General features: G+C 37.8%; 61 protein-coding genes. 18 read left to right on the top strand and 43 right to left on the bottom strand.

The features are described from left to right. Nucleotides 1-115: 115 nt before the first annotated feature. The 13 genes from M983_RS15130 to M983_RS15070 form a co-directional block, all read right to left on the bottom strand. Complete coding sequence (locus tag M983_RS15130) at nt 116-1111, bottom strand: YbgA family protein (protein ID WP_066752796.1); 996 nt, start codon at nt 1109-1111, stop codon at nt 116-118. Nucleotides 1112-1482: 371 nt separating this feature from the next. Continuing rightward, nucleotides 1483-2910 carry a phage tail tip lysozyme gene (locus M983_RS15125; RefSeq protein ID WP_083954615.1) on the bottom strand — a complete coding sequence of 476 codons (1428 nt, stop codon included), beginning with the start codon at nt 2908-2910 and terminating at the stop codon, nt 1483-1485. 289 nt (nt 2911-3199) lie between these two features. Then, nucleotides 3200-3640, bottom strand: coding sequence for an antiterminator Q family protein (locus tag M983_RS15120; protein WP_066752793.1), 441 nt, complete (start codon nt 3638-3640; stop codon nt 3200-3202). A 28-nt stretch (nt 3641-3668) separates the two neighbouring features. Further along, nucleotides 3669-4694, bottom strand: coding sequence for a DUF968 domain-containing protein (locus M983_RS15115; RefSeq protein WP_066752790.1), 1026 nt, complete (start codon nt 4692-4694; stop codon nt 3669-3671). Next, nucleotides 4691-5494, bottom strand: a complete 804-nt coding sequence (locus tag M983_RS15110) for a KilA-N domain-containing protein (RefSeq protein WP_066752787.1) — start codon at nt 5492-5494, stop codon at nt 4691-4693. The genes M983_RS15115 and M983_RS15110 overlap by 4 nt, the downstream gene beginning before the upstream one ends. A gap of 17 nt (nt 5495-5511) precedes the next feature. Continuing rightward, the gene (locus M983_RS15105; protein ID WP_066752784.1) at nt 5512-5898 is read right to left on the bottom strand and encodes a RusA family crossover junction endodeoxyribonuclease; all 387 of its coding nucleotides are present in this window, start codon (nt 5896-5898) and stop codon (nt 5512-5514) included. 62 nt (nt 5899-5960) lie between these two features. Next, the gene (locus tag M983_RS15100; protein WP_066752782.1) at nt 5961-6413 is read right to left on the bottom strand and encodes a hypothetical protein; all 453 of its coding nucleotides are present in this window, start codon (nt 6411-6413) and stop codon (nt 5961-5963) included. After that, nucleotides 6410-7048, bottom strand: coding sequence for a phage N-6-adenine-methyltransferase (locus M983_RS15095; RefSeq protein ID WP_074388185.1), 639 nt, complete (start codon nt 7046-7048; stop codon nt 6410-6412). Before M983_RS15095 ends, M983_RS15100 begins: the two co-directional genes overlap by 4 nt. Next, on the bottom strand, nt 7045-8109 hold the full coding sequence (locus tag M983_RS15090; RefSeq protein ID WP_066752779.1) for a conserved phage C-terminal domain-containing protein: 1065 nt from the start codon (nt 8107-8109) through the stop codon (nt 7045-7047). Before M983_RS15090 ends, M983_RS15095 begins: the two co-directional genes overlap by 4 nt. Before the next feature lie 12 nt (nt 8110-8121). Continuing rightward, nucleotides 8122-8301, bottom strand: coding sequence for a DUF4222 domain-containing protein (locus M983_RS15085; protein ID WP_066752776.1), 180 nt, complete (start codon nt 8299-8301; stop codon nt 8122-8124). After that, nucleotides 8291-8500, bottom strand: a complete 210-nt coding sequence (locus M983_RS15080; protein WP_066752772.1) for a hypothetical protein — start codon at nt 8498-8500, stop codon at nt 8291-8293. Before M983_RS15080 ends, M983_RS15085 begins: the two co-directional genes overlap by 11 nt. Nucleotides 8501-8585: 85 nt before the next feature. Beyond that, complete coding sequence (locus M983_RS15075) at nt 8586-9044, bottom strand: YmfL family putative regulatory protein (protein WP_066752769.1); 459 nt, start codon at nt 9042-9044, stop codon at nt 8586-8588. A 70-nt stretch (nt 9045-9114) separates the two neighbouring features. Then, nucleotides 9115-9327, bottom strand: a complete 213-nt coding sequence (locus M983_RS15070) for a transcriptional regulator (protein WP_066752765.1) — start codon at nt 9325-9327, stop codon at nt 9115-9117. Nucleotides 9328-9436: 109 nt separating this feature from the next. On the opposite strand from M983_RS15070, the gene M983_RS15065 reads away from it, so the two are divergent. The 6 genes from M983_RS15065 to M983_RS15040 all read left to right on the top strand — a co-directional run bounded on the left by M983_RS15065 (nt 9437) and on the right by M983_RS15040 (nt 12943). Further along, complete coding sequence (locus M983_RS15065) at nt 9437-10030, top strand: helix-turn-helix domain-containing protein (protein ID WP_066752763.1); 594 nt, start codon at nt 9437-9439, stop codon at nt 10028-10030. A 424-nt stretch (nt 10031-10454) separates the two neighbouring features. Further along, entirely contained in the window at nt 10455-10583 is a 129-nt protein-coding gene (locus M983_RS18010; RefSeq protein ID WP_281180125.1) for a hypothetical protein, read from the top strand. Nucleotides 10584-10712: 129 nt separating this feature from the next. Then, nucleotides 10713-10898, top strand: a complete 186-nt coding sequence (locus M983_RS15055) for a hypothetical protein (protein WP_066752759.1) — start codon at nt 10713-10715, stop codon at nt 10896-10898. Nucleotides 10899-11001: 103 nt separating this feature from the next. After that, the gene (locus M983_RS15050) at nt 11002-11532 is read left to right on the top strand and encodes a hypothetical protein (RefSeq protein ID WP_066752757.1); all 531 of its coding nucleotides are present in this window, start codon (nt 11002-11004) and stop codon (nt 11530-11532) included. A gap of 60 nt (nt 11533-11592) precedes the next feature. Next, a complete protein-coding gene (locus tag M983_RS15045; protein WP_036894694.1) occupies nt 11593-11835 on the top strand; it encodes an excisionase in 243 nt (80 codons plus the stop codon). Further along, nucleotides 11816-12943, top strand: coding sequence for a site-specific integrase (locus M983_RS15040; RefSeq protein WP_066752755.1), 1128 nt, complete (start codon nt 11816-11818; stop codon nt 12941-12943). The genes M983_RS15045 and M983_RS15040 overlap by 20 nt, the downstream gene beginning before the upstream one ends. Before the next feature lie 120 nt (nt 12944-13063). Here the strand turns inward: M983_RS15040 and icd are convergent, their stop codons facing one another. Next, nucleotides 13064-14317 (bottom strand): NADP-dependent isocitrate dehydrogenase, encoded by a 1254-nt coding sequence (gene icd, locus M983_RS15035; RefSeq protein ID WP_066752752.1) that lies wholly within the window; start codon nt 14315-14317, stop codon nt 13064-13066. Between the two features lie 138 nt (nt 14318-14455). Here icd and rluE point away from each other — a divergent pair, with 138 nt between their 5' ends. The 8 genes from rluE to M983_RS14995 all read left to right on the top strand — a co-directional run bounded on the left by rluE (nt 14456) and on the right by M983_RS14995 (nt 22410). After that, on the top strand, nt 14456-15085 hold the full coding sequence (rluE, locus tag M983_RS15030) for a 23S rRNA pseudouridine(2457) synthase RluE (protein WP_066752749.1): 630 nt from the start codon (nt 14456-14458) through the stop codon (nt 15083-15085). Next, entirely contained in the window at nt 15078-15536 is a 459-nt protein-coding gene (locus tag M983_RS15025) for an NUDIX hydrolase (RefSeq protein WP_066752746.1), read from the top strand. Before rluE ends, M983_RS15025 begins: the two co-directional genes overlap by 8 nt. A gap of 100 nt (nt 15537-15636) precedes the next feature. Then, on the top strand, nt 15637-16740 hold the full coding sequence (mnmA, locus tag M983_RS15020; protein WP_066752743.1) for a tRNA 2-thiouridine(34) synthase MnmA: 1104 nt from the start codon (nt 15637-15639) through the stop codon (nt 16738-16740). 2 nt (nt 16741-16742) lie between these two features. Further along, entirely contained in the window at nt 16743-17372 is a 630-nt protein-coding gene (gene hflD / locus M983_RS15015) for a high frequency lysogenization protein HflD (RefSeq protein ID WP_066752740.1), read from the top strand. A gap of 32 nt (nt 17373-17404) precedes the next feature. After that, on the top strand, nt 17405-18775 hold the full coding sequence (gene purB, locus M983_RS15010; protein ID WP_066752737.1) for an adenylosuccinate lyase: 1371 nt from the start codon (nt 17405-17407) through the stop codon (nt 18773-18775). A 213-nt stretch (nt 18776-18988) separates the two neighbouring features. Next, the gene (gene phoP / locus M983_RS15005) at nt 18989-19663 is read left to right on the top strand and encodes a two-component system response regulator PhoP (protein ID WP_066752735.1); all 675 of its coding nucleotides are present in this window, start codon (nt 18989-18991) and stop codon (nt 19661-19663) included. A gap of 1 nt (nt 19664) precedes the next feature. Beyond that, nucleotides 19665-21125 (top strand): two-component system sensor histidine kinase PhoQ, encoded by a 1461-nt coding sequence (gene phoQ / locus M983_RS15000; protein ID WP_066752732.1) that lies wholly within the window; start codon nt 19665-19667, stop codon nt 21123-21125. 163 nt (nt 21126-21288) lie between these two features. Beyond that, nucleotides 21289-22410, top strand: a complete 1122-nt coding sequence (locus tag M983_RS14995) for a ribosomal protein uL16 3-hydroxylase (RefSeq protein ID WP_066752728.1) — start codon at nt 21289-21291, stop codon at nt 22408-22410. A 116-nt stretch (nt 22411-22526) separates the two neighbouring features. On the opposite strand, the gene pepT is transcribed toward M983_RS14995, so the two are convergent. The 5 genes from pepT to lolC all read right to left on the bottom strand — a co-directional run bounded on the left by pepT (nt 22527) and on the right by lolC (nt 27910). Next, entirely contained in the window at nt 22527-23771 is a 1245-nt protein-coding gene (gene pepT / locus M983_RS14990; RefSeq protein ID WP_066752721.1) for a peptidase T, read from the bottom strand. A 51-nt stretch (nt 23772-23822) separates the two neighbouring features. Next, entirely contained in the window at nt 23823-24677 is an 855-nt protein-coding gene (gene cobB, locus M983_RS14985) for a Sir2 family NAD+-dependent deacetylase (protein WP_074388184.1), read from the bottom strand. 86 nt (nt 24678-24763) lie between these two features. Continuing rightward, entirely contained in the window at nt 24764-26011 is a 1248-nt protein-coding gene (gene lolE, locus M983_RS14980; protein WP_066752715.1) for a lipoprotein-releasing ABC transporter permease subunit LolE, read from the bottom strand. Further along, nucleotides 26011-26715 carry a lipoprotein-releasing ABC transporter ATP-binding protein LolD gene (lolD, locus tag M983_RS14975; protein WP_066752712.1) on the bottom strand — a complete coding sequence of 235 codons (705 nt, stop codon included), beginning with the start codon at nt 26713-26715 and terminating at the stop codon, nt 26011-26013. Before lolD ends, lolE begins: the two co-directional genes overlap by 1 nt. Then, nucleotides 26708-27910 (bottom strand): lipoprotein-releasing ABC transporter permease subunit LolC, encoded by a 1203-nt coding sequence (lolC, locus tag M983_RS14970; protein WP_066752709.1) that lies wholly within the window; start codon nt 27908-27910, stop codon nt 26708-26710. The genes lolD and lolC overlap by 8 nt, the downstream gene beginning before the upstream one ends. A 193-nt stretch (nt 27911-28103) precedes the next feature. Here lolC and mfd point away from each other — a divergent pair, with 193 nt between their 5' ends. Next, nucleotides 28104-31550, top strand: a complete 3447-nt coding sequence (gene mfd, locus M983_RS14965; protein ID WP_066752705.1) for a transcription-repair coupling factor — start codon at nt 28104-28106, stop codon at nt 31548-31550. A gap of 255 nt (nt 31551-31805) precedes the next feature. On the opposite strand, the gene umoD is transcribed toward mfd, so the two are convergent. The 21 genes from umoD to yceD form a co-directional block, all read right to left on the bottom strand. Continuing rightward, nucleotides 31806-32306: a UmoD family flagellar biogenesis regulator gene (umoD, locus tag M983_RS14960; protein WP_066752702.1), complete on the bottom strand. Its 501-nt coding sequence runs from the start codon at nt 32304-32306 to the stop codon at nt 31806-31808. 800 nt (nt 32307-33106) lie between these two features. After that, a complete protein-coding gene (locus M983_RS14955) occupies nt 33107-34414 on the bottom strand; it encodes an NAD(P)/FAD-dependent oxidoreductase (protein WP_066752699.1) in 1308 nt (435 codons plus the stop codon). A gap of 420 nt (nt 34415-34834) precedes the next feature. Next, nucleotides 34835-35371, bottom strand: a complete 537-nt coding sequence (gene ycfP, locus M983_RS14950) for an alpha/beta hydrolase YcfP (protein ID WP_066752696.1) — start codon at nt 35369-35371, stop codon at nt 34835-34837. Further along, on the bottom strand, nt 35368-36387 hold the full coding sequence (nagZ, locus tag M983_RS14945) for a beta-N-acetylhexosaminidase (protein WP_066752694.1): 1020 nt from the start codon (nt 36385-36387) through the stop codon (nt 35368-35370). The genes ycfP and nagZ overlap by 4 nt, the downstream gene beginning before the upstream one ends. Before the next feature lie 38 nt (nt 36388-36425). Further along, nucleotides 36426-37325 carry a phosphotransferase gene (locus M983_RS14940; protein WP_245684053.1) on the bottom strand — a complete coding sequence of 300 codons (900 nt, stop codon included), beginning with the start codon at nt 37323-37325 and terminating at the stop codon, nt 36426-36428. Further along, nucleotides 37303-37881, bottom strand: a complete 579-nt coding sequence (locus M983_RS14935; protein WP_066752685.1) for a penicillin-binding protein activator LpoB — start codon at nt 37879-37881, stop codon at nt 37303-37305. The genes M983_RS14940 and M983_RS14935 overlap by 23 nt, the downstream gene beginning before the upstream one ends. Before the next feature lie 17 nt (nt 37882-37898). Next, nucleotides 37899-38300, bottom strand: a complete 402-nt coding sequence (locus M983_RS14930) for a YcfL family putative periplasmic lipoprotein (protein WP_066752682.1) — start codon at nt 38298-38300, stop codon at nt 37899-37901. A gap of 86 nt (nt 38301-38386) precedes the next feature. Continuing rightward, nucleotides 38387-38737: a purine nucleoside phosphoramidase gene (hinT, locus tag M983_RS14925; protein WP_066752679.1), complete on the bottom strand. Its 351-nt coding sequence runs from the start codon at nt 38735-38737 to the stop codon at nt 38387-38389. A gap of 39 nt (nt 38738-38776) precedes the next feature. Further along, nucleotides 38777-39562 (bottom strand): metal-dependent hydrolase, encoded by a 786-nt coding sequence (locus tag M983_RS14920; protein ID WP_066752676.1) that lies wholly within the window; start codon nt 39560-39562, stop codon nt 38777-38779. Nucleotides 39563-39630: 68 nt separating this feature from the next. Next, entirely contained in the window at nt 39631-40614 is a 984-nt protein-coding gene (gene holB, locus M983_RS14915) for a DNA polymerase III subunit delta' (protein ID WP_066752673.1), read from the bottom strand. After that, a complete protein-coding gene (gene tmk, locus M983_RS14910) occupies nt 40611-41258 on the bottom strand; it encodes a dTMP kinase (protein ID WP_066752670.1) in 648 nt (215 codons plus the stop codon). Before tmk ends, holB begins: the two co-directional genes overlap by 4 nt. A 2-nt stretch (nt 41259-41260) precedes the next feature. Further along, complete coding sequence (mltG, locus tag M983_RS14905) at nt 41261-42283, bottom strand: endolytic transglycosylase MltG (protein WP_066752667.1); 1023 nt, start codon at nt 42281-42283, stop codon at nt 41261-41263. Nucleotides 42284-42300: 17 nt separating this feature from the next. Continuing rightward, nucleotides 42301-43128, bottom strand: a complete 828-nt coding sequence (pabC, locus tag M983_RS14900) for an aminodeoxychorismate lyase (protein WP_066752664.1) — start codon at nt 43126-43128, stop codon at nt 42301-42303. A gap of 135 nt (nt 43129-43263) precedes the next feature. After that, nucleotides 43264-44505, bottom strand: a complete 1242-nt coding sequence (gene fabF / locus M983_RS14895; protein WP_066752661.1) for a beta-ketoacyl-ACP synthase II — start codon at nt 44503-44505, stop codon at nt 43264-43266. Nucleotides 44506-44579: 74 nt separating this feature from the next. After that, on the bottom strand, nt 44580-44816 hold the full coding sequence (acpP, locus tag M983_RS14890) for an acyl carrier protein (protein WP_004247087.1): 237 nt from the start codon (nt 44814-44816) through the stop codon (nt 44580-44582). Between the two features lie 158 nt (nt 44817-44974). After that, entirely contained in the window at nt 44975-45709 is a 735-nt protein-coding gene (gene fabG / locus M983_RS14885) for a 3-oxoacyl-ACP reductase FabG (protein ID WP_066752658.1), read from the bottom strand. A gap of 8 nt (nt 45710-45717) precedes the next feature. Beyond that, nucleotides 45718-46650 carry an ACP S-malonyltransferase gene (gene fabD, locus M983_RS14880; protein ID WP_066752655.1) on the bottom strand — a complete coding sequence of 311 codons (933 nt, stop codon included), beginning with the start codon at nt 46648-46650 and terminating at the stop codon, nt 45718-45720. Between the two features lie 19 nt (nt 46651-46669). Next, the gene (locus M983_RS14875; RefSeq protein WP_066752652.1) at nt 46670-47623 is read right to left on the bottom strand and encodes a beta-ketoacyl-ACP synthase III; all 954 of its coding nucleotides are present in this window, start codon (nt 47621-47623) and stop codon (nt 46670-46672) included. A 4-nt stretch (nt 47624-47627) separates the two neighbouring features. Then, on the bottom strand, nt 47628-48665 hold the full coding sequence (gene plsX / locus M983_RS14870) for a phosphate acyltransferase PlsX (protein ID WP_074388183.1): 1038 nt from the start codon (nt 48663-48665) through the stop codon (nt 47628-47630). A 24-nt stretch (nt 48666-48689) separates the two neighbouring features. Beyond that, the gene (gene rpmF, locus M983_RS14865) at nt 48690-48860 is read right to left on the bottom strand and encodes a 50S ribosomal protein L32 (protein WP_066752646.1); all 171 of its coding nucleotides are present in this window, start codon (nt 48858-48860) and stop codon (nt 48690-48692) included. A 5-nt stretch (nt 48861-48865) separates the two neighbouring features. Next, a complete protein-coding gene (gene yceD / locus M983_RS14860; RefSeq protein WP_066752643.1) occupies nt 48866-49399 on the bottom strand; it encodes a 23S rRNA accumulation protein YceD in 534 nt (177 codons plus the stop codon). Between the two features lie 141 nt (nt 49400-49540). Between yceD and M983_RS14855 the strand changes: the two genes are divergently transcribed. Then, a complete protein-coding gene (locus M983_RS14855; protein WP_066752640.1) occupies nt 49541-50137 on the top strand; it encodes a Maf family protein in 597 nt (198 codons plus the stop codon). Between the two features lie 47 nt (nt 50138-50184). Then, a complete protein-coding gene (locus tag M983_RS14850; protein WP_066752631.1) occupies nt 50185-50586 on the top strand; it encodes a hypothetical protein in 402 nt (133 codons plus the stop codon). Nucleotides 50587-50665: 79 nt separating this feature from the next. Here the strand turns inward: M983_RS14850 and rluC are convergent, their stop codons facing one another. Further along, nucleotides 50666-51619, bottom strand: coding sequence for a 23S rRNA pseudouridine(955/2504/2580) synthase RluC (gene rluC / locus M983_RS14845; protein WP_066752628.1), 954 nt, complete (start codon nt 51617-51619; stop codon nt 50666-50668). A 530-nt stretch (nt 51620-52149) separates the two neighbouring features. On the opposite strand from rluC, the gene rne reads away from it, so the two are divergent. After that, a complete protein-coding gene (gene rne / locus M983_RS14840) occupies nt 52150-55641 on the top strand; it encodes a ribonuclease E (protein WP_066752625.1) in 3492 nt (1163 codons plus the stop codon). A gap of 209 nt (nt 55642-55850) precedes the next feature. Here the strand turns inward: rne and tmaR are convergent, their stop codons facing one another. Together tmaR and M983_RS14830 are read right to left on the bottom strand one after the other, a co-directional pair. Then, nucleotides 55851-56189, bottom strand: a complete 339-nt coding sequence (tmaR, locus tag M983_RS14835) for a PTS system regulator TmaR (protein WP_066752622.1) — start codon at nt 56187-56189, stop codon at nt 55851-55853. 254 nt (nt 56190-56443) lie between these two features. Continuing rightward, nucleotides 56444-57671, bottom strand: a 1228-nt coding sequence (locus M983_RS14830; RefSeq protein ID WP_157091976.1) for an MFS transporter, incomplete at its 5' end; no start/stop codon positions are given.

Genomic DNA, 57671 nt, shown 5'->3' with positions numbered 1-57671 from the left:
AAACCCCGCCGAAGCGAGGTTTTGAATAAGCTGTTTGAAGCAATCCGACATACCAAAAATTAGGGATCGTCGAATAGATAAGTAATTTTAAAACACTTAAGCAATATTTTTAATATCATAATCCATAACGCAAACTTAATGCCTTAGGATAAGGGTTAAAATATTTTTGACTATCCAAGTAACTATCCGGATATTCAGATAAATAATGTATTATTAATGTTAATGGCGCTAATAAAGGTTGTATTCCTTGACGATATTCTAGAATTAACTTACTCAATGCTCGCCTTTGATTTGATGTTAAATGACTTTTAAAATAACCTTGGATATGCATAAGCACATTAGTATGATTACTTCGAGTAGCTTGATGTTGCAACAAATTCATAAATTTATTTCGATATTCATTAAAATAAGAATCAATTGATTCCCATTCTTTGTTATTTGATACAAAGCGACCAAGTTCTCTGTAAAGAGGTTGAGAGTGAGCTAATAAAAGTAATTTATATCGAGCATGAAAATCTATTAATGAATGACGATTAAATGAGTTTTCCCTTAACTCATTTAGCTCATGAAGAGCAAATACTCGTATAATAAAGTTTTCTCTAATATGAGGATCACTTAATCTGCCATCTTCCTCGATAGGCAGCCAAGGCATGACCTTTATTAATTGCTTAGTAAAAAGACCTATTCCAGATTTTTTATTGCCATTACCAGTAGAATCATAAACACGAACCCGCTCCAAACCGCAACTTGGTGAGTTTTTACATACAATATAACCACTTAAGTTAGAAACCTTGCTTAAGTATTCAGCTGAAAACCTCTCCATATTTTCAGTTAGGTCACCCTCTTGACCATTGCTATACTTGAGTCTAACGCTATTTTGTTTAGATTTAACCAATCTCAATGCAGGTCTCGGTGTAGATAATCCAATAGACATTTCTGGACATATTTGTCTGTACTCAAAATAATTTGATAATTCATCCACAGCAAAATGAAAGCGCTTATGACCACCATCAAATCTAACCTTATCACCTAATAAGCACGAACTAATCCCTATAGTGATTTTTTTATCTAAAGCGTTACTAATATCACTAGAGGTAAGAATATTAATCATCTTCACCACCTTTATGAAATCACTTACATAACAAAATTAATATATAGTAACAATTGATTTTACATTAGCAACATTGATTATTATTATTACAAATAATATCATACATTCTAATAATCAGATAACAAAGCCCGCCTAAGCAATATTCAAAATAAGTTGTGCAAAATAAAACTATCCGGTAATTCCGGATGGTTAAATTTTAACCCATCCATTAGCCGAGTTCGGATTTTAGATACAAAAAAGCCCGATATCTCTATCAGGCTTTCAGTTACTTCAATTGATATTTCTGGCATACCTTGATCGTTGTTATCAATATCACTGCTACATTATATGAATAGCGAATGTAGCAGGAGTCTATTAGTCAGAAATAAAACTTAAAACGGATTTTTTGTTGAAATACCAATTTGTAAACGGTCTAAAGGCTCTCCAAACATACCAGCCCAACCATCAAATCCTGATATTGATGTTCCATCATCACAGCAGACACCTAGCCATCCACTTCGAGCTGTGGTTTGAGAACGATAGTAACATTGAGAAAGTGTTTTTCCAGCTGGTGTAGTGTAATAGATTTGTACACCATCAATAGCTTCTCCTGGATTCCCTGCACAACCATTGTAAAGATCATTGGGATTACCCTGCGTTACCCATGATAACCAACCACTTTTAGCGGAGTGGGTGCGATATTTCACCGTACCTTGATCAACTTTAATATATAGCATGTCATGTTGATTATAAGGAAGACCAGCAAATCCATTAGAATCAACATTATTAAAGTTTGTAACTTCACCTAACCAAGAGCCGCCAAGAACCCGCAACCCATAGTGAACATTTGTCGAAAATTCTATAGGTGTAGGATTAGGACCTGGATTTGGTGTGCCTGATGGGCGCCAAACTTCATAATATTTAAATCCATCATAGGTTAAATAATCTCTGTTCAGCGTAATATCTTGTATCGCCGTATTTTTTTCACCTTGGGTATAATAACAAGTCGAGGTGATATTTTTACCTCCACCGCTAATAACCCCCGTATGCCCACCAGCACCTCCAGATTCAGCCATGGAGTTACCACAAGACAACAGAATAATATCTTCGTCCTTAACTTGATTCAGATTAGAACCACTTGAATTACCTGTTAACACACGAGAATATCCACATTTTGCCAAGTAACCACCCAAAGTCACGGTATTATAGACATATTGAAAAGGTACGCCGGTAGATTCTTTTAAGGCAATAACAATGCTACCAGAACAATCTGCTGTACCATCAGTACCTATTCTGGAACCATCCATAGAATAGGTAATATGTCCTCTATGCTTATTAAACCAATCGATAACTTTTACTTTTGGTGTTGGATTTACACCTTGAAGTAAATTATACCAATATCTCGCTTGTTGGGCACGGGCTGGTTGATTTGGATTAGCCGGTCTTTCATAATATTTTATGAAAATATTCGCCAAATTTTCAGGGGAATCAGTGCTTACTTTAAATTGATAAAATGTCATCGATGGACAAGAAAATTGTTGATTATTTTTAACTTCCCATTCAATCCGCTTACACTGGGAAATGACATCACGATAGTCTAAGCCATTTGATTTAGCCCAATTAATGAACTTAGTTGCAGGTGTCCATTGTACAAGCCCATAACCGCCATTCATATTGCCGACAATATCACCTTCCCATCTATCAGCAATGATCCCACTTTCAGATTGCATATTGCCAAGAAGAGCGGCTACAGCGGTTTTTGACCATCCACACCCAATTAAGTAAGTCCAAATTTGTGTTGCTGTTTCTTTTTGTCCCATAATATTTTTATCCTTCCTAGATTAAACAATAACGTTTTCGTTTTTGATTTGATGCCAATTTACTGGCGATATACTTCATTTAGATAGTATTTATTTACTTTGCTACAAGCTTTACGGTAGTTGTCATTAACACTCCTTATTTATAAATTAAAGAAAACAAAACTTATTAATTAAGTATAGAAAAAAATCATTACTTAACTAAATTTCCATTGTCTAAATTCAGATAACAAAAAACCCCGCCGAAGCGAGGTCTTAATCGATAGGATGCGTAACACAAAATCTACTCTTATCACACTAACATTGTTTTTGCGTAGCGCACTAATACTTTTTTTGAATTAATAATTCCGGGTGATTCCATTACTTCAATATCCATCTCAAGAGGAACATTTAACATAGCTAAACAGCCTTCAATGAATCCCTCAGCCACTTGCATTTGCTGTCTAATACGTCCCTCACTCACTTTCCATGATTTAGCAATACGACGTTTTGATACCCCATAAATATAATGAGCAACAATTAATTCCAACTCATCTTCTTTTCTAGTTCGTTTTAAATGGGTAATTACACTATCAATTAATAATCCGTCGTCATCACTACACGCAATACGTGAACTAGATGATGGAGGTATTAGACCTTTAAACCCTGCAGCTATTGATGAGTAATCCACACTATTACCCTCATTTGCTGACCATGCTCCCCAACGCGATAAAACTTCCTGCATATCTCTCATGCCTAATACTCCTTGTGCCGTACACACGTTAAATAAATGCACCGATACCTAATGAGCGGTTTAAAAAATGAAATAACAATTCGAGTTGATTACCGTGAGTGGCTTCCCATTGTTTTGGGTCACGGTGTAATTCGTCATGATGAATACGACATAATGGAATGGTGAATAAGTCGTGAGCCTTTGTGCCCATTCCTCCCATGCCATGACCAATAATATGATGCGGATCATCAGCCTGTTGCCCACACACGCAACACGGTTGAGTTTTCACCCATTGGAGCCATTTGGTATTTTCCCAACGTTGCATTTTAGGTTTCAAAAGAAATGACGCTGGTGGCTCAGGATCGACAATAACGTTAATCACCGGCTTTATCGTATCTAATCGCGTATTCATGGCGTCTAATGCTGATACTTCACCAGGAACAATATCCGCTTCAGGAAAACCGCCATGTACTCTGCGTTCTTTGGATTTCTCTGGCCAATCTAATATTCGACATAATATCGCCTCAGGTAATTCATCAACCAATTTATGCATTACGGCAAAGGTGAAAATGTCAGGTATCGTTAATTGATGAACGCCATCTAATCTCAAACGGCTACGTATCGTATCTACAATCCAATTAATACGATTTTTACGCGCTAATTCAGCCACCCATTCAGCGGATGAATGCCGAATATGATTATCGTGATACCAACATGTGCGAATGACGCCTGCTTCATGGAATGTCGTCACTAATTCGTGGTGGTGATAATTATCTTCATCATTATTGACCTGACAGCAATGAATATGACGGGCAACCCATGAGTCCATCGGGGCGTATTTATCCAGAGTGTGAATGACTTTTTTGCTATTCAAAAATTGAATGATGTATTGATTATCCAGCAATGGCTGTTCATCGCCGACTAACGCGCCTGAGGGCAAACCATCTAAACTTTTCGGTACCTCACTAATAATCACCCGACGGTGATGTTTAAATTGCTCAAGCAACTCAATACCAGGCTTAAACAAAACAACGCCAAGCTCTTTTTGAATGTACGGTGTTAGCAATAATTTCATGCGCTCACCTGTTTATTTAGCATCACCATACGGATCAGCTCATCCGTTTTACTCTCAAAAAAGTGCGGTTGTGTTTCACGAGGATTATTCGGGCTTGTCATATTCTTCCCAAACTGACAACCTCTAGCCGTTACAGACCAAAACTCTTTCACTTTGTTGGCGGTTTTCGTGCTTGGTCGTGATAAACGCTCAACAATACCGAGTTCGGCTAACCGCTTAAATGCCTGTGGTGCAGAAATGGGTAAATTATGTTTTTTTATCAATGTTGATAAAGCGACTGTTGGACGGCTTGAACCATCCATAGACCCATTTGGCGCATCAATCGCATAAACAGGCGCTAATTCAGGCAATCCCGCCATTACTTGTAATTTTTGATAAGCGCCTAATTTTGATGAATTCGAGAAGTTTAAACTTTTAGACATGGATTCCAGCAATATCACCCCGGCTTGCACTTTATCACTGATTTTTTCTTGGTGTTGCTGTGTCATTAACGCATCAAAGGTACGAATGACTTTTAAATGAAAAGACGCACTGATCCACATTGCGTAGGCATACACTAATTCCTTGCAAACATAAGTGCCTTGGTTATATCCACCAGCCACGGTAACAATAGGCGCTCCTGTGATCTCAGGAGCGGTGGAAATTTCATCAATTAACTCTTTAGTTTGAGCTAATGAACTCCAGTTTGACGGTTGGTGTCGTTTTTCTCCCCCTGATACGCGATGTAAATCATTTAAACAATAACGACCCGCGATATCTCTACGAACCTGAAAACCATCAATAACAATTAATCCATTCATGCTATTTCTCTCCACTTTTACTCGTGACCGTACATCACGTTTTTATTAAATGGGCGAATAATAATTTCTAATTTTCCACCCTTTACGACTTCCATTAACATCACATCCATGTGTTTTACTTGCTGATCATCTTCCCAAATACCCGCATGGGTTAATGCGTCAAAGGGGGCTTTTAAAAAGTTATCGATGTCTCTGCGCTGTTTTGTCGGAGGATATAAGCGAACCAGGACAGAAACATTTTCTTTAATTGCTTTCGGTTTTTGTTTTAGCTGCTCATACACAGACGCTATGGTGTTAATTCGAAACTTTCGTCCTTTTTCACTAATTAACGTTCTACCTTTAATATTTCGCCAATAAGCGTTAACACTGGGTGGAAATGGCAACGTTAGGGTTAATTCAGGCATAAGTCCCCCACAACCCAATAGCCAGCATGACAACAAACCAGAAACCAACAAACAGCATGTATTTAGTGAGCATTGTTCATCTCCCTTTTATCCCAAGCTTTCAACGCTTCATCAGCGTTATTAGCAATAGGACCTCTTACCGCACGTACTAATGAGTCATACGGCTCTGTGGGTAATTTCCCCATTAATGCAAAATTAGAGGTGGCATGCTTTACCCATTTGAGAGTGGGAAGTCCTCGTTTTTTGGCTTTTTGAATATTGAGTTTTTCAAGATAAATAGATTCACCACATTTACGCTCTTCAATCATGGCGTGATATATACTTTCAGCTGTTTCAATGACTCTGTAACGTAATGGTCGTTCTTCGCTAACTTGGGTTAATGCACCTAGATTGTGAAGATAAGCTAACGCGCGAGATGCTCCCCCTTGAGTGGTATCTAAATCACGAGTAACAAGATCTCGATCTACCAACTCACCTGTTTTGTACAACGCCAAAATTTGCTCTGTGATTTTCATGCAACACCTCGCAATACAAGCCATTTCGCTTGTTCAATACATGTCTTACCGATTTGTTCTAGTTCGCTACGTTGAATGTAATCAAAGCGTTTACCCACCCATGTCTTATCAAATAGAACAATCGCACCGGCAAAAAATGCCCCTGTTGGGGTTTGATCTTGGCTTGATGGTATAAACCATTCGGGGACTTCAAACCCGATACGCCCACGGATAAAGCAAATATGATCTGCGTTTTCTGGCCACCATGTTTCGGATGTTGCTACTTTTAGCAAAAATACATATCGCCCCCCTTTTTCGCGCATCGCTAATGCATGATCCATAATGTGTCGAACACCCGTGATAGCTTGTTTTTCATGATATGAACTACGCGAATAAGGCGGATTAGCGAAAGCTGAACCGCCAATTTCTTTCAGTTTTTCCGACCAATCTTGAGTAAGCGCATTATCCTCAACGGTGTAGAAATGCGGACATTTGCTGTTTTGCTCATCCGTAAATAAATCGAGCGTGAAAGGTCCATAGAGTGAATTGATACCCCAATATAGGTTTTCAGGAGTACACCATTGGTCACCAATTTCCTTTAATTTATGAGCAGATTGGCTTTTTAATTCCTGTAATTTCAGTGCGTAATCAATCATTGCTGAGCCTCCTTGGCAACTTGCTCTGTCGCTTGTTTCCAAATACCACGAAATGAGGCTAAACCCGCGACTTCACTCATACGACCAAGACCATTTTTCTTTGCTTGCTCGACAGCTAATGTTTGAATGCGATTCTCTGGCTTCCACCCTGATGTGAACATTTTTCTAAACGTTTCATCACGTTCAACCGCGTTGATCTCGACGGCCACTTCTCCAGGTTTTAACCATCGACCATTAGCACATTCAGGACGTCCCGCATCTCGCCATTTAATCGCCTTATCTTGATATTCAATGCAATTTTCAGGAATAAATAACGTTTTAGGGCGTAAGTAATCCTGCATTTTTGGATCTTTCTGCCATTTAGCCGTGAGATAATCGATAATTAACATCAGGTCATCAGGAGTAAAACCTTCCGCTAAACGCGCTTTGATGTGACCCGTTGTGGTTTTTCCTTCACGGTATTTAGAATTTGTGATCTGATTAAAATAATTTAAAACTAATTTTTCAGGACGGTTGTCGGGTTCAGTAGGAACCTGACAAGAAGAGTTAGTCTCTGTTGTATTCTCTGAAGTAATCTCTGTTGTATTCTCTGTAAGATCAGGCCATTTTGACCCGTTCAGAACAGCGCATTTTGAACTGTTTGACGGTTTCAATTTGCGCTTATCGATAAGGTCATTTTGAACTGTTCGATTAGATAAGTTATCACCGTTCGATTGGGTCATATTGACCTCTTCGGTCAGCAGGTGATGACCGTAATTAATGGCATAATAATTTGTGCGGTCATGATTCGATTTATTGATTTGCTCAATACGTAAAACACCCTGCTTTTTCAAATTAGTAAAAGCACGCTTTATCGTTGATTCAGAGAAAAATGGAAATTGATTTTTCCACTCTTCAACCGTGTTATAAATCCAACGTGAACCGTCATATTCCACACCTGACGTGGTTTCAGTTAGCCAATATTGAATTTGCTGTAACAACATTGCCTCATTTAAACCTAGGCGTACTGCTAATTCAGGAATAACGACTAAAGGGCGACTTTGTAGTAATAATAAACTCATCTTGCCACCTCATTACTTAACACGAGTGTACTTCTCTCTAAATCGTTGCACGGGTTCGCATTGCGGATCATCACAGCCATCAAGCATAAAAATGACGCGCTGTTTTTCTCTGTCATAACGAACAACATGAACAAGTATCCCTCGTGGATTTCGGTAATATCGGTCAAGGTTATTTGGGTTCTCATTGCTCATGACCTCGCTCCTTGCTGAGAAAATAAAAATCAGCCCATGGTTTTTTAAGTGACTGTCTATCTACCCAATCCGTGTTGTGTGGGTAGTTGTTTGATTGCTCGTCAGACGCTATGATTTCTACATAGCGAAATGACTGACCACCTGAGACAGGTAAACAACGGAATTGCTTTTTAGGTATAAAATGCGCTAATCTACTCATGCTTATTTCTCTTCACACAATTGAAATTGGCAACCCGAAGCCAGAGGCCGTACACCTTTGGCTTCACCCTTTTTAAAGCCCATCATTATTTTTTCTTCCTATGTAATGTGATAAATGCAGTAACAAATGCGCGACCACTGGCAATAACTCTGTCGAGTATTTCGTTAAGCTGTTTTTCCTCATGAGAATCAACAACGCCATCCTCAAGACTTTTTTCTAAATAAATAGCCAACTCACCTTGTTTTGCCCCGACTTTGCTATGCATACGAAACAGTTCAGGTTCATCCAATTCATCCGCTTTAATACGTTCCACCAGCAACATTTCGCTTTCTCGTGCAACGAACTCAGCAAATAACACGGTTTTAGAAATATCTTGCATGGCTAACAGCTCGTTTAAATCAAATGAGCGACAACCGTTTTTTTCATATAATTTGTTGTTGAATGAAGTGAGCGACATGCCCAATGCCCCCGCCATTGCCTCACGCCCACCAGCTGTCACATCACACATTTCTTTCACTACTTGTTTTATTGATTGATTGCTCATTTCCTACCACCATTGAAAAATTCTTGTAGTTAACTGTGTTAAACGGGTTTGTTATTGTATTAATTAGTAACTATTGAGCTAATAACTCACTTAATTCAGGATAAATATCTTGAGCACGAACTTGGTTTCTTGTTGCTTTTACAACTTTCACAACATATTTAGAATCCATTCCACCACCATGAAGCCAACGCCATACAGTAGGTTGAGATACTCCACATAAGGTAGCCAACTTCTGTTGACTTCCAACAATGCGGATTGCTTTCTCTATTGCTTGGTTTTTCATAAATAACCTCAAACGTATAAAAGATGAATAAATAATAGCAATGAGTATTAAGATATTCAATAGCAATTGCGATTTGATTTTTAATACTCAAACTTATAGATTTCGTGACATGAAAACGACAATTGCAGAACGCTTAAAATTAGCGATGAAATCAAGAGGAAATATGACGCAGGCTGCTTTAGCAGAAGCGTCTGGAGTTGCTCAACCTACAATTTGGAGATTGGTAAATGGCAATGCAAAAGGATCTTCAAAATTAGTAGATATAGCTAATGCTTTGGCAGTCAACATTGATTGGTTGGCTAATGGAGTAGGTGAAATGGAATCTCCTAATTCAACCCCACAATATAGAGCTGATAGATCTCTAGAGATTCCTGTATGGGATGAAAATGGGTTTACAGGGGAATTTATATTATCTCCAGTTGGTAAGGCTCTAAAATCATACAAAGCATATATTCTTAAAAAGAATAGTGGTTGTTCGGAAGCCCCTGCGGGCAGTATCGCTATAGTTGACACTCAATTACAACCAGGTACAGATGATCTGGTAATAGCTCAAATAGGTAACTCTTTTTCTGTTTATAAGTTCCTTGAAGGTGGAGCTCAGGGGTTCCTTGCAGTTGATGATTCACGTGTACCATTAATTGATATTTCATCAAGTACTTTACATGGTGTTATTGTTTTTCTAGTACGTGATTTTAGAAGATAGTCTTCACATTTTGCCGTGTTAACGGCTATCTTTTTATAAGAACCTACTCCTACCCTTTCTAAGATCTCCACCATTTCATAATCCTTTAATATGTCATAACCACTGTTTATACATACAGCTTCTAACTATAATGCAAATATTATTTATCAAAATCAAGCTATATCCTCTCTAAATAATCAAAATACTTTAAAGTATTAAATGTAGTTAAAAAGATTTAATTTCCAATATAATCAAACATATAAAACAAAGGCAATAAAAAATTAAAAATAGCATTTGCTATTATCAATACTCATTGCTATATTTTATGCATATAGCATTTTGAATTTTTAGTGTGTTTTAGAGAGAAACGATCACCGCCGAACCAGTAATCATAGCGCCAGATAATTTCACTGATGATGATATTGCTAAATGGATGAAAGAAAAATTGTCGTCGATAAAAGTTCTTGGTGAATTAAACGCAAGACGTGAAGAGCTGGTGGATAAATTATCAAAACTGGATGCTGAAATAGACGAGTACAGAATCAAAGGCGCTATTCATATCCAAAGTAAATGATTTTTATGTGTGAAGAGAACGTGTGAAGAGAAATAATGGCTGGTTGAGTCTTTTACCATTAAAAGGGGTTATGGTGATAATGTTCTGTTCAGTCAGCCATTTTTATAGAGTTAGTTTTAGGATTGGTGAATGCTAAGGCTGATTAGCAGTGGACACTTAACCCACGCGGATACTTGCACAACAAGACCGAAAGTAGGAGATAAGCACCTACCACCAATCACTAAAACTAACTCAATAAGCAAGGGTACTGGCATTATTTATGAAATGTCTTATCAGGATTATATCAATCCGCTAGTGCCCTTTCTTATTATGTGAAGTGCAAATTCATTTTTATTTTTTAATTAGCAACACCAGGGAAATTTAATCTCGATTAATTCGAGAGGGGATCTTATTACCTAAAAATTGTGTGGAGAGAATAATGTCTTATATTGCAACCGCTACAAATAAACATTTCTATTATCTCGATGTACGGCTCGAAGATATAGATATTCAAGATATAGCCAGTGGTCTTTCTAATGAATGTCGTTTCAATGGACAACTTGATAATTTTTATTCTGTTGCTCAACATTCTGTATATACCAGCTATTTAGTTGCGCCTGAATTTGCACTAGAAGCCCTACTTCATGATTCCAGTGAGGCTTATGTCAAAGACCTACCATCACCGCTTAAAAAGCTACTACCTGACTATAAATTAATTGAGTTGCGTATAGAGAAGATGATCCGCAAAAAGTTTGGATTACCTGAAACTATGTCTAACGAAGTTCATTTTGCAGATCTAATGATGTTAGCCACAGAAAAGCGTGATTTAGATATCGATGTAGGTAGTAACTGGTTAATGCTTGAAGGTATTCCAGCAAGTGATTTTGTTGTTAATCCACTCACACCACAACAAGCAAAAGCTCTATTCCTACGTCGTTTTAATGAACTTTATAAAGAGAAAAAAAGCTAATAACCACCAGCATTAACTAATATCTATTTAAACTGTGTACGGACAGTGTGGAGAGAAAATATGCAAATGTTGACTTTAGAGGAGTGGGCACAAGAAAGATATAAAAGTCGCCCACCAAAGTTAGGAACGCTACAACGATATGCTCGTGGTGGCCTGTTCTACCCACCAGCAAGGAAAGAAGGTGGCATTTGGCGCGTGAGAGAAGATGCCGATCTTGTCGGTAATTTGACATCACCGGTTATCAATAATAACGATAACCCTATTTTACAAAGGATCCTCAAAGATGGCTGCCAGACCTCGTAAAAATAACGTCAATATCCCTAATCTTTATCCTTTATTTAGTCGTAAAGCTAACAAGGTTTATTGGCGTTATCGCCATCCTGTAACAGGTAAATATCATGCCCTCGGTGATAATGAAGCCGAGGCGAAAGCAATCGCTATTGAAGCTAATACAAGGTTAGCGGAACAACGTAGCCGACAAGTTATGGCTATTGGTGATCGGGTGGCAAAAATTAAAGGTAAGGAAATAACGGTTAATACTTGGTTAGATAAATACTGGGCTATTCAAGAAGAACGTTTAAAGGAAGGTGATATAAAACCGAATACTTATAAACAAAAAAGGAAACCGGTAGATTTAATGAGGCAAGCCTTATCCATGAAACCATTACCCGCAGTTGATGCCAGAGATATTGCTGAAATTCTTGATGAATATAAATCTAATGGCCAGCACAGAATGGCACAAGTTATTCGTTCTGTTTTAATTGATGTGTTTAAAGAAGCACAACATGCAGGTGAAGTTCCTCCTGGTTATAACCCTGCCCTCGCCACTAAACAACCGAAACGAAAAGTAACTCGCCAACGCCTTAATTTTGATGAATGGAAAAAGATATTTGAGATTGCTGACAAACAACATCGTTATATGGGCAATGCTATGTTACTTGCACTTATTACAGGCCAACGATTAGGTGATATTTCCGCAATGAAGTTTAATGATATTTGGGATGACCATTTGCATATTACTCAAGAAAAAACGGGTACTAAATTAGCTATTCCATTATCACTACGTTCTGAACAATTAAATATGTCATTACGTGATGTTGTTGCTCGTTGTCGTGATCGGGTTATTAGTCCTTATCTTATTCATTACTTTCATACCACTTCACAATCCAAACGTGGTGAACAAGTTACTGCAAATACGCTAACGACTAACTTTAAAAAGGCGAGAAATAAAACGGATATTGATTGGGGAGAAGGAACACCTGCAACATTTCACGAACAACGATCTTTATCTGAAAGGTTATATAGAGCACAAGGTGTAAATACTAAAGATTTACTCGGTCATAAGAACCAAATTCAAACAGATAAATATCATGATGATCGAGGAAAAGATTGGATAAAAATCGTGATTTAATTGCTCAAATTTCAGTTGGTTTTGATAATTCGTTTTGATAACTTTTTGATAACCATTTCAAAATTGACAATAAAAAACGGGAACTAATAAGCTCCCGTTAACTATTTATCAAATCAACAATTACATATGTTTGATAATCGCGTCTCCAAACTCGCTACATTTCAGCAGTTTAGCGCCTTCTAACTGACGTTCAAAATCATAAGTCACGGTTTTAGCTTCGATTGCGCCTTCCATGCCTTTAATGATTAAGTCTGCTGCTTCTGTCCAACCCATATGGCGTAGCATCATCTCAGCAGATAGAATAATAGAGCCAGGGTTCACTTTATCTTGGCCTGCATATTTAGGTGCAGTACCATGTGTGGCTTCAAATAAAGCGCACTCATCACCAATATTTGCGCCTGGTGCAATACCAATACCACCAACTTGAGCGGCTAATGCATCAGAAATGTAGTCACCATTTAGGTTCATACATGCGATAACATCATATTCTTCAGGGCGCAGTAAAATTTGTTGCAAGAATGCATCTGCAATAACATCTTTGACGATGATTTCTTTACCTGATTTTGGATTTTTAATTTTAACCCAAGGACCACCGTCTAACAACTCACCACCAAATTCTTCACGCGCTAATTCATATCCCCAGTCTTTAAAAGCACCTTCGGTAAATTTCATAATATTACCTTTGTGTACTAATGTGACTGAATCGCGGTCATTATCAATAGCGTATTCAATAGCTGCGCGAACTAGGCGTTTAGTTCCTTCCTCTGAGCAAGGTTTAATACCAATACCACACTCTTGTGGGAAACGAATTTTGGTAACACCCATTTCATCTTGTAAGAATTTAATAACTTTATCAGCTTCAGCTGAGCCCGCTTTCCACTCAATACCAGCATAGATATCTTCTGAGTTTTCACGGAAGATAACCATATCAGTAAGATCAGGACGTTTTACTGGGCTCGGTGTACCTTTATAATAACGCACAGGTCGTAAACAAACATAAAGATCAAGTTGTTGACGTAGCGCTACATTTAATGAACGGATACCACCACCGACAGGTGTAGTAAGAGGACCTTTAATCGAAACGCGATATTCACGGATAAGATCTAACGTTTCTTCTGGCAACCAAATATCTTTACCATAGACTTGTGTGGATTTTTCACCAGTATAGACTTCCATCCACTCAATCTTACGTTCCTTGCCATAAGCTTTTTCAACTGCGGCATCAACAACTTTTAGCATTGCTGGCGTGACATCGACACCGATACCATCTCCCTCAATATAAGGAATGACCGGATTATGGGGAACAACAAGCTTACCTTTAGCATCTAGTGTAATCTTAGCGCCATTAGCCGGAACAACTACTTTGCTTTCCATTTACCTCTCCTTTCATATAAGCGCACGCTTTGTTAATTTTTTGTAAGAGACCTGTCAATACTACTTGATTATTCAGCTAACGCCAATCGCTTCTCTTTTAAGGTATAATCAATCTCCCATTTTTCAAAAAAATTAACTATGGCAAATCAATTTAAAAATAACACTAAAGCCCCTAAAAAATATATCCCTTCTCTTCAAAGAAGAAATAAAAGGTCTAGAGGAGAGCGTAAAGTGATTATCTTTAATAAGCCTTTCGATGTATTGGTGCAATTTACAGATGATAGTGGAAGAAAAACCTTAAAAGATTATATTCCCATACCAGATATCTATGCTGCAGGACGTTTAGATAGAGATAGTGAAGGCTTGCTTGTCTTAACAAATGATGGTCAATTACAAGCAAAATTGACTCAACCAAGTAAAAAAACAGGGAAAATCTACTATGCTCAAGTAGAGGGTATTCCTACTGCTACTGCTTTAGCACAATTTAGAGAAGGATTAACATTAAAAGATGGCAAAACATTGCCAGCATATATTGAGATTGTCGAACAGCCTTCTTGGGTATGGGAAAGAGTTCCGCCTATTAGGGAACGTCAAAGTATTCCTGTAACATGGGTGAAAATTACCCTTTTTGAAGGCAAAAACCGCCAAGTTCGTCGAATGACAGCTCATATTGGTTATCCAACATTACGATTAATTCGCTTTAGTATGGGTGATATCACATTAGATAATTTATCATCAGGTGAATGGAAGGAGATTAATTTTGTTTAAACCCCATGTAACTGTTGCATGTATTGTACATGCTGATAATAAATTTTTAGTTGTAGAAGAAACGGTTAATGGCAAAGCGACATGGAATCAACCCGCAGGCCATTTAGAAGCGAATGAAAGCTTAATTGAAGCGGCTCAACGAGAATTATGGGAAGAAACAGGATTAACCTTACCTGTGCAACATTTTTTAAAACTACATCAATGGATTGCGCCAGATAATACGCCTTTTTTACGTTTTCTCTTTTTAATTGAAGCATCAGAGCAATTTGCGACCCAGCCTCATGATAATGATATTGATTGTTGCCACTGGGTTAGTGCTGAACAAATTATTAATAGCCAACAATTACGCTCCCCTTTAGTAAGAGAAAGCATTTTGAGTTATCAACAAGGCGAACCTTATCCTTTGTCATTATTGAGTGTCTTTGGTGAGCCCTTTGTTACAAAATCCTAATCACCACTAAAAAGAAAACAAGAAAACGTATTACTGTGGTGCACCTATGTAAGTCATATGATAAAGTATGGCGCTTATTTTTCCGTAGTGAGATCCAGTCATGTCAGATAACAGCCAAAAAAAAGTCATCGTAGGAATGTCCGGTGGCGTAGATTCTTCCGTTTCAGCCTATCTTCTTAAGGAACAGGGATATCAGGTCGTTGGTTTGTTTATGAAGAACTGGGAGGAAGATGACGACACTGAGTATTGTTCAGCGTCTACCGATCTTGCTGATGCTCAAGCTGTGTGCGATAAGCTTGGTATTGAATTGCTGACCGTTAATTTTGCCGCTGAATATTGGGATAATGTATTTGAACACTTTTTATCTGAATATAAAGCAGGCCGTACGCCTAACCCTGATATTCTATGCAATAAAGAAATCAAATTTAAAGCCTTTTTAGAATATGCAGCTGAAGATTTAGGCGCTGATTATATCGCAACGGGTCACTATGTCCGTCGTCGTGATGTTGATGGTAAAAGTCAATTATTACGTGGCGTAGATAATAATAAAGATCAAAGTTACTTTTTATACACATTAAGCCATGAGCAAATTGCGCAAAGCCTTTTCCCTGTTGGTGAAATGGAAAAACCTGAAGTTCGCAAAATTGCTGAGAAACTTGATTTAGCCACAGCAAAGAAAAAAGATTCTACAGGTATCTGTTTTATCGGTGAGCGTAAATTTACAGATTTCTTATCACGCTATTTACCCGCAAAACCGGGCGCTATTGTCACTGTTGATGGTGAAACGATTGGTCAACATCAAGGGCTGATGTATCACACACTAGGTCAACGTAAAGGTTTAGGTATTGGTGGCACAAAAGAAGGTGATGAGTCACCTTGGTATGTCGTCGATAAAGATGTTGAAAACAATATTCTTGTTGTTGCACAAGGTCATGAACACCCTCGCCTAATGTCTGTGGGGTTGATTGCACAACAATTACATTGGGTATCAAGAGAGCCAATAACAGAAGCGTTTCGTTGCACAGTAAAAACACGTTATCGCCAACCTGATATCTTATGTACCGTTATTCCTCTAGATGAAGATAAAATTGAAGTCCGTTTTGACAATCCTGTTGCAGCAGTAACGCCAGGACAATCCGCTGTTTTTTACCAAGACGAGATCTGTTTAGGTGGCGGTATTATTGAAACTCGTATTCAGGAGTAGATGTGGCTAAAGATTTTCGTGATATTACGCTTGCTTTGGCAGGAATTTGCCAAGCAAGCCGCCTTGTTCAGCAATTTGCTTATCAAGGTAGTGCGAATGAAAATGATGTTGAAGTCATGGTCAATAGCATTTTTAATATCAATCCTAGCTCAACGCTTGATGTTTATGGCAATCAAATCAGTCATTTGAAATTAGGTTTTCAAACACTAAAAGCCATTCATCAAGCGGTGAGAAGAGAGAAATTAACGCTTGAGCTGATGACTTATCAACAAGGTTTAATTAACCTAGAACGCCTTATCAATAAAAATAATGATAGTGCTGAACGGTTATCACAGAAGATTTCACAATTAGAACGCCAAAAAAGCTATTTTGAACCTATGTCAGAGGGTGTATTTAATGCATTAGCAGGCGTCTATGTTGATGCAGTAAGTCCTGTGGGCCCACGAATTCAAGTTCATGGCTCTGTTGAGCTATTAAAAAATCCTATTATTCAGGCTAAAGTCAGAGCATTATTGCTGACAGGTATTCGTAGTGCTGTACTTTGGCGTCAAGTAGGTGGTCGTCGTTTTGATTTTTTACTTCATCAAAAAACAATCCTACGACAAACTGACGAATTTCTCGCTCAATGTTAATACTTTAAAATTCAACCTGGGAGTTGCCAACAATGGAATTATCTTCGCTGACAGCGATTTCACCGATTGACGGTCGTTATGGTAGCAAGACCTCATCGTTACGTACTATCTTTAGTGAATTCGGTCTTCTGAAATTCCGTGTACAGGTAGAAGTTCGCTGGCTACAAAAGCTGGCATCTTGCGCCGACATTAAAGAAGTTCCCGCCTTTGAAAAAAACGCAAACGATTACCTTGATGCAATTGTTGCTAACTTCAACGAAGAAGATGCAACTCGTATTAAAACTATCGAACGCACCACAAATCATGATGTAAAAGCGGTAGAATATTTCTTAAAAGAAAAAGTAGCAGCGATCCCTGCTCTGCATCAAGTTTCTGAATTTATTCACTTTGCTTGTACCTCTGAAGATATTAATAATCTTTCACATGCGATTATGCTAGAAACAGCACGTAAAGAAATTCTATTACCTGCATGGCGTGAATTGATTGATACAATTAGTAAAATGGCGCAAGAATATCGTGATTTACCATTACTTTCACGCACTCATGGGCAACCTGCAACACCCTCTACCGTTGGTAAAGAGTTCGCTAATGTAGCTTATCGTATGGAGCGCCAATATCGTCAACTGAGCCAAGTTGAAATTTTAGGTAAAATCAATGGTGCAGTCGGTAACTATAACGCACATTTAGCTGCGTATCCTGAAGTCAATTGGCACCAGTTTAGTGAAGAGTTTGTAACATCTTTAGGTGTCACGTGGAACCCTTACACTACGCAAATTGAGCCACATGACTATATCGCTGAACTATTTGATTGTGTGAGTCGTTTCAACACAATTCTAATTGATTTTGATCGTGATATTTGGGGTTATGTTGCGCTTAATCACTTTAAACAAAAAACGATTGCTGGTGAAATTGGCTCATCCACAATGCCACATAAAGTAAATCCTATTGATTTTGAAAATTCTGAAGGCAACTTAGGATTAGCAAATGCAGTAATGGGTCACCTTTCAAGTAAATTACCTGTTTCTCGCTGGCAACGTGATTTAACTGACTCGACTGTACTACGTAACTTAGGCGTAGGTATTGGTTATGCATTAATTGCTTACCAATCAACAATGAAAGGGCTTAATAAACTAGAAGTTAATGAAACTCATCTTCGAGGAGAACTTAACTGTAACTGGGAAGTGTTGGCTGAACCAATCCAGACAGTGATGCGTCGTTATGGTATCGAAAAACCTTATGAGAAATTAAAAGAGTTAACACGTGGTAAGCGTATAACAGCAGCTGATATGGTTGTCTTTATTGATGGTTTAGAACTACCTGAACACGAAAAAACACGTTTAAAAGCAATGACGCCTGAAAGTTATGTTGGTTTTGCGACACAACTTGTTGATAAATTGGACTAATTTATTAAACTATAAATTGACAAGGCAGATTTTTCTGCCTTTTTTATTGGGAAAAATTTAACTTAATCAATATTTATTTACGATAATTATGAGAAGATATTAATTACATAATAGATTCATTATGATAGCCCACGTTTATTGAATAAGTTCTTAGTCCTTTCTTATTTGATATTACAAAAGTTTATTTTTACTTATTTTACTCAAGGTTGAATAATGCGGATCTTAATTATTGAAGATAATATCTTACTTCGTCACCATTTATCAGTGCAATTTCGTGATGCTGGCCATCAGGTAGATGCAGCTGAAGATGCTAAAGAGGCTGATACGCTTATCACTCAAGGAGTTCCTGATATTGCTATTGTTGATTTAGGTTTACCTGATGAAGACGGTATTAAACTTATTCAAAGATGGCGTGAAAACAATATCATCTTTCCTATTATGGTTCTAACTGCACGAGAAAGCTGGCAAGAGAAAGTTTCGGCATTAAATGCAGGTGCTGATGATTATGTGACTAAGCCTTTCCATTTTGAAGAAATTGTTGCACGCATTCAGGCATTAATGCGTAGAAACATGGGAATTGCTTCACAAACATTGATTATCGAACCTTTTGAATTGGATTTATCACGTAAAGAGTTCATGATTTCAGGAGAAAAAATTAAGCTAACCGCTTTTGAATACACAATTTTAGAAACATTAATGCGTAAACAGAATAAAGTCGTTAGCAAAGACAGCTTGATGCGTCAGCTCTATCCTGATGCTGAACAAAGAGAAAGTCATACTATTGATGTGCTTATGGGACGTTTACGTAAAAAGATTCTTGAGAAGTATCCTGATGATGTCATTATCACGGTACGTGGGCAAGGCTATCGTTTTGATATGAATATTTAATATGAGTAATAAACCTCGATCTCCTTTTTCATTACGAACGCGTTTTTTACTCGCAACAAGCGCCATTATTTTAGCATTAACACTCTCTTATGGATTAGTCGCTATTGTTGGTTCAGTTGTTAGTATTGATAAAACAACGTTTATGCTAATGCGTAGTCAAAGCAATCTTTACTATAGTTTAACGCAATGGGATCAGGGCAAACTCAATATTGAATTCCCTGCTAATTTAAATAATAACACGTCATTAGTTGTTATTTTTGATGAGCAAGGACACGTTTTATGGACACCGAATGATCTACCTGTATCAATACCCCATAGCATTAATCGAAAATGGCTTAATAAAGAGGGGTTATTTGAAATTTCTGTCGATGTGAAAACAACCCGTTTAATGCTGGAGCAACTGCCTCAATATCGCGCATATTTAAAAAAACTTGATGAATATTCAAGCGATACTTCACTAACTCACTCAGTTGTTATTAATCATTATTCTGCTGAGAATGATATCCCCTATCTTGTTATTGCTGTTATCGACCCTATTCCTCAAAGTATGCAAAAAGTTAGTCAAATATGGGATTGGTTTCTTTACGTACTTCTTGCCAATTTATTACTTGTTATTCCTTTAATTTGGTTAGCCGCTCATTGGAGCTTACGCCCTATAAAAAAAATCATTAATCAAATGAGTGCACTAGAGAAAGGAACTCGTGATACGTTAGATGAAAATCCGCCGACTGAACTAAAAGGCTTAGTGCGTAATCTTAATGTACTACTACGCAATGAACGTAATCGTTATAGTAAATATCGTACAAGCTTATCAGACTTAACCCATAGCTTAAAAACCCCACTTGCCGTTTTACAATCAACATTGCGCTCTTTACGTTTTAGTAAGCAAATGACCATTGAACAAGCCGAACCCATTATGCTTGAGCAGATTGAGCGAATTTCACAACAAGTCGGCTATTACTTACATCGTGCATCTATTCATGGTGACCATGATATTACTACCCGTAAATTACACTCTTTATCAGGTTTATTGGATAATCTTTGCAGTGCTTTAAGTAAGGTATACCAATCAAAAGGCGTTGATATTACATTGAATGTTTCCCCTGAAATCATGTGGTTAGGTGAAAAAAATGATTTTATGGAAATTATGGGGAATATTCTTGATAACGCGTGTAAATATTGTTTAGAGTTTATCGAAATCAATGTTAGTCATAATGAACATGACGTTATTATTACTGTTGATGATGATGGACCGGGTGTAAGCCTTGATAAACGTGAAGCTATTTTTCAAAGAGGCACTCGCGCTGATACGTTAAGACCTGGACAAGGCTTAGGGTTATCAATTGCACTTGATATTATTGAGCAATATAGCGGTAATATTCATCTTGTAGATAGTCCATTAGGCGGTGCTCGCATTATTGTGACATTTGCAGAGCAACAACTTACAACAGAAATAGAATAATTAATTTATCTGTAGCAACTTAACATGATGTTTATTTTGCTGAAAATCTGTTCATTCAAACGTAATGATCCATTGTTACTCACATTGTATAAAGGAATGTTTAGCAGGAAAACTAATTTCATTATATGATGTTTCTAGGCTTCCCGAATTCAGGATATACACAATGGACTATAAACTTAATTTAGATTGGCAATCATTTTTAGAAAGCCATTGGCAAAAGCGCCCTTTATTAATTAAAAACGGCTTCTCTCGTTTTGTTGATCCTTTATCTCCTGACGAACTTGCTGGTCTTGCAATGGAAGATGAAGTAGATAGCCGTCTTGTAAGCTGTCAAGACGGACAATGGGGAGTGAAACATGGGCCCTTTGAACATTTTGAGGGACTGGGCGATAAAAACTGGTCTTTACTTGTTCAAGCTGTTGATCATTGGCACTTCCCTAGTGCTGCACTAATGAAACCTTTCCGTGTTTTACCCGATTGGCGAATTGATGACTTAATGATTTCTTATTCTGTTCCTGGTGGTGGCGTTGGACCACATCTTGATCAGTATGATGTATTCATTATTCAAGGACAAGGCCGTCGCCACTGGCGTGTGGGTGAAAAAATCCCAATGAAGCAGCATTGTCCTCACCCTGATTTACTTCAAGTTGACCCTTTTGAAGCTATTATTGATGAAGAGTTAGAGCCTGGCGATATTCTCTATATTCCACCTGGATTCCCTCATGAAGGTTATGCAATTGAAGAATCACTAAACTATTCAGTTGGTTTTAGAGCACCAAATGCGCGGGAGCTTTTCAGTGGTTTTGCCGATTATGTTCTCGCTAACGATTTAGGTAGCTATCGTTATAGTGATCCAGATTTAACGCCAAGAGATAATCCAGCATTAGTGCAACACCAAGAGCTCAATAAACTTCATGCCATGATGGAAGATTTACTTGCTCAACCGGATGTTTTCCGTCATTGGTTTGGAGAATTTATTTCACAATCTCGTCATGAACTTGATTTGGCAATTCCAGAGCCTTTATACGAAAATTCAGAAATCCATGACTTGATGATGCAAGGTGAAAAACTGCATCGACTAACGGGACTACGAGCTTTACGTGTTGGTGATAGTTGCTTTGTTAATGGCGAACTTATGGATACAACGCATATTGAAGCTGTAGATGCACTTTGCCAATACGATAAGATTGATAAACACCAATTAGGTGATGCATTAACTGATCCTAAATTTATTCGTTTATTGACACATCTGATTAATCAAGGATATTGGTACTTTGACGATTAATATTGATAAAGCATAATGCTTCATCCTGATATGATAGGTTAAGCTACTAATAATATAAAAAAATAATAGCCGATATTTCGGCTATTATTTTATCAATCAATTATATATTGCTAAATTTAAAAACTTGTTCTTTCTTTTTCTCTTTGTGCTGTAATTTCAGCAATACGCATGATAACACTAACCGACGCTTCCATTCCTTCTAAAGAGATAAACTCATGTTTACCATGGAAATTATATCCACCAGTAAAAATATTAGGACAAGGTAATCCACGATAAGAAAGTTGAGCGCCATCAGTACCACCACGAATTGGTTTGATATTAGGCTCAATATTGCAATCAATCATTGCTTGTTTTGCAATATCAATAACATGAGGATATTGAACAACTTTATCATGCATATTGTAATAACTATCATCAATCGTCAGTTCAATATAGCAATCAGGATGTAACCCTTTACCCACTTTTTCCGCAATCGCTATCATTTTTTGTTTACGTTTTTCAAACAAATTACGATTAAAATCACGAATGATATATTGCATATCAGCGCGCTCAACGGTTCCTTTGATGCTTTGTAGATGATAAAAACCTTCATAGCCTTCAGTATTTTCAGGTGTCTCTTCAATAGGGAGTTCTTGATGAATACGGGTAGCTAATCCTAAAGCATTCACCATGACACCTTTTGCACTACCAGGATGTACATTATTACCGACAATTTTGATACCTACAGAGGCTGCGTTGAAGTTTTCATACTCTAACTCACCCACACCACCACCATCAACGGTATAAGCCCAACTTGCTCCAAATGTATTAAGGTCAACATAATGTGCTCCTCGGCCTATTTCTTCATCTGGTGTAAAGGCTATGCGAATATCGCCATGAGGTCGGTTTGTCTCTTTTAACCTGACCATTGCAGTTATTATTTCAGCAATACCGGCTTTATCATCGGCACCGAGTAAAGTTTTACCGTCTGTCGTAATTAATGTTTTACCAATCATTGAATGTAAAATAGGAAACATCACTGGCGATAGCACTTCATCACCGATACCAAGGGCAATATCACCACCACGGTAATTTTCAAGAATTTGCGGTTTTACATGTTTACCCGAAAAATCAGGAGAGGTATCAAGATGCGATATAAAGCCAATAACAGGCACTGGCCAAGAGACGTTAGAGGGTAAACTTGCCATCACGCATCCCTTCTCACTGAGTGTGATATCAGAAAAACCCAGTGTTTTTAACTCTTGTACCAATGCCTTTGCTAATTTTATTTGTCCATCACTACTTGGCGACATTTTTGAAGATGGTTTTGATTGTGTATCAAAATTAACGTATTCAAAAAAACGTTCTAATAATTTATCCATTTTACCCCCTATATCTCTCTAAAGATTATAATAGGGTAGTTTGTAAAATAATTATTGCGTCAAATCAGCTTTCGGATCATTAATTAAATCAAACAATTTATGAATGTAGTTATCTACGATCTGACTTGCAGGACCATAATGTTTTTCTTGAAACTGACTTTCAACCAAACTAGGCTCAAGATTAAGTTCTACAGTATGCGCGCCGGCAAGCTTTGCCTCATGTACAAATCCCGCGGCAGGATAAACATTGCCTGATGTCCCAATAGAGATAAAAACATCAGCTTCAGCAAGTGCTTGGTAAATTTCCTCCATTCCTATTGGCATTTCACCAAACCAGACGATATGAGGTCTTAACGGTGAAGGAAATTGACAACAGTGACAATAATCCGTTGTTTCTAAATTACCTTTCCATTCAAAAACTTGTCTAGATTGAGGACAACGAACTTTTAATAATTCACCATGCATATGCAAAACATGCTGGCTACCCGCTTTTTCATGTAAGTTGTCAATATTTTGAGTCACTAACAAAAAATTCTCTTTACCAAGATATTCCTCAAGTTTTGCTAATGCATAGTGCGCTTGATTAGGTTGAATTGAAGGCTGTTGTAATTGCTTACGACGATCATTATAAAATTGTTGCACTAACTTGGGATTACGCTGATATCCTTCTGGTGTTGCCACATCTTCAACACGATGCTCTTCCCATAATCCATCTTCAGAGCGAAATGTTTTAATACCTGATTCAGCAGAAATGCCAGCTCCAGTTAATACAACAACTTTGGGTAATTTCATTTCATGTTCCGTTTTATGGGTGAGATGAAAATAGCGACAGCGAGAATGCTGTCTTCGTATACTTTTTACCTTACGAAACTTCTTAAGCCGACTATGACGAAATTTGAGTTTCATCAGAACAATCCTTGATTTTCACATTTAAAATATCGTTTTTAAACTGTTACTGTAATCCGTTTTTATACGTTTTTATGTCAATAAACTTATTGCCCACTTAAAATTCTGGCAGGATCAAGTTTAGTTGCTCTGCGAGCAGGATACCAACTGGCAATCAAACTTAGGATAACAGTTGTCACGAAAACGGAAAAAACATCAATCCAATGAATTTCAGAGGGTAAAAAGTCAACAAAATAAACATCCCCTGATAATACGCTGTGACCTGTTAATGATTCGATAAAGGAAACTAAGGGCGTCAAATTATAAGCAACTAAGGCCCCAATAATCACACCAGCAATACAGCCAACCATACCTGATAGTAGCCCATACCACAGAAAAATATTACGAATATGGCTATCTCTTGCACCTAAAGTACGTAAAATCGCAATATCACTACTTTTATCTCTGACTGCCATAATTAGCGTTGAAACAATATTAAAACATGCCACACCGATCACTAAAATCATCGACAAATACATAATACTGCGGATCATCTGGATATCGCTGTACATATAACCATAATCGTTTATCCAACTTTTCGCATAAACATATTCTTGGCTATTGATACCTGCATTATGAATAATTTCATTAACTTGGAAAGGATCAATGGTTTTAACTTCAATACCCGTTACTGCTTGCCCATAATCTAAATATTTCTGAGCATCAGCTAAGGGGATCAGCGCTAATTGGTGATCTAACATGCCGCTTAAGCGGAATATTCCACCAACTTGCAAACGGATACGTTTAGGTTGTAATAATTTAGTAGGATCGTCATTATTCGGAATTAATATGGTTAGCCAATCACCTTTGGCAAGTTTAAGCGCATCAGCAACACCTTGCCCGATAATAATTTGCTGCTTTCCTGCTTTAAAATCTTGCCATGCATTATCTTGTACATAATTAGGTAGTGTACTAATATCCCCTTGTTTATCAGGCGAAACCCCCATAACACTCACAGCCTTAAGTTCTGTCCCTTTCTCTAATAATCCTGTTAATAAAACATAAGGTGCAGCAGCCACAACACCAGGTGTATTTTCAATACGGGGTAATGCTGATTGCCACTGTGTAAAGGGCTGTTTTACCGAATAAATCTGTCCATGAGGAACCACAGATAAAATACGGTTTTTTAACTCTCGCTCAAAACCATTCATAGCACTTAAGCCAATAATCAGTACTGCAACCCCTAACATAATACCCAATGTTGAAATAACTGAAATTAAAGACACCATACCAGCACGCTTTCTTCCTCGTGAAAATCGCAGTGCCGTCACTAAGGCAAGTGGCAAATGAGCCATTATTTCACTCCTGAAATGGTTTCTTGTGACTGTAATAGGCCATCGTTCATTTCAAGTTGACGTTGAAAACGAGCAGCTAATGATAAATCATGAGTAACAACCAAAAATGCCGTTTTTTTCTCTCTATTTAATTTGATTAAAAGCTCGAAAATACCTTCAGCATTTTTTTGATCAAGATTACCTGTTGGTTCATCAGCAAGGACTAAAGCGGGATCATTAACAAGTGCTCGCGCAATTGCAACACGCTGTCTTTCGCCACCAGAAAGCTCTGAAGGACGATGATGAGAACGTTCTTTTAATCCAACGGCATCCAGTAATAACATTGCTTTTTCTTTTGCTTTAGCGACATTTACACCACCAATCATTAAAGGCATAGCCACATTTTCTAAAGCAGTGAAATCAGGCAATAAATGATGAAACTGATAAATAAAACCTAATTCTTTATTACGTAAATCTGCTTTTTCAGTTGAAGACAGCTTATTAAGTGATCCCCCTTTAAAAATAACTTCACCAGACGTTGGTGAATCTAATCCTCCTAATAAGTGCAATAAAGTACTTTTACCTGATCCTGAGCTACCTACAATAGCCAGAAAGTCCCCTTCATTCATGGTAAAAGAGACAGATTTAAGAACTTGCGTTGAAATAGCGCCATCTTGGTATTGTTTACAAAGAGAATGACACTGTAATAAAGGAGAATTACTCATAACGTAGCGCCTCTGCTGGCTGAAGGGTTGCTGCCCGCCAAGACGGGTATAAAGTAGATAAAAGAGAAATAACAATGGCAGAAATGCCGATAATGAAGACTCTTCCCCATTCAAGTGTTGCAGGTAATTCAACACCTTCAGGAATAAGACCAACAGCAGGCATAATAATATTTAATTGACTAGAAAGCAGTGCCCCTAATAATCCACCAGCGATAGCACCTAAAACTCCAGCTCCTGCGCCTTGTAACATAAAAATAGACATAATCTGAGAGCGTTTAAGTCCCATTGTTTGCAAGATGGCAACCTCACCTTGTTTTTCCATCACAAGTAAGGCAAGAGATGTAATAATATTAAACGCAGCCACGGCAATGATAAGGCTTAGTAATAATCCCATCATATTTTTTTCCATTTTAACAGCTTGAAAAAATTCACCTTTACGTTCCCGCCAATCTTTCCAAGTTAATCCTTCTGGTAATGCTTGAGCGCTATATTTTTCGATATTTAAGGGTGTGGTAAAGAAAAGGCGCCAACCCGTAATATTATCAGGCTGATAACGCATTAAACGAGCAGCATCTTGTTGGTTAACAAGCACTTGCGAATTATCAGCCTCACCCCCACTTTGAAAAATACCTTTTACGGTGAATAACCGTTGGCTTGGCATTCTACCCATTGGTGTTAATTGGCTAACACTTGGTATTATTAAACGAATTTTGTCACCAACTTGGGTTTTTAATTGTTTCGCTAAGCCATTACCTATAATGACACCATATTCGCCTGATTTAAGTGCAGAAAAATCACCAACTCGAATAAAAGAAGCAAGTGGTTCATCTTGTTGTCTTTCTACACCTAACATGACGCCGACACTAATGTTATTTTTGCTTTGTAAAACAACATCTCCTTCCACTAAAGGTGTTACATTGGTGACATCCTCTCGTTTTGACAAGGTTTTTGCCACCGTTTCATCTTTAGGAATTTGTCCATTAGGTGTTGTGACAATGGCTTGAGGAATATAAGCTAATATGCTGTTTTGCAATGACTGCTCAAAACCATTCATGACTGATGTCACAGTGATAAGTGCAGCTACGCCTAGCATAATGCCTAAAGCAGATAGCCATGAGACGAAACGACCGAATTTATCGACCGCGCGACCCCGCATATACCGGAGCCCTATGAAAAATGAGACAGAATTGTACATGAAATCTGTGCTGTTCCTGTTGCTAATGCGAAGTGTTCAGGGATAATAAAGGGTAGTCTTACTGAATGGAACCACTCTATTCCCAAACTGTGGTTTTTTCTTTTATCTTAACCTGCCCGCCAGTTTAAGCTTTAGCGAATACGCTGAAGATATGTTGGGAGTTAACTACAACCAAGAGTTCACATTACACGCTATGTCCTCAGAATATCGTTATCAACTTCCTGTAAAACAAGGGGATACTCGCCAGCTAGGTCAGCTGACAGGTGCCGCTTGTGCCCTAGAATGCGCCGATATCATTAAACGTCATTCTGGATTAGTCGTTCTTGTCACGCGTGATATGCAAAATGCATTACGGCTACAAGATGAAATCCGTCAGTTTTGTGATTATCCAGTAGAGACATTATCAGACTGGGAAACACTACCTTATGACAGTTTTTCACCACATCAAGAAATTATCTCTAATCGCCTGTCTACGCTATACCGTATTCCATCACTTCTCAAGGGAATTTTAATCTTACCCGTCAATACGTTAATGCAGAAAGTCTGTCCAGCAGATTATCTCGCAAGTCATGCATTGGTCATGCAAAAAGGTGAGCAACTTTCTCGTGACAATTTGCGTAAAACCCTTGATGAGGCCGGTTATCGCCATGTAGAGCAGGTATTAGAACACGGCGAATATGCCACACGAGGCGCCTTACTTGACCTCTTTCCTATGGGAAGCGAATTTCCTTATCGCATTGATTTTTTTGATGATGAAATCGATAGCCTACGCACTTTTGATGTAGATACACAAAGAACATTAACCGAAGTTGAGCAAATCAATCTGCTACCTGCACACGAATTTCCAACTGATGCTAATGCAATCGAAAACTTTAGAAGTCACTGGCGTGAGCGTTTTGATGTAAGACGTGATCCTGAGCATATTTATCAACAAGTAAGCAAAAATGTATTGCCTGCGGGTATCGAATATTGGCAACCTCTCTTTTTTGATAAGCCACTTTCTACTCTCTTTTCTTATTTTCCTGAAAATACACTGTTAGTCACACAAGATTTGCAGGATTACACAGAGCGATTTTGGCAAGACATCAATCAGCGTTATGACAGTCGTCGCGTTGATCCTATGCGTCCTTTACTTGCGCCTGATGATATTTGGCTTAATGTTGATAAGTTTAATCGTGAATTAAAGCAATGGCCACGTATTCAATTAAAGCAGGATATTTTACCCGAAAAGACAGGTCAAACTAATTTAGGCTATGAACCTTTACCTGATTTAGCGATTAATGCACAAAGTAAATCACCGTTAGATAATCTACGTCGTTTCCAAGAACAATTCTCAGGTAGTATCATTTTTTCAGTTGAAAGTGAAGGTCGTCGAGAAACTGTTCAAGATCTATTATCACGTATAAAAATCGCGCCTAAACAGATCATAGAATTATCAGATGCCAACGAAAAAGGTTTCTATTTTATTGTTGGTGCTGCTGAGCATGGCTTTATTGATAACTACCGCCAGTTAGCGTTAATCTGCGAAAGTGATATGTTAGGTGAACGCGTTAATCGTCGTCGTCAAGATAATCGCCGCACAATCAATACTGATACCCTTATTCGTAATCTGGCTGAATTAAGCGCAGGACAGCCTGTTGTTCATCTTCAACATGGTGTGGGTCGTTATCAAGGAATGACAACGCTTGAAGCGGGAGGTGTTAAAGCTGAATACTTGATGTTAACTTACGCAGGTAATGACAAGCTATATGTGCCAGTCTCTTCTTTACACTTAATCAGTCGTTATTCTGGTGGTGCTGATGAAAACGCACCTTTGCATAAATTAGGTGGCGATACATGGACTCGTGCTCGTCAAAAAGCCGCAGAAAAAGTACGTGATGTCGCGGCTGAATTATTAGATGTTTATGCAAAACGCGCCATTAAAACAGGTTTCGCCTTTAAAATGGATAGCGAGCAATATCGCGCATTTCGCCAAAGCTTCCCTTTTGAAACAACACCTGATCAAGAAATGGCAATTAATGCCGTTTTAAGTGATATGTGCCAAGCCACAGCAATGGATCGTCTAGTTTGTGGTGATGTCGGATTTGGAAAAACAGAAGTGGCGATGCGTGCTGCCTTTTTAGCGATTAGCAATAACAAGCAAGTTGCTATCTTGGTGCCAACAACGTTACTCGCACAACAGCATTTTGATAACTTCCGTGATAGATTTGCTAACTGGCCTGTCAATATTGAAATGATTTCGCGTTTTCGTAGTGCTAAAGAGCAACAGCAGATCACAGAGAAATTAGCAGAAGGTACGATTGATATTGTTATTGGTACTCATAAACTATTGCAATCTAGCATTCAATGGAAAGATTTAGGCTTACTCATTGTTGATGAAGAGCACCGCTTTGGTGTTCGCCATAAAGAACGTATTAAAGCAATGCGTGCTAATGTCGATATTTTAACATTAACAGCAACGCCAATACCTCGAACGCTTAATATGGCAATGAGTGGTATGCGTGATCTCTCTATTATCGCGACACCGCCAGCGCGTCGTTTATCTGTTAAAACATTTGTGCGTGAATATGATGATCTCGTTGTTCGTGAAGCAATATTGCGTGAAACATTGCGCGGTGGACAAGTTTATTATCTTTATAACGATGTTGAAAATATAGAAAAAGCCAAAGAACGGCTTGCTAAATTAGTTCCTGAAGCCAGAATTGGTATCGGTCATGGTCAAATGCGTGAGCGAGAACTTGAGCGAGTCATGAATGATTTCCATCATCAACGATTTAATGTACTGCTTTGTACTACAATCATTGAAACGGGAATTGACGTTCCTAGTGCGAATACCATTATTATTGAGCGTGCTGATCACTTTGGTTTAGCTCAATTGCACCAATTACGCGGTCGTGTTGGCCGTTCTCATCATCAAGCTTATGCTTATTTGCTCACCCCTCATCCCAAAGCTATGACAAAAGATGCGCATAAACGCTTAGAAGCGATTGCCTCTCTTGAAGACTTAGGTGCAGGATTTGCATTAGCAACCCATGATTTAGAAATTCGAGGTGCCGGTGAGTTGCTAGGTGAAGATCAAAGTGGCCAAATGAATACAGTTGGCTTCTCTTTGTATATGGAGTTACTAGAAAGCGCTGTAGAGGCTTTAAAAGAAGGTCGTGAACCTTCATTAGAAGATTTAACGAATCAGCAAACTGAAATTGAATTAAGAATGCCGGTTTTACTGCCTGATGATTATATTCCTGATGTCAATGTTCGACTCTCTTTCTATAAACGTATAGCAAGTGCTAGTGATCTTAGTGAATTAAATGACCTAAGAGCAGAGCTTATTGATAGATTTGGTACATTACCTGATGCAGGGCGAAATCTATTACGTAATGCAGCTATTCGCTTAAATGCAATGAATTTAGGCATCACTCGTATTGAAGCGCATGACAAAGGTGGATTTATTGAATTTGGCGAGAAAAATAGTGTTGATCCAAGCTATTTAATTAGCTTATTACAAGAACAACCGATGATATTCCGCTTAGATGGTCCATCAAAACTAAAATTCATTCTTGATTTAACACAAAGAGAGAAAAGACTCACGTTTATTGATGACATGTTAACTTCATTTAGTGAGCATAAATTAAAATCATAAAATCTACATTTTTAAAATTATGATATTTTAAGCGATACCCCAAATGTTAATCATTAACTTTGGGGTATTTTTATCATAAACGTATAACGTGTAAGCATTATTTACACTATTTTTCGTCTTTTGCTCCCCATTTATTTAATGTGTATATAAAATCATGTTGAATAAAGAAAGAATAATAGTGTCGTGTTATGGAAATAATTTCTACAGAACTTTATCTGTTTTTGCCATTATCAATTAATTACCTAAAAACTTTGTTTACTCTTTTAGGCAAGGAATATTTTCATTTAAGATACAATATGGCTCTTGAGTTAGAATAAGCCGACCTTTCTTATCTAATGCGATTAGCTCTCCTGGCTTAAATGTTGTGCGCACTTTTCCTGGTGTTCCATCAATTGTATAAAGAACATCATAACCAATCACTCTTCTCTCTTGACGATAAATGGGTACACACTCTTTAAAATCCGGATAAGGAAATCGAGAGGCAGTTCTTTTATTTAATGTTTCAATAATATAAAAAACTCGACACTCATTTTCTGCAGGATGAAAACGAGATAAGTTTTCTGGTGAAAAAGGTGTAGGAAGACCAATGCGATGGCAATATTCTTCTGTTACAAAAACAGTTGATTTAATGGGTGTAGCAGACACCACATAGGCAAATTGAGGTTGAGAAAAAATCCATCGCCATGCAATAAATAAAAGTAGCACTAATATGGCAATCACACCTATTAGTGTATATTTTTTAATATTAACACTCACTTTTACCCCTTTTTATCCGCTGGATCCTTAAGATGCTAATTTCAAGTATTATTGTGTTTTATTCTATAATCTCCTTGAAACAACAGGTACTTAATAGAATATGTCTGTTTTACTTGGTAGCTTTATTAATTTCCTTACTAGATAATATAATAAATAAAACATGCATCGATAACATGCTAAAAACACGACTTATTTTTGTTTTAATTACTTAATTAATCATGTTCATTTTTAAGCTTTTTGATTTAAAATAATGCCCGCTCTTTTCCAAAATAATCATTATTAAATGATGCTCTTATATCAACACAACAACACTTATTTAACATTTAATAACAACACTATTATGCTAATTAATTTTAAAGTTTAAATACATATATAAATAAATAAAAGTGTAACAAATTAAATCTATAGACAAATTAGCTTAATAATGTGCTATTCCAATTTATTTATAGAGGAATATATTAACACTTTGTTACATAAATTAATGAACGTAATACCCCTTTTTTATTTGAGAAAAATCTTAATTTCATTTATTAAATAATATTAATATAAATTGCATATATATGGTTAATTTAATATTAATTAACTAATTGTATTTATAATTACTTTAAAAACCTTTAGAGTTATTTGATAATTTTAAAATAAATAGACTAATCGACTGAATGTTTATTCTAATTTGTATAATTTGGTTATGACAACGATGCCATTTTTTTTGTGCTAAATAGAAAGCATAAATAACCCTCATGTGATATGAGGGTTATTATTGATACATTTATCTATAATATTTAAACGAAAATATATAATTAATGTAGCTTGAGTTTTGGCCTAATCACGCGATTAATAGAACCAACTAACATCATCAATCCTGTTTTTGTATAACCATGTAGTGCGATTTGATGCATACGATATAAAGAAATATACACAATTCGTGCAATACGTCCTTCTATCATCATGTCACCTTTCATTAAGTTGCCCATTAAGCTTCCTACCGTACTAAATTTCGATAAAGAAACTAAAGAACCATGATCTTTAAACACATATTCTTTCAGTGGTTTGTTTTTCATGATAGCGACAATATTATCATAACAACGACTTGCCATTTGGTGAGCTGATTGTGCTCTTGGTGGTACAAAGCCCCCTTCTTTTCTAGGGCAAGATGCGCAGTCACCAATCGCAAATATCATGTCATCACGCGTTGTTTGTAATGTAGGTTTTACAACAAGCTGATTAATTCGGTTTGTTTCAAGCCCTGCAATATCTTTCATAAAATCAGGTGCTTTAATTCCGGCAGCCCAAACCATAAGATCAGCATCAATATGTTCGCCGTCTTTTGTATTTAATCCTGTTTCATCAGCACTTGTGACCATCGTATTTGTCATAACTCTGACGCCTAACTTAGTCAGTTCCTGATGAGCTGCACTTGAAATACGCACTGGTAATGCAGGTAAAATACGCTCACCAGCTTCAACTAACGTAATATTAAGTGCAGATGGTGCTAACTTTTTCAGTCCGTAACTATTAAGTTGACGAACTGCATTGTGTAATTCAGCTGAAAGCTCAACACCAGTAGCGCCTCCACCAACAATCGCAATATTCACTTTGCGATCTTCTTCTTGAGCCATTTCATCAGCAGAATATTTTAAGAATAAATTCAGCATTTCATTGTGGAACCGATTTGCTTGCTGTGGGCTATCTAGAAAAATGCAGTTTTCTTTAATTCCTGGCGTTCCAAAATCATTGGATTTGCTACCTAGCGACATAACAAGAATATCGTAATCTAGTTTGCGTTCTGGTACTAGAAGCGCCTGATCTTCATCATAAATCGCCGCTAATGTAATATTTTTTTGCTCTCTATCAAGCCCAATCAGTGAACCTAATTGAAAATTAAAATGATGATTATGTCCATGCGCTAAATAACTTAACGCATCAACACCATCATCCAGTGAGCCTGTTGCCACTTCGTGTAGCAAAGGTTTCCATAAATGGCTATTATTTCTATCGACTAATGTGATTTGTGCTTTTTGTCGACGACCTAATTTGTTACCTAATTTAGTCGCAAGCTCTAATCCACCAGCACCACCGCCGACGATAACAATTTTTGTTAATGACATGTAACGTCACTCCATAAAGATATTTACTGTTGTTATTTAAATAGGCTTAGTGAAATCCACTTAAATAACGACAGTTAAATCGTTTCTTTCATTATTTTTGTTCTAAAACAAGTCATATGGGTAGATGGTCATACCAAACTTGATTTATATCAAAAATATTTGAAAATTCATATCTCTTTTTAGAGAAAATAGACGGTCTCTAAATGAATTAGCACAAATATGATAAGATAAAAAAGAAAAATAACTCTATTTATCAATTCATTATATAAACAATGAGAAAAAGAATGATTCTCAATGTATTACATGAAAAGTAAACAGAAAATTGTGCTTAAAAAAGTCTATAAATAATAGGCAGTGATAAAGGCGGGGGATTAAAAAGGCTAAAAAATGAGTAGCATAAATCTACTCATTTTTAATCGACTACTTGCTGTTAAAAGCTTTTATTTTAAACAAATATTCTGAAAGGCTTTTAAATTTATGTGTTTGGGTTTCATCCCATAAAATATTATAGTAAGGGGATAGCTCATCAGAAGAGCGTTGATTGTCCAATATTCCATCATGACGAGATAAAATGACTAGCGCATTGTCTTTATTTTTTTCACGAAAATGTTGAGTACATTTCGTTTCAATATCTAAATACTCTTCAGGTCTATCAATTTTATCGGTCATATTCTCATAAGGGAAAAGATTAGGATTAATCAATACCTGACGAATATTACATAAAAAACCAATGCGTTCAGCCCAATACCCACCTAACCCTACACCACAAATTAATACAGGATCTTGGGTAGATTTAATGACTTTATCCGTCTCTTTAAGCAAATGATGCATATCATGACGAGGATGCAATGTGCTGTAGCTTAAAAAACGAACATCAGGGTCAATAAATTGTAACTGTAGAACTTTTTCATGATTTCCAGGACTCGTCGAATCAAAACCATGTAAATATATAATCATGCGCGCTCCTGCCACTGCTCCTGTAATTGAGTCAGCAACTGATTCGCTTTTTTCCAACGATCAGATGATTGCAGCTCATTTAATGTGTAACGACCTCGATGATGGTACAACGCAGAAATTCTTTCTGCTTTGACTGAGGACAGGTTATCTAACACACTTACCGCCCCTTTTCGGTTATTACACACTAAAAGCATATCGCAACCTGCATCCAGAGAGTGTTGCGCCCTTTGCGCATAACTTCCCATAATAGCAGCGCCTTCCATTGAAAGATCATCTGAAAAAATTACACCTTGGAAACCGAGTTGTTCACGTAATATTGATTTTAGCCAATATGAAGAACCACTCGCAGGGCGTTCATCAACCTGAGAATAAATAACATGTGCTGGCATAATCGCATCTAATAGCTGACGCTGAATAAAATCTTTAAAGATAGACATATCTTTCTGACGAATATCATCTAATGATCGCTCATCGCGAGGTGTTTCTTTATGAGAGTCTGCTCTAACTGCACCATGACCAGGAAAATGTTTACCCGTTGATTTCATGCCTGCTGAACGCATGCCTTTAATAAAGTTTTCTGCCATTTGCATTGCAACGTCAGGGGATTCATGAAAAGAACGCTCACCAATAGCAATACAGTTATGGCCTAAATCCAATACAGGAGCAAAACTAATATCAATATCCATCGCAATCATTTCAGAGGCCATTAGCCAACCTGCTTCTTGCGCTAAATAGCGTGCTTCATAGCTGTCATTTAAAGCTGCATACGATTGAGCTGCTGGTAAGCGAGTAAAGCCATCACGAAAGCGCTGTACACGACCACCTTCTTGGTCAACAGCAATGACTAAGCGCTCATGAGAAGCATCACGAATTTGACGTACAAGCTCATTTAGCTGTTCGGCATCATGGAAGTTTCGGGTAAAAAGGATCAAACCACCGACAAGGGGATGCTTTAAAATTTCGCGCTCCTCATTGTCGAGTACATAACCTTCAACATCAAGCATTACAGGACCCATAACATTCCTCACTTTGTAATGATAATAAGATAATATCTTTAACTAATCAGACTAAAATAGTCACGTAAAGGTTCAGACATGACTAAAAATGACTCATTTTTTGTTTGTTGCCAACGAACTTCATACCACATTAGCATCATATAAAAAATGAATGGTTTCCTTGAGAGAATATGCGATTTTATTTTTTCTACTGATGAAAAAATTATCTCTTCTTGACGATTATGATGATAATGATAAGAACAATAATAGTGCAAAAATCGGCTTTGTTGCATATCATCAAGTTGGTTGATAGCAAAAAAAGACATCAATGAATCAGCGATATCAATATCAGCAGCATATTCCCAATCAATAAATTTTATACCTTGTTCGCTAAGAAGAATATTCTCAGGATGTAAATCCATGTGAGCTGGCGCGTACTTTATGAGATTGCGACGTGGTTGACGTAAAAAGTGCTGATGCAATCGTAGCCATCTAGGTGATAAACGTCGTTTATCGATGTGATACCAATAAAATGAAAGTTCATGCCATAAGTTAAGAGGAAAACCAAAAGGAGTACGTTGATGCAACATTGCCACTTTTTCAGCTAATGGCTGCATATAGCTATCAAAAAGCTGTTGATGTGTAGGATGCTGACCTTGCTCCCAATGAAGAAAAAACCATTCTCCATCACTCATCACAATATGAGGTGATAAGCCAGAACTTTTAAGTTGCTTTAAAATCGAGTGCTCTTTTTGGGCGTTAACAAATAATGTTTTTTTCTCGGCATTATAATGACGAGCAATCCAATTAATTTCATCTTGTTGAATATGAAAAGAACCACCACCAAGCCCTGATAATGCAGTGATTTTCCACTCGCTTAATACCTTAGCAGGAAACTGTTTTTGTAAGGTATTAAGCAAGCTTTTGTAATGAGCGTTACTCAACGTTATGGCGACCATTCCATAGAATTTCACCTGAGCTAACAGACATTAATTGCATGCTGATCACACGGTTATCTTTTTTACCATCAACAGTGGAAACAAGAATATAATCAGCTTGTAAATAACGCGCTAAGCCAATAGCAGCACTACGAAGCCCTAAACTATCTTCACCAGATAAACCTAATGCTTTTCTTGCTGACATCATTTGTGTATATGGCACAGTTTGTAATGCGCTAATATTATTTATAGCTTCAATAATTGCATTGGTCGCATTTACAGTTTGGATATTTCCACCTGAATTATTTTTTACATTATCAACAACTAATAATTTCCCTACGCCTAAATCATCAGTGACAGACATTTCTCTAATTAAAGGCTGGATTGTCGCATTCCAATTGATTTGAGTTATCTTTGGTGGTGTAGGAACAACCTCGATAGGTGGCTCTATTGGTTTTTCTGGCTCAACTGGCTCTGTTGGTACTGTCGGCTCAATAGGTGCTGGTGGCTGATGTACAACAGAAGGACAGCCTGCAAGTAAGAAAACAGACATCACCACAAATAATATTTTCTTCATACTACTTTCACCTTATCCTAAATAAAAAGGTATACCCTGACATAACTGATTGTTTGATTGGGAATATCAGCACTAATTTTTGTATCACCATCACCAGGAACAAGAACATCATTAACACGTCCAGCTGGAGATATTTCTAATCCTTGTTCGTTATACCAATAAAAACGATAACGAATAGAAACAGGATAAGATTGCGTATTAGACAATGTTACTGTGGCTTGTGTCCCCTTAGTATAGCGCTCTAATTGCGGTTTTCCTGCTACCACTCCCGCGGCTAACACAGAGGGCTCCATAACGATGGCTTGTTCGCGATTAAAGTAGAGTTTATTTCCAGAATGAGATGATAAGCATCCTGTCATTAGTATTGACATAAATAGTACAATAAGTAATAAAAAAAGCGTGTTACCTTGTCTTATCATACCTCATTTCCTGTTATTCGCTTTTGTTGTTCTATTTTAGTGTAGTACCCGATAATCAATCAGAGACAAAAATAGATGCTGTATTATTATTTACTTAATAATGGGCCTAATGATTTTCCACCCAATAAATGCATATGAATGTGAAAGACTTCTTGCCCACCATGTTTATTGCAATTTATAACAAGACGATAACCATCTTCTGCAATTCCCTCTTCTTTTGCTATTTTTGCGGCAACAACGAAAAGGTGTCCTAATGTTTGCTCATCTTCTGGCGTTACATCATTCACAGTTGGAATAAGTTTATTAGGGATAATGAGAATATGTGTTGGTGCTTGTGGTGATATATCACGAAAAGCGGTAACTTTATCATCTTGAAAAACGATATTCGCAGGAATTTCACCACGAATAATTTTACTAAAAATAGTTTCTTCGGCCATTTTCATCACCCTTTTATGTTTGGTTTTACTGACTTTATTTTAAATAGGTAAATTATTAATATGGAACAAATTCGCAAAATTACGTGTTGTTTGAGCGGCTAACTCTTCAACGCTAACCCCTTTTAATACCGCCATATATTCTGCAACATCTCGCACATAGGCGGGTTGGTTTTCTTTGCCACGATAAGGAACTGGTGCTAAATAAGGCGAATCTGTTTCAATTAAAATTCTATCAAGTGGAACAACACGTGCTGCTTCTCTTATTTGCTCTGCATTTTTAAATGTTACAATTCCTGAAAAAGAGATGTACATTCCCAAATCAAGTAACTCAATGGCAGTTTCTTTATCTTCGGTAAAACAATGCAAGACTCCACCGCAATCTTGCACTTTCTCTTCTCTTAAAATAGTAAGAGTATCTTCACGCGCACTACGTGTATGCACAATAACGGGTTTATTAACGTCTCTACCAATACGTAGATGTTCACGGAACATTTCACGTTGTAATTGAGCATTATCTTGTTGATAGTAATAATCTAGTCCTGTTTCTCCCAACGCTACGACATCATCTTGTGCAGCTAAACAGGCAAGCTCTGCAACATCATGACCTTCATCTAGATTTAGTGGATGCATACCACAAGAAAAAGAAATATTGTCACGTTTACCAATTAGCGTTCGCATATGTTTAAATCCGGGTAACGTGGTTGCTACTGCTAACATATATTGCACGTCTCGTTGCTGTGCTTTATTGATAACATCATCAATATTTTCATGGAGTTTTTCATAATCTAAGCAATCAAGATGGCAATGTGAATCAACTAAAAACATAACGTACTCTCATTTTAAAACTGTTGTTTATTGGGTATCACGGCTAGGTCTACCTATATCGAAAATAATTAACGTGATACCGCTAATTGGCGTTCCCAATCTAATAGCTGTTCTGCTAATAATAACTCTTTATTCAGTGATGGTATGGTCATAAGTTGATGGCGACACGTTTTTAAGCCATCAATCACCGTTAGCAAAACAGATGATGGAAGTTGTGATAAAGCAATAATTAAAGGTTGCCTATCTTGATTGACACAATACGCTTGCGCATGAGCTTGAAGCTTTAATGCATCAATTAATAATGAGAGTAACCAATATAGTCGTTTTTCTGCATTATCTTGATTTAATTGAGGCAAAAGCGCATATAAATTGTGTTGTTGCAAGCTACCATATAACGCTTGGCAAAAGGTGTCTCTTTCTTGCCATTCATCTTTTAATAAAGAAAGCGCTAAAACAGGTGCACCTTGAGATAAATTTAAAGCCGTAATGCTATCGGCATAAGTACTTGAAGCTAACTGTTGATGTAGCCAATGAGCCGCTTGTTCAAGATTAGGTGAGGCCAAATGATAGCTAAAACAACGACTACGTAATGTTGCCAATAATATCTCTGGTTGTTGGCAATTCAGTATGAAATAGGTATTTTCTGGTGGCTCTTCTAACGTTTTCAGTAATGCGTTGGCAGCCGCTTCTGTTAACGCTTGTGTATCTTTAATCCAAACAACTCTAGCACCGCCTTGTTGGGCACGGTGTTCAAGCTTTTCAGTTATTTTTCTTACTACTTCAATACCAATTGACGATTTACCTTTTTCGCATGAAATAACATGCCAATCAGGATGTGTTTCTGCCAACATGAGTCGGCAACTATGGCACTCATTACAGCTTTTTAATCCTTGTTTATTCTGACACATTAACCAACGACTTATGCCATAAGAGAGTGCTTCAATTCCCATTCCTTGTAGTGCATGGAGTAAAAGCGCATGATGTCCACGCCCTTCTTGATACATGCTGATAAGTTGTCGATATGCCTGATTTAGCCAAGGATACCAATTCATAGTGATTTATTTTCCTGCTGAGCTATCCATGCCAATAATGTATCTCGAATATCGGCTTGTACTTTATCTATCGATTGCGAGGCATCTATAGTGATAATCGATTTATCATCCTTTGCCAAAGCCTGATAGCGTTCACGAGTGCGGTGGAAAAACGCCATTGATTCTTTCTCAATTCTATCGAGTTCGCCTCTTGCTCTCGCTCTTGCAAGGCCAATTTCAGGTTCTAAATCAAGATATAAAGTAAGATCCGGTTTGAAATCACCTAATACCGTATCACGTAACGATAGCATTAAAGATTTATCAAGATTACGACCGCCACCTTGATAAGCTTGAGATGAAAGATCGTGCCTATCACCTATAACCCATTTACCTGAAGCTAAAGCAGGTTTAATCACATTTTCAACAAGTTGAACTCGTGCTGCATACAGCATTAATAGTTCTGCTTTATCTGTCACTTTTTCGCCATCAATACCTTGCTTGATTAATTCTCTTAGTTTCTCAGCAAGTGGTGTACCACCAGGTTCACGCGTAAAAGCAAGATTGGTAATACCTTTTTGCTTTAACGTATCAACGACAGTTTGAATTGCGCTGGTTTTACCTGCACCCTCTAGTCCTTCAATAACAATAAATTTGCTGTTGTTCATAATTATCTTTGCTGTAAGCGTCGATATTGGGCGACGGCTTTATTATGTTCCGTTAATGTTGTTGAAAATTTATGACCACCTGTGCCATCAGCGACAAAATAAAGATAACGCGTATCGGCAGGATGGGCGGCAGCTTTTATTGAAGCAACACTTGGCATTGCTATTGGTGTGGGTGGTAACCCATCAATTTGATAAGTGTTATAAGGAGTATAGCCATTTAAGTCACTGCGATAAATCGTGCCACGATATTTATCACCTAATCCATAAATAACAGTTGGATCTGTTTGTAATCTCATATTCTTTTTTAAACGATTAATAAAAACAGATGCCACTTTTGTTCTTTCCGCTTCAATTGCTGTCTCTTTTTCAATGATCGAGGCCATTATCAACATTTCATAAGCAGAATTATAAGGTAAATCACTATCGCGCTTAATCCACTCTTCTTCTAATGTTTTATTCATTTGTTGATAAGCGCGTTTTAAAATTGCGACATCACTCGTACCTGCGGTGTAATGGTATGTATCAGGCGCAAACCACCCTTCTAAATTTTCTATTTCAGGCTTGATACCAACTTCTTGACGAAATTTTTCACCATCCATTGATGTAGAAACAATGCTTAATTCTGGTGCTTGTTCAAAAATAGCGTTCCAATCACTAAGCTTACTTCCTTCAATAAAACGAATAGTGAATTGGGCTTCTTTGCCACTTTCAATTAACAATAAGATATCTTCAAGTGTCATACCTTTCGTTAAACGATAAGTACCTGCTTTAAATTGGCTCAATTCTGGTTTTATTTTTAGAAAAATTTGAAAGTAACTGCCCTCTTTTAAGAGCTTTTCTTTAATTAATAGCTGTTCCATAGCAACACGCCCCGTACCTGCGGGTACAGTCAGTAGTTTTTCATCTTGTGTTACAACAACGCTATTTTCAAAGCTACGAATATTTTGCATAACATGTAGTGCTATCGCGCCTAACGCAATAATAACCACAAGCAAAACTATCCACACTATTTTTTTTCTCTTCATTGACGACTCATTAAACTCTATTCAAGTGATAAACAGTGTTGTAAAACAACATGATAATAATCTCTATTAGGATATTCAAAGTGCTTATTCTCTGAAAAATGGATGCAATTAACAGGAATAACTGGCATCAGTGTGTTTGTTAACCAAATTTCATCTGCATCATAGAGTGTTTCTGTTGTTACATTGACAATATTCATCCCCCACTGCATTTTTAGTGCGAATTGTATAACTACTTGGCGCATGATGCCGTTCACTCCAGATAAACTAAGATCTGGTGTAAAAATATCATTCCCCTTTCGCCAAAAAAGATTGGCTGCATTTGCTTCAACTAAATAACCATCATGATTACATACCAGCACATCATCAGCATTTGTTGTTTCTAAATGATACTTAATTAGGACTTGTTCTAGACGATTTAAATGTTTAATACCAGCTAATTGGGCATTTTGCCCTAATAATATCGGGCTTATTTCTAAACAAATACCATTATTTTGTTGTTTTTCATAATGGTCAGGGTAAGAAGCCAGTGATGTGATAACAGTCGCTTTAGTCAATCCTTTAGGTGAATAACCACGTCCACCTGAACCTCTGCTGATAATGACTTTTATCACTGAGTTATCTTGTGTCAGTGCAGCAATATCAATAAGATGGTTTTTAAGAGATATCCAATCAGGCTCAGGTAAATAAAGCGCGCTACAACCTTGTTGAAGCCGTTGAATATGTGCAGATAATAGTAATGGTTTTGTGTTTTTTATTGCAATTGTTGTAAAACAACCATCACCAAATTGTATGGCGCGATCACTCGCATCGATATATCGTTGCTGTTGTCCATTTATCCAATACATTATTGCCCCATTCAACATCTATGTTATTGATATTAAGCCATACATCATAAACAATTGGCAAGAAAAGGACAAAATAAAAGGCCCAGAATATTCTGAGCCTTTCGATTAGTCGTTTAGCTTTCTGCCGTAAACGGATTAGACACGCTTAAAGAGAATTGAGCCATTTGTACCACCAAAGCCAAATGAATTACATAGAGCGTATTCCATGTTTTCCACTTTACGTGCTTTATGAGGTACAAAATCAAGATGACAATTTTCGTCTTGATTATCAAGATTGATAGTCGGTGGTACGATTTGGTCACGTAATGCAAGAATAGTAAAGATAGATTCAATCGCGCCAGCTGCACCTAATAAGTGCCCTGTCATCGATTTTGTCGAACTTACTAGTACATCTGTGCCTTGACCAAATATAGCCTCTACTGCTTGCGCTTCAGCAATATCACCAGCATTAGTTGATGTACCGTGAGCATTGATGTAACCCACTTGAGATGGAGTAATACTTGCATCATTCAGTGAGTTTTCCATTGCAAGCGCAGCACCAGCACCGTTTTCAGCAGGAGAAGTCATGTGATAAGCATCACTACTCATACCAAAACCAACAACTTCAGCATAGATTTTTGCACCACGTTTTTTAGCATGTTCATATTCTTCAAGAACAAGAACACCGGCGCCATCACCGAGTACAAAACCATCACGATCTTTATCCCATGGGCGACTTGCTGCTTGAGGATTATCATTACGTGTAGATAATGCACGTACTGCACCAAAACCGCCAACACCTAATGGTGTTGTTGCTTTTTCAGCACCGCCTGCTAACATCGCATCAGCATCGCCGTAAGCAATAATGCGAGCAGCATGTCCAATATTATGCACACCTGATGTACAAGCTGTTGCAATAGATATTGTAGGACCACGCAGACCATAAATAATACTTAAATGCCCAGCAACCATATTAATTATGGTTGAAGGAACAAAGAATGGGCTAATTTTACGAGGGCCGCCCTTCTCTAAAGAAGAATGGTTTTCCTCGATAAGGCCTAAGCCACCAATACCAGAACCAATAGCAGCTCCAATACGACTTGCATTGGCTTCTGTTACTTCTAGACCTGAATCCGCAATGGCCTGAACCCCTGCAGCAATACCATACTGAATGAAGAGATCCATCTTACGCGCATCTTTACGCGAAAGATTATAGTCTTCATGATTAAAATCTTTTACCAATCCAGCGAACTTTGTCGCATGATGACTGGTGTCAAAATCTTCGATAAGGCTGATACCACTCTGTCCAGCACACACAGCTTTCCAAGAAGCTTCTGCGTTATTACCGACAGGAGATAACATGCCTAGTCCGGTCACAACTACACGACGCTTAGACACGCTTATCCTCCAAGGAGGGAAAAAGTTTAGGATTAAAATTATAGGCGGTCGAGTGACCGCCTAGATTAGCAGACTTATTTACCTGCGTTTTCAACGTAATCAATAGCAGCTTGAACTGTAGTAATTTTTTCTGCTTCTTCGTCTGGGATTTCGATATCGAATTCTTCTTCCAGAGCCATTACCAGCTCAACTGTGTCAAGAGAATCAGCGCCTAAGTCATCAACAAATGAAGCCGAATTTACAACTTCTTCCTCTTTAACACCCAGTTGTTCAACAATGATTTTCTTAACGCGTTCGTCGATAGTGCTCATACTATTAAATTTCCTATCAAAACTCGCTTGCGCGATGATTTTCTTAGTTTATAAATACAGGAAAAGATGCTAATCAATCCCGACTGTGTGAACTACTTTATTTACTATATTTTGCATTATAATGTACGCAAAAAGCAAATATAAAGACGTTCCCATAATTAGATCATATACATGCCACCATTGACATGTAATGTTTCACCTGTGATATAGCTTGCTTCATCAGAAGCTAAGAAAGCTACAGCACTGGCAATCTCTTTGGCATCACCTAAACGGTTAGCAGGAACCTGAGACAAGATACCTGCTCTTTGGTCTTCTGTTAATGCTCTTGTCATATCAGTTTCGATAAAACCAGGAGCAACAACATTTACCGTAATGCCACGGGAAGCAACTTCGCGTGCTAATGATTTACTAAAACCAATCACACCCGCTTTTGCTGCCGCGTAGTTTGCCTGTCCCGCATTACCCATGGTTCCAACTACAGAACCAATCGTAATTATGCGACCATAACGTTTTTTCATCATAGCACGCATAACTGCTTTAGACAGACGGAAGACTGATGAAAGATTTGTGTCAATAATATCTTGCCACTCATCATCTTTCATGCGCATCAACAGGTTGTCACGAGTAATACCTGCATTATTGACTAAAATATCAATTTCGCCAAATTCAGCGCGCACATCTGCCAAAAATTTTTCGATAGACTCATTTTCTGTGACATTGAGCACAAAACCTTTGCCTTTATCGCCTAAATATTCACTGATGGCTTGTGCACCGTTTTCACTCGTTGCTGTTCCAATTACAGTCGCACCACGTGCAACTAAATCTTCAGCAATTGCACGACCGATACCACGGCTGGCACCAGTAACTAGCGCTATTTTTCCGTCAAATCCCATGAGATCCCTCAGTCATTTCCTAATGCAACGTCTAATGATGCAAGATCATTAACTGCTACAGCGTTCATTTCTTTAGAAATACGTTTAGTTAAGCCTGTTAATACTTTACCTGGACCCATTTCTAATAGTTGAGTAATGCCTTTTTCAGCCATAAGTTCAACAGTTTCAGTCCATCTTACTGGATTATATAACTGACGAACCAACGCATCACGGATTGCATTTGCATCTGTTTGCGCTTTTACATCAACATTATTAATCACCTGAATTTCAGGTTGTTTAAATTCGATATTTTGTAATGCCACAGCGAGCTTTTCTGCTGCTGGAGCCATTAGCGCACAATGCGATGGCACACTAACCGCTAGAGGTAATGCACGTTTTGCGCCCGCTTCTTTACAAAGCGCGCCAGCACGTTCTACCGCTTCTTTATTACCAGCAATCACAACTTGACCTGGTGAATTATAATTCACAGGTGAAACCACTTGGCCTTGTGCCGCTTCTTCACAGGCTTTTGCAATTGCGTCATTATCTAAACCAATAATGGCATACATTGCACCTGTACCCGCGGGTACAGCTTCTTGCATTAATTGGCCACGTAACTCAACGAGTTTAATCGCAGCTGTAAAATCAATCACACCTGCACAGACTAATGCAGAATACTCACCAAGACTGTGACCTGCCATCATTTGTGGCATTTTGCCTTGTTTTTCTTGCCATACACGCCAGATTGCGACAGAGGCCGCTAATAATGCTGGCTGTGTTTTCCAAGTCTTGTTTAACTCTTCTTCAGGGCCGTTTTGAACTAAATCCCAAAGTGAATAGCCTAATACTTCTGAGGCTTGGGCAAATGTTTCAGTCACTATTGGATATTGCTGTGCCAAATCTGACAGCATTCCAACTGTTTGTGATCCCTGTCCAGGGAAAACCATTGCAAAATCAGACATATCTATTTTCCTGATAATATTAAAAACGGATAAGTGCAGAACCCCAAGTAAAACCGCCACCAAATGCCTCAAGTAAAATCAATTGGCCACGTTGAATACGGTTATCTCTGACAGCTTCATCTAAGGCTGTAGGGACAGAGGCTGCTGATGTATTACCATGGCGATTTAGTGTCACCACGACTTTATCCATTGTCATATCCAGCTTTTTCGCTGTTGCTGAAATAATGCGTAAATTTGCTTGATGAGGCACAAGCCAGTCGAGTTCGGATTTATCAATGTTATTTGCTTCTAATGTCTCGTCCACAATGTGGGCAAGTTCACGAACTGCAACTTTAAAAACTTCATTCCCTGCCATTGTGACATAAGCAGGTGAAGGCTCTTCGACTCTATCCTGATAAGGTAGCGCTAATAATTCGCCAAAACGCCCATCAGAATGCAAATGAGTAGAAATAATACCTTGTTCTTGTGACGCACCGACAACAACGGCACCCGCTGCATCACCAAATAAAATAATAGTACCACGATCGTTAGGATCTAACGCATGGGACAATCTATCAGCACCAATGACTAACGCATGCTTTATTGTGCCAGCTTTAATGAATTGATCAGCAATGCTTAATGCATATACAAACCCAGAACACGCTGCTGCAACATCAAATGCGATGCAATCAGAGATACCTAAAGCACCTTGAATTTGACAAGCCGCACTTGGAAATGCGTGAGAACCAGATGTCGTAGCTACAATAATTAAACCAATTTCTTCTTTATCAATGCCAGCCATGTCTAATGCATTTTCAGCGGCACCTGTGCCCATGACGGCAACAGTTTCTTCGTGTGTTGCAATTCGACGCTCTTGAATGCCTGTTCTTGTCACAATCCATTCATCAGAGGTCTCAACCATTTTTTCTAAATCTGCATTAGTCCGCACTTGTACAGGCAAGTAACTACCAGTACCTAAGATTTTTGTATACATTCTATCAATCACTCTTGGGTAATACTGTCGTCAGTCGTGCCGCTATTCGCTCAGGAATTTGTCGGTCAACGGCCTGAACAGCCTGTTCTATTGCTGCTGCAAATGCATTTTCATTTGCGCCACCATGGCTTTTAATGACGATACCGCGTAATCCTAACAGAGAAGCGCCGTTATACTGGTCGGGGTTCATATGCCCAAAACGCTTAATTAGCCGTTTTTGTAGCCACTTCTTCAATAATTTCATCCACCACGATGTTTTTTTATTTTCATTAGATGAAGATTTAATCAATGAAAGAAAAACACGAATCACACCTTCCATTGTTTTTAAGGAAACATTACCTGCGAAGCCGTCACATACCAAAACATCTGTTTTGCCTGTTAGTAACTCATTTCCTTCTACATAACCGATATAGTTAATATTCGGTGTTGTTCTAAGGATCGTAGCAGCTTCGCGGATATTATCTAATCCCTTACTTTCTTCTTCACCAATGTTTAAAAGGGCAACCTTTGGTGTCTCAATTTCTGCAATTTCTTCAGCCATTACCGCACCCATGACAGCAAATTGAACAAGCATTTGACTATCACAGTTGACGTTAGCGCCTAAATCAAGAACAACTGTCTTACCTTTTTTCTGGTTGGGTAACACAGAAACTAATGCAGGACGCTCAATTCCTTCAATAGACTTCAGTCGAAGTTTTGCTAACCCCATTAACACGCCGGTATTACCTGCACTTACACAAGCTTGTGCATCACCTGCTTTCACCAGATCAAGAGCCACTCTCATTGATGTACCTTTACTTGCTCTAATAGCTTGTGAAGGTTTCGCATCATTCGCGACAACATGTTCAGCCGGTATAATATGTAAACGGGAGATTAGCTCAGCATTTTGTTTTGCAAGCAAAGGAGAGATAGCGTCTGGTTGACCTACCAGCAATATTTTTAAATGAGGATTAGATGCCAGCGCCTGCAAACAAGCAGGCACTGTGATACGAGGACCGAAGTCCCCGCCCATCGCATCTAACGCTATGGTTAGATTTGTCAAAGTATCAACGAGCTATAAAGCTAATTACTTGTTGATAACTTTGCGACCACGGTAGTAACCGTCAGCCGTTACATGGTGACGCAGGTGAGTTTCACCAGTAGTTTTGTCAACAGAAACATGAGTTGCTGTCAGTGCGTCATGAGAGCGACGCATACCACGTTTAGAACGAGTTGGTTTGTTTTGTTGTACGGCCATTGACCTTACTCCTTAGTACTTTTCTTTAAACTGGCTAATACGGCAAATGGATTCGGTTTCTCTGATAATTCCTCAGGGAGTTCACCGAAAACCTGATCCGCGTCGGACACTTCACAGTGTTCAAAATCATGAACCGGAACCACCGGCAAGTTGAGGATTATTTCATCTTCAATCATTGCCAGCAAATTTATTTCACCAAATTCGTCTACGTCGACTGGTTCATATTCTTCCGGTAATGCTTCAGCCCGTTCATCACTGACAACAGGGCTAAAACAATATGTTGTGTGAACATGATAAGGAAAATGGCCACCACAACGTTGACACTCTAAAGTGACATCCACATCGGAATGTCCCTTGATAACTGCCAAACGTTGATGGTCGATATCAAATGATAAAGCCACATCTATATTACTGTCCACACTGACCACCGATTCAGCTAAGCGGCTAAACTGTTCAGGAGAATAATGACCGTTATAGTCTAATTTCTTCTGAGCTGCTCGCAGCGCATCAATGGTCAGGGGTAATTTTACCTTTTGCATAAGGCGCGCATATTATCTTTGTAATGGGATATAGTCAAAGAAAAAGGCGGTTTATCTACACCTTTCCACCAAAATTCGCTTTATCAGCGGCGCATAGTTTAGAATGTCAGGCATCATTTTGCTACGGATTTTAAAAAAAATATGTTGCCACTCATTCTTGCGTCGTCTTCACCATTTCGGGCTCAGATACTGAAAAAGCTTGGAATACCCTTTATACAGGACTCTCCAGAGATTGACGAAACACCTATGCACGCTGAAAGCGCACAAGATCTTGTCACCCGTCTATCCTATGAAAAAGCCAGTATTTTACAAGCAAAATTTCCCAATCATCTTATTATTGGTTCAGATCAAGTGTGTGTATTAAATAATAAAATAACAGGGAAACCACTTAATTTTGAGAATGCATTTGCACAATTAAAGCAAGCATCAGGGCAATGCGTCATTTTTTATACCGGATTAACACTATATAATAGCTCAACAAATGAACATAAAAGCCATTGTGAATTATTTTATGTTTATTTTCGTCATTTGACAGATAATGAAATTATCGGATACTTAAATAAAGAAAAACCTTTTTACTGTGCAGGTAGTTTTAAATGTGAGGGATTAGGAATTACTTTATTTGATAAGTTAGAAGGTGATGATCCAAATTCTTTAGTCGGTTTGCCACTAATCCGATTGAATAAAATGTTACTCTCACAAAAAATAAATCCATTACTTATCACTGATGATCAATAATCCTATTTATCATCTTAAATTAAATCACACTAGCGATATAGCGTAATATGAATAAATTAGCCTCCCTCTTTGCCGCTCTTATTATTGTAACCACCTTCACTGGTTGTTCTGATGAAAAAGAAAAAGAATCAATAATTGTTAAGAACGATAATACCAGCAATACAATACAAAAAAGTGAATTACCCAAACCCACACATGATGAAAAAGCGAGTATTAAAAAGAATTTTATCAATAGTTGCATATCAGGCTCAGGTATTACTGAAGATGCATTAATACCACAAATTACAGAAGTTTGTGGTTGTACCTATAACAGCATCATAGAAGAACAAGGCATTGCGGAGTTTATTCGTATTGATAAAGATATTCGTGATGGTAAGTCAAAAACAGTACCTGAAAAGTGGAATATTGACAGTGTAGTTTCTCAATGTGTAAAAAAATTAGATAGTTAGATATTAAAATTTTAATCTTAACAACAATAATGCGCCCTATTGAGCGCATTATTGTTATCTATAGACTGTAATATAAATATTATGATTTTTGGCTACGTAACACTTGCAAACAATAACGAAGCTTATTATCCATAGGCGCTTCTATACGTAATTGTTCACCTGTTGCAGGATGCGTAAAAGTTAATGAATTAGCATGTAAAAATAAGCGGTTAAGCTTTGTTGAGGCTAATTGAGCATCAAAATCACGATCACCATATCTATCATCAAATGCAATAGGATGGCCTGCATGTAATGTATGAACACGGATTTGATGAGTTCTTCCCGTCACAGGGCTTGCCTTCACCAACGTTGCGAATTCAAAACGCTCTTCAACTTTAAAACGCGTTTCTGATGCTTTACCTTCACTGCTAACTTTCACAACGCGCTCACCACTTTGTAAAAGGTTTTTAAGCAAAGGCGCTTGAACCACTTTAGTGTGAGATTGCCATTGTCCGCGAACCAGAGCTAAATAATCTTTTTGCATCTGTTTTAAGCGCAGTTGCTCATGTAAAGCCCGTAATGCAGAACGTTTTTTGGCAATTAATAATACACCAGAGGTATCTCTGTCTAAACGATGAACAAGCTCTAAAAAGCGCGCTTCAGGGCGTAGTGCTCGTAATCCTTCAATCACGCCAAAACTTAACCCACTTCCGCCATGCACTGCTGTACCTGATGGTTTATTGATCAACATAATATGATCATCTTCATACAAAATGCAGTTTGCTAAAGCAGAAACTTTATCAAGTTTAGGAGAAATCGCCGTTTCTTCTTTTTCAGCAATGCGGACAGGTGGTATTCGAATAGAGTCACCTGCATTTAATTTATATTCAGGTTTAATTCGCCCTTTATTTACTCGAACTTCGCCTTTACGAATAATCCGATATATCATACTTTTTGGCACGCCTTTTAAACGTGCCAATAAAAAATTGTCTATTCGTTGGCCTGCTTCATCGCCATCAATGGTGACGAATTGAACTTGATTAAATGATTTCATAGTGGCGATTCTTTGACTCTCTTAAAATAAAAATGACCAATTATTTATTGGTGAACAAAATAACATCAATTCTGTCGCCTATTTTACCCTGATTATTAGAAAAAAGACGAAACATTAACTAATCTCTCATATTTATACAGAAAAAGTCACTAAAGCAGAAAAGTCATCTTGCTATAACCCTAAGACCAATGGAATAATGCATACTCTCCTGATTATGTTTATCAGGTATATTTATGAAATTTTGTTTGTTTGATATTCAAAATGCAGCAATGGCGTAAGACATAGTCGAAAATCAAACAATTTAGTATGCCACAAATAGGTCACTTGCTGAGTTGAAACATTATGTTTCAATTAACGAGTGCTGAATTTTAGAACTAAAATCAGACTCACCGACATATTGCACCTCTATACAATCGACAACCGTGAGGTTGGCGCATTTGTAAAAGACACGAGGTCATCGGTTATCAGTAGTGTAGTTACGTATGTTAGTGGCAGATTATAAATCGTGAAAATAACGAGTAAGTCACAATATGAAAAGAATGTTAATTAACGCGACTCAACAAGAAGAGTTGCGTGTTGCTCTTGTTGATGGGCAACGTTTATATGATTTGGATATCGAAAGCCCCGGTCATGAACAAAAGAAAGCCAATATCTATAAAGGTAAAATCACTCGAATTGAACCCAGCTTAGAAGCCGCTTTTGTTGATTATGGTGCGGAACGCCACGGTTTCCTTCCTATCAAAGAGATAGCCCGCGAATATTTCCCTAGTAATTATCACTCTCATGGTCGTCCTAACATCAAAGATGTCTTAAAAGAGGGCCAAGAAGTTATTGTTCAGGTAGATAAAGAAGAGCGTGGTAACAAAGGTGCAGCTTTAACTACCTTTATTAGCCTTGCTGGTAGCTATTTAGTCTTAATGCCTAACAATCCACGTGCTGGCGGTATTTCTCGCCGTATTGAAGGTGAAGATCGCACTGAATTAAAAGAAGCATTATCTAGCCTTGAAATCCCTGATGGTATGGGTCTTATTGTTCGTACTGCTGGTGTAGGTAAATCAGCTGAAGCGTTACAACAAGATCTAAGCTATCGCCTAAGGCATTGGGATGCGATAAAAAAAGCAGCAGAAAATCGCCCTGCTCCTTTTTTAATTCATCAAGAAAGTAATGTTATTGTTCGTGCTTTCCGTGACTATTTACGACCAGATATTGGCGAAATCTTGATTGATAACGCAAAAGTGGTTGAAATGGCGCGTAGCCATATCGAAGCGATAGGCCGTGGTGATTTTGCTAGCAAAATCCGCCATTATACTGGCGCAGTGCCACTGTTTAGCCATTATCAAATCGAATCTCAAATTGAATCGGCTTTCCAACGTGAAGTTCGGTTACCATCAGGCGGTGCTCTGGTTATTGATACAACAGAAGCACTGACTGCTATTGATATTAACTCATCACGTTCAACACGTGGTGGTGACATTGAAGAAACCGCTTTTAATACCAACTTAGAAGCTGCGGATGAAATTGCCCGTCAATTACGTTTACGCGACTTAGGAGGATTAATTGTTATCGACTTTATCGATATGACCCCTGTTCGTCATCAACGTGAAGTGGAAAATAGAATTCGTGAAGCTGTACGACAAGATAGAGCACGTATCCAAATAGGCCGTATTTCTCGCTTTGGCTTATTAGAGATGTCACGTCAGCGATTAAGCCCTTCTTTAGGTGAATCAAGCCATCATGTTTGTCCTCGTTGTTTGGGGACAGGGACTATTCGTGATAATGAATCGTTATCTCTTTCTGTATTACGTCTCATTGAAGAGGAAGCGCTAAAAGAAAATACGCATGAAGTACACGCTATAGTACCAGTGCAAATCGCTTCTTATCTGCTTAATGAAAAACGCAAAGCAGTTACTGATATTGAATTGCGTCAATCTAATGTGAAAGTGGTTATCGTTCCTAACGATCAAATGCAAACCCCACACTTCTCTGTTATTCGTGTGCGTAAAGGTGAAGAAATTTCTTCCCTTAGCTATAACCTTTCGCAATATCACGAAAGTCATTCTAATGAAGCTGAAGATGAAGTGGTTGCTGAACGTAAATTGCCAGAGCAGCCTGCTATCTCCGCGTTTGGATTACAATCTGAAAATACATCTGATACAGCTAAAAGTCAGAAACCACATACGCCTCAAGTTGCTTGTGCTAAAACAGAAAAAACACAAGATAGTGGCTTGTTTGCTTCTATTAAGAAATTTTTCTCTAATTTATTTGCCGCTCAACCAGAGCCTATAGTAGAAGAGAAACCACAAGAAACGAAAAAAGAAAACAACGATAATCGTCGTGAACGTCGTAATAATAACAATCGACGTAACAATAATAATCGCCGTGATCGCGATAACGACCGTGATCGTGATAATGCGAATAACAACGATGACAATCGTAAAAATCGTAACCAAAAAACACAAACGCCAGTAGCTGCACCTGTAAATTCAATAAATAATGAACAGAATGAGCAAGAAGCAGTAGAACGTGAAGCACGTCGTCAACAACGCCGTGAACAACGTGCTGAGCAACGTCGTCGCCAAGAAGAGAAGCGTCAAAAGCAACAAGAAGCAGCTAAAGCACAATCAACTGAAAACGACGCTAACGCTAATACGAAAGAAAATACTGAGAAGAAAGAGGAAAATCGTCGTCCGCCAATGCAGCGCCGAACTCGTCGTCAGTTAACACAGTCTGTTCGCGTTACAGATAATGCGGTTGTAGCTCCTGTTGATACAGTAAATACGCCAACTGATGTGAAGGTTGTTTCTGAGCCACCTGTAGCAACAACGAATAAGCCGGTTGATATCACAAAACCTCAAACACCTAAAGTTGTGGCTGAGGAAAAAGCACCTTCAAATACTGAGGCTGTAAAAGCATTGCCTGATGCAACTAAGTCACAAGAAGAAGCTAAAAACGAAGAGACTAACAATCAAGATAATGTGATGCCTCGTCGTTCTCGTCGCTCTCCTCGCCATTTACGTGTCAGTGGTCAGCGTCGTCGTCGCTATCGTGATGAGCGTACATTAACAACATCACCTGTTCCTATCTCTATGGCGGTTGCGTCACCAGAACTAGCTTCAGGTAAAGTTTGGGTTCGTTATCCTATTGTGCCTGTCAGTGATGTTACTGTTGAAGAAGAAACAGCTGAAACCAATAATGTTGTGGTTACTCAAAACGAATCTCAAGTGACTATCACACCAGAAGTTACAGAGACTATCGTTCAGGATATTGCGACAAAAGAAATGCCTGAATCAACATTTGAAGTAACGGTAAATACAGAAACAAACAATGAAGCAGTTGCTGAAATTGTTGCTGCTGTGCCTCAAGAAAATAATGTTGATAGTGAACATGATAATAAAGAAAACGACACAAGTGTTGTTTCTAATATTATTGATAGCGTTAATGCTGAAGATAGCGTCACTCGCAAAGAGAACATTTCAGCAGTATTAACCACTACTGAGGCTTATCTACACGAAACATCTAAACATGAGCAACAAGAAGCACCAGCTCAAACAGATGCAGATGATGCAGATAAAGAAGAAGCTTCATCAGTAGTACAAGAGCATAATTTGCCAGAAACTTCTGTTGAAGAAGTGGCGGATGAACAGGCGCTTAAATCAGAACCTGAGTTAACGCCTACAGCTCAACCTTCAGTTTCTACAGAGCAAGTTGATGAGCATACTAACAATGCTGATACTCAAATTGTGAAAGATACAGAAGAAAAAGTAGAGGAATCGGTTCATTTTGAAGCTGATAATAAGCCTGTTACTAATATTGTAATACGCCAAGAGCCTAGCGTGCGCCATTTACATGCAAGCGCACCAATGACAAAAGCACCGGCTTCACCACAAGCACCTGCTGATATTGTCATTAAAGCGTGGGAAACTCGCCCTGTCTTTGATAAACAAGGTCGCCATGGCGCAGGTGGGCATCGTTCAACAAGCCATTCATCTTCTGCAATGACAAAAGCTGAAAGTAAAAATTAATGCCAATTTACTGACTATTATTTGATAACCAATAGTCAAGTTATATAAAGAACCCGCTTATTAGCGGGTTCTTTTATTTTATAATAAAAATCTGAACAGAATTTTACAGCTATATGCCTATCACTTAAGTCATATAATTAACGTATAAAAAAACCTCTGAGTTAATTTACTCAGAGGCCTAAAATATTCATTTTATAACAACTTAATGACTACTCTTTTGGAGTAGAAACACCTTTGATCTCACCCATGGTTTTAAGTTGTTTAGAGAGTTCACGACGTTCTTTAGACAGATCTGCATTTTTAATAATGTAATCATCTACACGATCTTCATAATCACTGCGCATATTCGCGATGATACCCAGAACATCTTCAATCGACATACCTGGCTTAATATATTCACTTAAGTTGTCTAATAACAGAACACGTTTTTGGTTATCGCGGATCTTCTTTTCATTGTCAGTGATCTCACGACGGATTTTGTTTTTACGACGATACATACGCACAAACTCCAGTACGTTTTGGAAAGACGGCTTGTTTGCGTTATCCATTTCCTACACCTTTACAATTGATATTTAAGATAAATAACTCTATTTAAGATTATCGCTTAATCGTGTCAATAAACAAGTAAAGTTTACAAAATTAATTGATTTAGCTTAATAAACAAATGATTAGAGTGAATTTATTCAATTACTATAGTAAATAATCTTTAACACGTAAACCGATAGTCAAAATGTTAATAAAAAAATGGCTACCAATATGCATCAGTAGCCAAATAACAGCAGTACAAACTTGATGTTGTAAATTACACAGGATGTGCTTTATTCTCTAATTCTGGCGTATTTTCTTCGTTAGCTAATGCTTTTGAATCAGAACGTAAGAAAATAGCTGAAAGCAATGTTGTACTAATTACCATACAGCCCATCACCATATAAGTTGGTGCAAAACCATAATTATCATACCCATAACCAGCAAGTGGTGATAATAATGTTGCAACGATAGAACTTACACATTGGAAACCAACTAAATAAAGTGTTGAAGATAAACGTTTATCAAAGTGCTGGCTGTTGTATTTAAAAATTGAGATAAGCAATATTGGTAACTCAACAGCATGCAATAATTTCATAATTGAAATCATGACAGGACCTTCAACTAAACCAGAACCAATAATTCTTGCAGCCATAACACTACTTGCGACTATCAAACCATTTTTAGCCCCAATTCTATTAACTAAAAATGGCGCAAGGAACATTCCTCCCGCTTCTAAGAATACCTGCAAGGAATTGAGATAACCGTACATCTCATTACCTCGCTCAGCAACAGAGAATTGAGAAGCGAAAAAAACAGGGAATTGCTGGTCATAAACACCATAGACACAAGTTCCGATGACAAACAATATCAGCGCCCAAAAACGAGGAAGAGAAAGAAGATTCAATGCATCTTTTATCGTTATTTCAGATGTTTTACCATGTTCTAATTGATTAAATGCATCAGATTTATTTGTTTTCAATAAGGTCAGAAGAATTAAGAAAATGACACCCGAAATAGAAGCCATTATAAAGTTGTAATTTGGATCAATATTAATATTATGACCTGCAATAAATGTCGCTGACGCCCAACCTAATGAACCCCACATTCTTGCCCTACCATATTCAAAACCACGAATACGACTAACACGCTCAGTATAAGATTCAAGTACGCCAATCCCTGCAAAAAAGGTCATACCAACATATAGGCCACCTAAGATTGAACCTATATAAATATTCCAACGTAATATTGATGCAAATACGATGAAAAAAGGGCCTGAAAGAATAAGTAGTGCTGCAATAACTAATAAAAGATTTTTTCTCAAGCCTAATTTATCTTGAATAAATCCATATAAAGGTTGTGCACAAAGAGCTACTAAAGAAATAGCCGAAAATATTAATCCAGTATCTGTTCCTTTTAGCCCCACAAACTGGTTTAGCCAAATAGAAATTAATGAAAATGATGAAGACCAAGTAAAAAAGAAGAAAAAAAGCAACGCACTTAAG

Source organism: Proteus myxofaciens ATCC 19692 (genome assembly GCF_001654855.1).
Taxonomy (GTDB): Bacteria; Pseudomonadota; Gammaproteobacteria; order Enterobacterales; family Enterobacteriaceae; genus Proteus; species Proteus myxofaciens.
This window is presented reverse-complemented; position numbering and strand designations above follow the sequence as displayed.

Excerpts from the sequence above, each read along its gene's own strand:
- M983_RS15130 (WP_066752796.1), bottom strand. The coding sequence starts at position 1,111 with ATGATTAATATTCTTACCTCTAGTGATATTAGTAACGCTTTAGATAAA.
- M983_RS15125 (WP_083954615.1), bottom strand. The coding sequence starts at position 2,910 with ATGGGACAAAAAGAAACAGCAACACAAATTTGGACTTACTTAATTGGG.
- M983_RS15120 (WP_066752793.1), bottom strand. The coding sequence starts at position 3,640 with ATGAGAGATATGCAGGAAGTTTTATCGCGTTGGGGAGCATGGTCAGCA.
- M983_RS15115 (WP_066752790.1), bottom strand. The coding sequence starts at position 4,694 with ATGAAATTATTGCTAACACCGTACATTCAAAAAGAGCTTGGCGTTGTT.
- M983_RS15110 (WP_066752787.1), bottom strand. The coding sequence starts at position 5,494 with ATGAATGGATTAATTGTTATTGATGGTTTTCAGGTTCGTAGAGATATC.
- M983_RS15105 (WP_066752784.1), bottom strand. The coding sequence starts at position 5,898 with ATGCCTGAATTAACCCTAACGTTGCCATTTCCACCCAGTGTTAACGCT.
- M983_RS15100 (WP_066752782.1), bottom strand. The coding sequence starts at position 6,413 with ATGAAAATCACAGAGCAAATTTTGGCGTTGTACAAAACAGGTGAGTTG.
- M983_RS15095 (WP_074388185.1), bottom strand. The coding sequence starts at position 7,048 with ATGATTGATTACGCACTGAAATTACAGGAATTAAAAAGCCAATCTGCT.
- M983_RS15090 (WP_066752779.1), bottom strand. The coding sequence starts at position 8,109 with ATGAGTTTATTATTACTACAAAGTCGCCCTTTAGTCGTTATTCCTGAA.
- M983_RS15085 (WP_066752776.1), bottom strand. The coding sequence starts at position 8,301 with ATGAGCAATGAGAACCCAAATAACCTTGACCGATATTACCGAAATCCA.
- M983_RS15080 (WP_066752772.1), bottom strand. The coding sequence starts at position 8,500 with ATGAGTAGATTAGCGCATTTTATACCTAAAAAGCAATTCCGTTGTTTA.
- M983_RS15075 (WP_066752769.1), bottom strand. The coding sequence starts at position 9,044 with ATGAGCAATCAATCAATAAAACAAGTAGTGAAAGAAATGTGTGATGTG.
- M983_RS15070 (WP_066752765.1), bottom strand. The coding sequence starts at position 9,327 with ATGAAAAACCAAGCAATAGAGAAAGCAATCCGCATTGTTGGAAGTCAA.
- M983_RS15065 (WP_066752763.1), top strand. The coding sequence starts at position 9,437 with ATGAAAACGACAATTGCAGAACGCTTAAAATTAGCGATGAAATCAAGA.
- M983_RS15055 (WP_066752759.1), top strand. The coding sequence starts at position 10,713 with ATGCTAAGGCTGATTAGCAGTGGACACTTAACCCACGCGGATACTTGC.
- M983_RS15050 (WP_066752757.1), top strand. The coding sequence starts at position 11,002 with ATGTCTTATATTGCAACCGCTACAAATAAACATTTCTATTATCTCGAT.
- M983_RS15045 (WP_036894694.1), top strand. The coding sequence starts at position 11,593 with ATGCAAATGTTGACTTTAGAGGAGTGGGCACAAGAAAGATATAAAAGT.
- M983_RS15040 (WP_066752755.1), top strand. The coding sequence starts at position 11,816 with ATGGCTGCCAGACCTCGTAAAAATAACGTCAATATCCCTAATCTTTAT.
- icd (WP_066752752.1), bottom strand. The coding sequence starts at position 14,317 with ATGGAAAGCAAAGTAGTTGTTCCGGCTAATGGCGCTAAGATTACACTA.
- rluE (WP_066752749.1), top strand. The coding sequence starts at position 14,456 with ATGGCAAATCAATTTAAAAATAACACTAAAGCCCCTAAAAAATATATC.
- mnmA (WP_066752743.1), top strand. The coding sequence starts at position 15,637 with ATGTCAGATAACAGCCAAAAAAAAGTCATCGTAGGAATGTCCGGTGGC.
- purB (WP_066752737.1), top strand. The coding sequence starts at position 17,405 with ATGGAATTATCTTCGCTGACAGCGATTTCACCGATTGACGGTCGTTAT.
- phoP (WP_066752735.1), top strand. The coding sequence starts at position 18,989 with ATGCGGATCTTAATTATTGAAGATAATATCTTACTTCGTCACCATTTA.
- phoQ (WP_066752732.1), top strand. The coding sequence starts at position 19,665 with ATGAGTAATAAACCTCGATCTCCTTTTTCATTACGAACGCGTTTTTTA.
- M983_RS14995 (WP_066752728.1), top strand. The coding sequence starts at position 21,289 with ATGGACTATAAACTTAATTTAGATTGGCAATCATTTTTAGAAAGCCAT.
- pepT (WP_066752721.1), bottom strand. The coding sequence starts at position 23,771 with ATGGATAAATTATTAGAACGTTTTTTTGAATACGTTAATTTTGATACA.
- cobB (WP_074388184.1), bottom strand. The coding sequence starts at position 24,677 with ATGAAACTCAAATTTCGTCATAGTCGGCTTAAGAAGTTTCGTAAGGTA.
- lolE (WP_066752715.1), bottom strand. The coding sequence starts at position 26,011 with ATGGCTCATTTGCCACTTGCCTTAGTGACGGCACTGCGATTTTCACGA.
- lolD (WP_066752712.1), bottom strand. The coding sequence starts at position 26,715 with ATGAGTAATTCTCCTTTATTACAGTGTCATTCTCTTTGTAAACAATAC.
- lolC (WP_066752709.1), bottom strand. The coding sequence starts at position 27,910 with ATGTACAATTCTGTCTCATTTTTCATAGGGCTCCGGTATATGCGGGGT.
- mfd (WP_066752705.1), top strand. The coding sequence starts at position 28,104 with ATGTCCTCAGAATATCGTTATCAACTTCCTGTAAAACAAGGGGATACT.
- M983_RS14955 (WP_066752699.1), bottom strand. The coding sequence starts at position 34,414 with ATGTCATTAACAAAAATTGTTATCGTCGGCGGTGGTGCTGGTGGATTA.
- ycfP (WP_066752696.1), bottom strand. The coding sequence starts at position 35,371 with ATGATTATATATTTACATGGTTTTGATTCGACGAGTCCTGGAAATCAT.
- nagZ (WP_066752694.1), bottom strand. The coding sequence starts at position 36,387 with ATGGGTCCTGTAATGCTTGATGTTGAAGGTTATGTACTCGACAATGAG.
- M983_RS14940 (WP_245684053.1), bottom strand. The coding sequence starts at position 37,325 with ATGGTCGCCATAACGTTGAGTAACGCTCATTACAAAAGCTTGCTTAAT.
- M983_RS14935 (WP_066752685.1), bottom strand. The coding sequence starts at position 37,881 with ATGAAGAAAATATTATTTGTGGTGATGTCTGTTTTCTTACTTGCAGGC.
- M983_RS14930 (WP_066752682.1), bottom strand. The coding sequence starts at position 38,300 with ATGATAAGACAAGGTAACACGCTTTTTTTATTACTTATTGTACTATTT.
- hinT (WP_066752679.1), bottom strand. The coding sequence starts at position 38,737 with ATGGCCGAAGAAACTATTTTTAGTAAAATTATTCGTGGTGAAATTCCT.
- M983_RS14920 (WP_066752676.1), bottom strand. The coding sequence starts at position 39,562 with ATGTTTTTAGTTGATTCACATTGCCATCTTGATTGCTTAGATTATGAA.
- holB (WP_066752673.1), bottom strand. The coding sequence starts at position 40,614 with ATGAATTGGTATCCTTGGCTAAATCAGGCATATCGACAACTTATCAGC.
- tmk (WP_066752670.1), bottom strand. The coding sequence starts at position 41,258 with ATGAACAACAGCAAATTTATTGTTATTGAAGGACTAGAGGGTGCAGGT.
- mltG (WP_066752667.1), bottom strand. The coding sequence starts at position 42,283 with ATGAAGAGAAAAAAAATAGTGTGGATAGTTTTGCTTGTGGTTATTATT.
- pabC (WP_066752664.1), bottom strand. The coding sequence starts at position 43,128 with ATGTATTGGATAAATGGACAACAGCAACGATATATCGATGCGAGTGAT.
- acpP (WP_004247087.1), bottom strand. The coding sequence starts at position 44,816 with ATGAGCACTATCGACGAACGCGTTAAGAAAATCATTGTTGAACAACTG.
- fabG (WP_066752658.1), bottom strand. The coding sequence starts at position 45,709 with ATGGGATTTGACGGAAAAATAGCGCTAGTTACTGGTGCCAGCCGTGGT.
- fabD (WP_066752655.1), bottom strand. The coding sequence starts at position 46,650 with ATGTCTGATTTTGCAATGGTTTTCCCTGGACAGGGATCACAAACAGTT.
- M983_RS14875 (WP_066752652.1), bottom strand. The coding sequence starts at position 47,623 with ATGTATACAAAAATCTTAGGTACTGGTAGTTACTTGCCTGTACAAGTG.
- rpmF (WP_066752646.1), bottom strand. The coding sequence starts at position 48,860 with ATGGCCGTACAACAAAACAAACCAACTCGTTCTAAACGTGGTATGCGT.
- yceD (WP_066752643.1), bottom strand. The coding sequence starts at position 49,399 with ATGCAAAAGGTAAAATTACCCCTGACCATTGATGCGCTGCGAGCAGCT.
- M983_RS14855 (WP_066752640.1), top strand. The coding sequence starts at position 49,541 with ATGTTGCCACTCATTCTTGCGTCGTCTTCACCATTTCGGGCTCAGATA.
- M983_RS14850 (WP_066752631.1), top strand. The coding sequence starts at position 50,185 with ATGAATAAATTAGCCTCCCTCTTTGCCGCTCTTATTATTGTAACCACC.
- rluC (WP_066752628.1), bottom strand. The coding sequence starts at position 51,619 with ATGAAATCATTTAATCAAGTTCAATTCGTCACCATTGATGGCGATGAA.
- rne (WP_066752625.1), top strand. The coding sequence starts at position 52,150 with ATGAAAAGAATGTTAATTAACGCGACTCAACAAGAAGAGTTGCGTGTT.
- tmaR (WP_066752622.1), bottom strand. The coding sequence starts at position 56,189 with ATGGATAACGCAAACAAGCCGTCTTTCCAAAACGTACTGGAGTTTGTG.